Origin of the sequence: Saccharibacter sp. 17.LH.SD (assembly GCF_009834805.1) — a bacterium.
GTDB lineage: Bacteria > Pseudomonadota > Alphaproteobacteria > Acetobacterales > Acetobacteraceae > Saccharibacter.
This window is the reverse complement of sequence record NZ_WVHO01000002.1, coordinates 1-57,671: the sequence shown is the minus strand read 5'-3', so window position 1 is coordinate 57,671 and position 57,671 is coordinate 1. Positions and strand designations below refer to the sequence as shown.

The following is a 57,671-nucleotide window of genomic DNA, read 5'->3' as shown; positions in this document are numbered from 1 at the left end:
TCGAAAACCGGGTCGGCCGCACCGTAGCCCCTACCTCATTATGACGCGACGTAGGGTCGGTATCTCGAATATCATCACTCACGCGTGTTCAGGCTCCCTCTCGTCGGGTTTAGGTAACGATTTCTTGTTCTTCTTATGTGCTGGAAAGGCATTTGCAATTGTATCATTTAACCCCGCAGCATCCCACATCCGACGAGGGTCATACAAGTCTGCTGCAAAAATTGTCAAAATCACAACCAATGAAAAACATACAACGCCAGGATTAGCCGTAATACGCGCCATAAACCCAAAACGCACAACAGCGACCAAGATAGAAATCATAAAGACATCAATCATTGACCACCGCCCGATAAAAACCACAGCTCGATACGCCGTTGCTAACCCGCGCAACGCTCGAACCTTGGGATAATACTGGCAATAGATCATGACAAACAGAGATAAAATCTTCAATACAGGTATCGTAATACTCGCAAAAAGCACTAACAATGACAGGAAATATAAATTGGCCTGCCATAACTCAATAACACCACTAATGATCGTACTCGCGCTTCCCTGCCCAACACGTATATATGTCATGACTGGATAGAGATTTGCTGGTATATAAAAGCTCAATGCCGCTATTAAAAAAGCCAGTGTTGAGCTAACGCTTTTTCTTTTTCTGCGCCTCAAAATTTGCCCACAGCGGGGACAATCGCCCATATCATGTTCGTCTTCTACAAGCGTTTCAGAGACAAACACCATATGGCAGGCGTGACATGACAACATATGGCGCGGTGACGGCAGTTGATGGTGGCGACAGTCATATATATCCAGACCGTGACGCCGGTGAACAGACTGATGTTGCCACACAAAGTCAGCATCAAAAGTCGAATCCATTGCCGCCATCATCAGCATAAGCCCTCCCAAAAGGAAGGCCCCCGGCTGCAAAGTCACAATAGCTAGATCAATAAGCTTACTATAAGCGACCAACAAACCAATGACATACACCTCAATCATCGACCACGGGCGCAATCGCTCATACCATGTCAAACAGGGCCTGACCCAAATGGGCATATGATGTCGCAAACTACCGCAAATGATAGCAAACATAAGCCCAAGAACAACACCAGGCATCAGCAACGTCGCAATCCCAACGAGGATTCCAACTTCACCAAATCCTTGATGAGCGAGTTCAATAGGCCCACTCATAAGAGAAACCGTATTGCGGCGCCCATAAACATCAAGCGTCAGGAGAGCACTGACAAGTAACGCTAGATATAACGCTATTGATGTGATGCAAAAGCACAAAGGACCAAGCAAGGCGGATGTACGACGACGACGCTCCAACATCCCACCACACCGGGCACAATCCGCAGCCATTCCCGGCTTTAATGGGGGAATAAACTGAAACAGTCCACAAGTCTTACATTCATGTACATCACCCTCAACAACCTGAAGAGGAGGCTGTGGCGTATGCCGACGGCGTCCTATGGAGAATGCACCACCTTGACTCCATAACCCTGTATGGAAATGATCCTTTCTGAGCATATCCTTTTCAATGCGACAGAGTCTCCACTGCTACAAGCCCTAGAGCCGTAGAAAATCAATTATTTTTATATCCCCCGTTGCAGACTAAGCGCATTGCCTTTATATGCACTCCCGGATGCCGACGTAGCTCAGGGGTAGAGCAACTGATTCGTAATCAGTAGGCCCTCGGTTCAATTCCGAGCGTCGGCACCATTCCCTCCATATGATGATTATTGAACTGTGCGACCCTATATTACACCGTCCAGGAAACAGTGTTGCGACATATAAAATATCGTAGCGTCTTTCTCATAGTCGGTCTTCTAGCCACAGCATCTTATACGGCTATCTCACTACACAACCACCATCATCTTCTTCCCTTCAATAGACCACAGCTAAACTTGCCGAAGCGCTACGTCACGGCCCTGGCTGAGCTATTGTATCAGGTCAAAAGCTATTGCGGTGTTATTGTTCAACACCTCCATCACAAAGTTCAATTAGAAACCTTTCTCCCAAAAGTTCCATTGAAACATGCCGTGGTCGATGCTGCGTCTTTCCCTTTTTCAACCTCCTCTCTCCCTCCCGACCTTCCCTTATGGATACTCCTTTTCGCAGTATGTTGGCGTGTATTCTTTCGGAGATACCGTCGGCATCGGGCTATTACTCTCATAAGACGTCTTATAAATTCTCATCGAGAAACACTCATTCAGAGACGCCAAAACCTTCTCACACCTGATCATTATGGAAACGTGCATACAGAACGCTGGACTAAAGAAATTAAGTATTTCTGTAGAGCCGTTCTTTTGCCTTCTCTCAAAGAATATAATCTCGATTACCTTTGGCCCACGGTAGAAAAAAGATCCTGGTCAATCATCCAGAGACGTACGAAAATTCCGTCATCTCATTCTCCTATTCCTTTTCATCCCCCACCACACTCTTCATCCCCTGATCCCTATGATGTTTCAGACATGACGCCACTCGACTATGAACGTTTCTGTACACATCTACTGCAACAAGCTGGATGGAAAGCCCATCTTACCCCTAACGGCAGTGACCAAGGTGCCGATATTATCGCCACTCGCAGGAGCGTGCGTCTCGTCGTCCAATGTAAGCTCTATAATCGTCCCGTCGGAAACCGTGCTGTGCAGGAAATATTCACGGCATGTCAGCATCAACGAGGAAATTTAGCGGCCGTTGTCTCCAATGCTGGATATACACGCCATGCACGGCAACTTGCAGAAAGCACAGGAGTTTACCTCCTGCATCATCGTCAATTAGAAGAACTTGATGAAACAACACCGTCCGCCAAGCAAACTGCTTTTTTATAGCCCTCTACACAGATAAAGAGGGCTGATTCTCTTTCCAAGAATCAGCCCTCTCCTTTAATGTTTTCTTATTCTACAAAACAGCTCACCGCATATTATGCGCGAATAATATAATCAAACGCAGATAGAGCGGCCTTAGCTCCTTCACCGGAAGCAATAATAATCTGCTTATACGGCACTGTCGTTGCATCACCAGCCGCAAAAATACCTGGGATGGACGTACGGCACCGCTCATCAATGACAATCTCACCAACACGTGATGTCTCAACCGTACCTTTGAGCCATTCCGTGTTCGGTAACAAACCGATCTGCACAAAAATACCATCCAGCTCTACGCTGTTTGTCGTCCCATCCTTAACATTTTCCCAGCTTAAGCCGGTCATTTTCTTACCATCTCCCTTAACCTCGGTGGTTTTTGCATTCACCACGACGTTAACGTTCGGTAGGCTCCGGACTTTTTCTTGCAATACTTTATCGGCAGTCAGCTCAGAATCATATTGCAGGAGTGTTACGTGAGAGACGACACCAGCGAGATCAATCGCCGCCTCAACACCGCTATTTCCGCCACCAGCAACAGCGACTGGACGATCCTTAAAGAATGGACCATCACAATGTGGGCAATAAGCGACACCACGCGTACGATAATCTTCTTCACCCGGCACATTAAGCTGACGCCACCGTGCACCTGTCGCCACAATAATAGTCCGAGCTTTCAAATGCGCACCGCTTGCGAGCACAACCTCGTGCAGACCACCTTCTTCAGAAGCTGGGATCAATTTCTCTGCCAATTGCCCTGTAATAACACGTACATCATAGCTACGAACATGCTGCTCTAAATTGCGTGCCAAGGTAGGACCATCGGTTTCTGTGATAGAAATAAAATTCTCAATCCCAGAAGTATCATTGACCTGCCCGCCAAAGCGTTCTGCCAACAATCCTGTGCGAACGCCCTTCCGAGCCATATACACAGCTGCAGCACAACCCGCCGGACCTGAACCAATCACTAATGTATCAAAAGGTGCCTCATCATTCAGTTTTTCAGCTGAACGAGCTGCCCCTGCTGTATCAACTTTCGCCAGGATCTGCTCAAGATCCATACGCCCACTGGAAAATGGCTCACCATTAAGGAAGACCTGAGGCACAGAACGCACATCTCGTGCCTCGACTTCATCCTGAAATAGAGCACCATCAATCGCCGTGTGACGAATCTTCGAATTCAACACACTCATTGTGTTGAGGGCCTGCACGACGTCTGGGCAATTGTGACAGGAAAGAGAGAAATAGGTCTCGAAATGGAAATCCCCATCCAGCGCCTTAATCTGCTCTACTTGATCAGCTTCAATTTTCGGTGGATGCCCACCGACTTGCAGCAATGCCAAAACCAAAGACGTGAATTCATGACCGAGAGGTAACCCTGCGAAGCACACTTGCACATCAGAATCGACACGACGGATCAAGAATGATGGACGTCGCTTGTCATTGCCACCCTCTTTAAGGTATACCTTGTCAGAAAGTTCGGAAATTTCGTTAAGAAGATCTCGCATCTCGCGGGACTTGTCGTCGTCGCCTAGTGACGACTCGAGTACGATATCTTGGCGTAGGTGCTGGAGATATCCCTTCAGTTGCGTTTTAAGATCGTCAGTTAACATGCAATTTCCTCAAAGCTGGAGAGCAGAACAAAAGCAGAAAGATCAGGCTCAGAGATGAGAAAGGCGCGCCTCGCATCATTGGCACGCCCTCCCTTTTGGCGGTAGGGCCAGAGGCTGTCCTCTTCTGGCCCTACCACTCAGTTAAAAGTGACAGGGATCAGATTTTACCGATAAGGTCGAGAGATGGGTTCAGCGTTGCTGTGGAACCACCTTCTTTCCATTTTGCTGGGCAGACTTCACCTGGGTGAGACGCCACGTACTGAGCTGCACGAACCTTATCAATCAACTCTTCTGCACTACGACCAACACCACCAGAGGTGATTTCGATGTACTGAATTGCACCTTCTGGATCAATCAAGAACGTCGCACGTTCTGCAACGTGGCTGCCATCATTGATCAGTACATCGAAGTTACGCGCAATATGGCCTGAAGGGTCACCAATCATGGTGTATTTTACTTTACCAATCGCTGGTGATGTATCGTGCCATGCTTTGTGCGTGAAATGCTTGTCCGTAGAAACGGAATAAATTTCAACACCTAGCTTCTGGAATGTTGCATAGTTTTCAGCCAAATCTTCGAGCTCGGTTGGGCAAACGAACGTGAAGTCAGCTGGGTAAAAGAACACAACAGACCACTTACCGCGTAGGTCAGAATCTGAAACTTTAAGAAATTTACCATCGCGAAACGCATCAGCTTCGAATGATTTTACCTGGGAACCGATAGCAGGCATGAAACCCTCCCGTTTATGAGAAATTTGTCTTGCTCACACTAACGTGGCGAACCACGCTGTAGGACTTTACCAAGAAGAGTGGCTGACAAGCTACCTTGATGTGCACCACCCCTCGGGTCCCTTTACTAAATGCGAACCTTTATCAGTTTCTGCAAGTCTTCTTTTTTAAACCCCTTCCCCCTGCCTATAACTGTGATTATCTATAGCCTATGTCTTATGTACCACTTTCCGGTCTCTCTCTTAGGGACATCGAATACGTCGTCGCCGTTGATGACTTACGTAACTTTTCCCGTGCTGCGGAACGATGTGGCGTCAGCCAAGCAGGACTATCTGAGCAAGTACGTAAACTTGAACAGTTGCTCAATGTCACACTTTTTGAGCGCTCACGCCGTCACGTCGCTCCAACTCCGGAGGGAGCGCGTCTCATCTCTCTCGGGCGCGAAGTGCTAGCCTCTGCACGGAATCTCCTCGAAGTTGCTCGAGCCCATACAGGACCGCTGGATGGATTACTCCATATTGGGGTGATCCCAACGCTTGGGCCATATTATATTCCTGGGCTTCTCAATTATCTACGGCAGGAATATTCCCAACTCGGGTTGCGTCTGAGTGAAAAACAAACGAGTCCCCTCGTGCAATCATTACGCCAGGGAGATTTGGATGTTGCTTTTCTTGCCCCTACTCCCTTCTCAGATTCTCTAGAACAAGAACCTCTTTTTAAAGAGCCCTTTATTGCTGTCTTTCCCAAAAACCATGAGCTAGCACACAAAGATAAGATCACCGTAAGCGATCTCGGGCGCTCAGATCTTCTTCTTTTGGAAGATGGTCATTGCCTCCGCGAACAAGCACTCTCTATCTGCCCAAGCAGTTTCCGCCCTCAAGACCAGCGTTTAGCCACAAGCCTGGAAATGCTTTGGCATATGATCGGCGCAGGGGAAGGCTTTTCTCTCATTCCTCGCTTAGCCCTTAAGAATCGCTCCGAATTCGAAGGACTCGTTACCTTGCGCGAGCTTGATGACACTGAAGCCTATCGCACGATCAGTCTCATGTGGCGCACCTCAGACCCACGAGCAAGCTCCTTTCGAGAACTCGCACAATTCCTGCGTGCCGCAACACCAGCGGGCTGCATCCCATACAAAACAACGGACAAACGCCATTAATAGGAGATAATTCAGTTCATTAATATTTAGTGACCAAAAAATAATACTACCGTATGATTGTATGCCTATAAAAAAGCCCTCTTAAATAAGAGGGCTTTTTGCTGAGATAACGATCTCTTTTAGATCAAAGCAAGCAATTGAGCATTACCGCCAACAGCCGCGATGTTTGTGCTCACGACCTTCTCTTCCAACAGAAACTCTGGCCGTAACGTCTTCTCATCTGCCATATACACCATGGGGATAGACTGAGAAATATCCTGCAAAAGATCCCCTACAATCTGCCATACAAGCCCATTGAGTTTCTCCGCTACAATCACAGAGCAAGCCGCGATATCACTTTTGTCTGTGACCGGACGGATCACCTCACGTAGCACATCAGGCATCGTCTCAAAGCTCTTCAGAACATCTGGTGTACTGAGTAAAGCCACCTCATTGCCACAGCTAACCGCATAGCTAACGATCTTTTTAAGAGCTTCATCACTCTCTGCAATCGCTAAAATGCGCCCGCGAGGCTGCAAACTATATGTGTTGGCTTCCCCGACAGGAGATGGAAGTTCCACTGTTTGACCCAGAAGACCATGTTCCATCCAAGGCGTCACATTCTGAGCAAGTGTGCGATTTTCTACGCCCAACCATAGCAGCCAGGAACGCGCCATCGCAGGAAGAGTTCCCGTCCGAGCCAATGGAACTAGAGGAGCTTCAGCAATTTGACGACGCAGAGCCAGTGGACCACCGGCTTTTGGCCCTGTTCCTGAAAGCCCACGCCCCCCAAAAGGTTGAACCCCCACAATCGCACCAACAATATTGCGATTTACATAAACGTTACCAGCCTCAACACGTTCAACAAGCTGATTGATGGTTGAAGACACACGGCTATGCACGCCAAACGTCAATCCATAACCACTATTGTTAATGGCATCGACCAGGTCATTTAAACCGCGGCGAGGATAGCGCAATACATGCAAGACAGGACCAAAAACTTCCTGTCCAATATCTTCTACTGTGTGTACCTCAATCAACGTTGGCGCAACGAACGAACCTTGCTCTGCTTCCGCCGTCATCGGTGCTTCGTGAACCGCATAATTACGCGCCCGCATCGCTTCAATATGCGCGACAATTCCTGCCTTAGCCTGTTCACTAATCACAGGGCCCACATCTGTCTCTAATTTAGCTGGGGCACCAATGCGCAATTGCTCCATGGTCCCTTTCAAAAGAGAAACAACACGCTCTGCCGCTTCTTCTTGAACGCACAGCAGTCGTAAGGCTGAACAACGCTGACCAGCACTATCAAAAGCTGATGTCACAATATCCGTAACAACCTGCTCTGGTAGAGCTGATGAATCCACAATCATGGCATTAAGACCGCCTGTCTCTGCCACCAGTGGAACGGGCTGACCATTACGCCCCAAACGCCCCACCAACTGCCGTGCAATAGATTGCGCTACAGCCGTTGACCCTGTGAACATCACACCAGCAATACGTTCATCAGCCACCAAGGCGGCACCAACATCCCCCTCACCCGGAAGATATTGCAGGACATCCTCTGGCACACCGGCTTCATGCATGAGCTTCACAGCCTGCATGGCAATAAGAGGCGTTTCCTCTGCTGGTTTTGCTAAAACTGTGTTCCCCGCAGCCAGTGCTGCCGAAATCTGTCCCAAGAAAATAGCAAGAGGGAAATTCCATGGGCTAATACAAACAATCGCACCTAATGGCCGATGCGTTGCATTATTGAAGTCACGTTTGATCTGCGCGGCATAATACCGCAAGAAATCAACAGCCTCACGTACTTCCCCTACAGCATTTGCGTAAGACTTCCCGGCTTCACGCACAGCAAGCCCAAGGAAAGAGACCGTATTTTTCTCTAACAAATCAGCCGCACGCTCTAAAATAAGAGCCCGTTCAGCAGGTTCTTTCGCTGACCATGTTGAGAAAGCTTCTTCAGCCTGTTTCACAGCCTGAGAAACGTCACTAACGGACGCACGCTGCACGGTACCGACCTGATCATTCCGATCCGCCGGATTGAAAACGGGGAAGATCTGTGCCTGAAGAGACCGCCCTGGAATTAATGGTACAGCATCAATTTGCTCCGGCAGCGCCAATAACCCATCCCGCAGTGACTGCAAAACAGATTCATCCGTTAGATCCATTCCTTCGGAATTCTTTCGCTCTTCACCAAAAAGATCTTTCGGCTGCCGAATTCCTGTATGTCCAGCACCAACAGGGCTGAATCGGCGGGTAATCGCAACGGGATCTTCCACCAACTCTTCTAATGTTACAGAAGAATCACCCAACAAATTGACGAAGGAAGAGTTCGCCCCATTTTCAAGCAAACGTCTCACCAAATACGCCAACAGCGTATCGTATGTTCCAACCGGCGCATAAATACGGCAAGGGCGATTCAGTTTATGCGGCCCAACAACCTCTCCGTACAGTGCCTCTCCCATGCCATGTAAGCACTGAAACTCATACTGACCGGGATAAAAATCTTTACCTGCAATCGTATAAATAGACGCCACCGTCCGTGCGTTATGCGTTGCAAATTGCGGGAAAACAGCATCTGTCGCCTTTAACAATTTACGTGCGCACGCCAGATAGCTCACATCCGTATGGCATTTCCGCGTAAAGAGCGGGAAATCTTCCGCACCATCCACCTGTGCTTTCTTAATTTCGCTATCCCAATAAGCGCCTTTAACCAGCCGGACCATGATGCGATGCTTCGTCTCACGAGCCAGCTCAATGATATAATCCAATACCAAAGGAGCCCGACGACCATAAGCCTGGACCACAATGCCAATACCATCCCAACCTGCCAGATCAGGATCACGGCACAGAGCCTCTAAAATGTCGAGCATGAGCTCAAGACGCTCACTCTCCTCAGCATCAATATTGAGGCCGATATTATAATGCTGAGCCCGAAGCGCTAATTGCTTCACCACTGGAAGCAACTCATGCATAACACGATCCCGCTGAGAGCGGTAAAAACGTGGATGAAGCGCTGAAAGCTTAATCGACAAACCTGGGCGCTCATGCATGCCATTTCCCATGGCGCGACGCCCAATTTTCTCTAAAGCTTCATGATAAGCTGCCTGATACTTCTCACAATCTGTCTGATCTAACGCAGCTTCACCCAGCATATCGTAGGAATAGGTGAAGCCCAATTCCTCTCGCTTCTTCGCCGCCTTGAGAGCTTGTGAGATGCTCTGCCCAAGAACAAATTGGCCACCCATCATCTGCATTGTGAACTGCATAGCTTGACGCACAACGGGTTCACCACGACGCCGTACCAAATCATGCACAACGCCAACACGATGTTCTGGTGCGATTATCTTACCGGTAAGCGCTAACCCCCACGAGGCTGCGTTAACGATAATGCCTTGATTACGCCCAGCATGAGACAACCAATCCCCCACACTCAGCTGATCTCGAATCAGTGCATCGCGCGTTGCATGATCAGGCGTCCGCAATAGTGCCTCTGCCATGCTCATAAGCGCCACCCCTTCATCAGAAGCGAGGCTAAATTCTTGCACTAACGTTTCAACCAATCCTGGATGACGATTATCACGCAAAGCACGAGCGAGGTCTAATGCAATGGATGTTACTGCCTTTTCTTCTTCGCTGCTCAGTTCTGCCTCTGGCAGCAAAGTCGCCATACAGCGCTCTTCTGGATATCGCGTATGTTGGGTAATGGCTGTGCGTAGCGCTGAACGTTTTGGTATAGAATCAAGGTGCTGAGAAAAATATGCCATAGCCGTTACCCTCAGAAAATGTCGTAGCAAAAATCCCGATCTATTTTCGGAAAAAACACTCACAAACTATCCAACCACATCATCGTGAGAAGCGGTAATATCCATCGTATATCTTGCAGAAAAAAGTCTTTTCTTCTCAAAATACGATCAACAGGAACACCTCGAATCAGGATGACGTGAGCGACGCGAAAACCGTTTTAAAACGGAAAAAAGCCCATCACGTATAGCCAAGACGCCAGGCAGCTGGTTCTTTATAACTCAACTCCTGCCACAGTCTCATCAAAGCATGGTCTCGCCATCTCTGACACCAAGCCACTACTTCAGGGGGAAGAAAAGGCTCCAACCCATATTGTGCGATACGCAAAGCAATTGGCGCATACATACAATCAGCCACGCCTGGGGCTTCACCAAACAAAAAGGACGTTACCTTACCTTGACGGGTAAGTGCCTTTTCTAACGTAAAGCCAAGCAAAGAGAGATCGTTATTCAACGCTTCCTCATTTTCAGAAGAAAGCCCTTGAAGAGGCTGAAGTTGACGCTCCATGTCCATTGGACAGAGTTGCCGTAATGCACGGAACCCTGCATGCATCTGCGCGCTCACACTCCATGCATGCGCACGCGACACGCGATCTTGCGGCCAAAGTGCCGGTTCAATCTCTGCACAATAGGCACAAATAGCCAGGCTTTCCCAGATTTGTGCACGGTCATGCTCAAGATAAGGCACTAAACGATTGGGAGACCGCTGATGAATTTCTACCGTTTGGCCATTCCCCTTGAGGGGAATAACCTCTTCTGATACGTCCAGGCCGGCTAAACGCACAGCCAACCATCCCCTTAAAGACCAAGAAGAATAGCGACGTGACCCTAGAAGCAACAGACCGGCCATGAAACTCAGCGTCCCTCCGCAAGAATGAACCCTCCTCCCAGCACACGCGTCCCGTCATACAACACGCACGCTTGGCCCGGCGCAGCAAGAGCCGGGGCATCCAAATGGACTTCAGCATGTCGTGTCCCCTCACGGGGGATGACGCGGGCGATTCGCAAGGATTCGCGTGCCCGGAGTTGCACTCCACAGACCACGCCTTCGGGGGGGGCGTCAATTAGCCAATTCATATCACGTAGAACTATTTTGCAGGGCTTACCTTCTGAGGTAAGCTTATGGCGCGGGCCAACGACAATTTTCCGCTGTGCCGCATCAATACGTACCACGACCTGACGCTCACCGGTTGCTGTATGAATATCGCCTAAACGACGACTTTGACCAACAGTATAACGCGCTACACCCTCATGTCGTCCCAGCACAACGCCTTGCTCATCCACAATATCGCCAGGTCCTTCAATCTCCGGCCTCATCGCTTCAACAAGCTTGGCATAAGAACCATTCGTAACGAAGCAAATATCCTGGCTGTCTCGCTTTGCTGCCACATCGAGACCAAATTCTTCTGCCAGAACACGTACATGCTCCTTAGTGGGCATCTCCCCTAGAGGGAAACGTAGATAATCCAGCTGCTCTCTTGTGGTTGCAAAAAGAAACCATGTCTGATCCCGCTCCTGATCTACAGGACGGTGCATCTCCACACCCTGAGAACCTTCAACACGCCTGACATAATGGCCTGTTGCCATGGCCTCACACCCAAGCTCACGCGCTAGCCCCAACAAATCCGTGAATTTAACACCCTGATTACACGCAACACAGGGCACCGGCGTCTCACCACGTGCGTAAGAATCAGCAAAGCTTTCAATCACACTGTCACGAAAACGGCTTTCTGCATCAATAACATAATGGGGAAAGCCCATCCGATCCGCTACCGACCGAGCATCCATGATGTCCCGCCCAGCGCAACACGCCCCTGGTCGCGCTGGACCGTTCTGCTCATAGAGTTGAAGCGTTGCTCCAATGACCTCATGGCCTTGTCGTTTCAACAAAGCGGCAACAACAGAACTATCAACACCACCCGACATAGCCACGAGGATACGCATAATCGTCTCAGTTTCCTTTAGGAAGGTAAACAACCAAACCGTCTAACTCTTCCGTCATCACAATTTGACAACCCAAACGTGACGTTTGCTCGAGCCCGAAAGCCAGATCCAGCATATCTTCTTCGTCTTCCGTGGCCTCTTTCAATCTATCCGCCCATGCAGGATCAACCACCACGTGACACGTTGCACAGGCTAGAGAACCTTCACAGGCTCCTTCCAGATCAATGTCGTGCTCGTGAGCAATCTCTAACACCGACAAACCAATTTTAGCATCAACTTCACGGCGCGTACCATCACGTTCAACAAAAATCATCCGAGCCATCGTAACACACACTCTCTTTCAACTGTTTATTTACCCATTCGACTATGTTGCTTGACCGTCCAACACAGCGCGGAATTGCATCACAGCATCGTCGATATCGTTCCCCGAGGTAAAACGTCCGACCGACAGGCGCAAGCTTCGCTGTGCTTCTGCCTCGGAAAGCCCCATCGATTCAAGCACATAAGAAGGCACGCCCGAAGCTGCTGTACAGGCCGAACCCGTCGAACAAGCAATATCAGGCAACGCTGCCATCACATCACGTGCGATAAAACCCTTAGGCAAACGTAAATTCACAACGCCTGGTAAACGCGGAGCAGCGCCGCCATTCACCACACATTCTGGATACCCATCGCACAGTTTCTGAACCAATTGATCACGCAACAGAGAAAGGCGTGACGATTCTTCCGATTGCTTCATGTGAGCCAGTTGCGCAGCATAACCAAAACCAACGATCAACGGCACAGGCAGCGTTCCCGATCTTAATCCCCTCTCTTGTCCTCCGCCAGAAAAAAGCGGTTGTAAGCGAACACGCGGACGATGCCGCACATAAAGAGCACCAACACCTTTAGGGCCATAGATTTTATGAGACGACAGGGACGCTAAATCCACCAAGGACAAATCAAAAGGAATCTTCCCAGCAACTTGCGCCATATCCACATGAAGTAAAGAGCCCGCTTCTTTCACGAGCGGTGCCAGAGATGGCATGTCATGGAGCACACCCGTTTCATTATTCGCCGCCATAATACTGACAAGCAATGGAGGGTCACGCAGCGCCTCTGCCAACACAAAAGGAGAGAGACGCCCATCTCCCTCTACAGGCAGAATAACCGGCTCAAACCCTTCACCTTCCAAATCCTTTACTGCTTCCAAGACACATTTATGTTCCGTCGCAACAGTAATAACCCGCCGACGTGAATCGCCATGTTGTCTCAGAAAACGCGCAGCTCCCTTAATGGCCATATTATTGGCTTCAGTCGCCCCAGACGTGAAAATAATCTCTCTCTCATGCACCCCTAGAAGAGAAGCGACACTCTGCCGGGCTTCCTCTACGGCTGCTTGGGCTTTTCTGCCCGCCGCATGGAGACTTCCCGCATTACCGAAATCCTGCGCAAACCACGGAAGCATGGTCTCCACAACGACAGGATCACAAGGCGTTGTCGCCAAATAATCAAGATAGATCATGACATGGCGCCTTACTTTTTTAACCTCTTAGCCATCCGTTGATACGCTTCAGCAAAAGCCACAACCTCTTCCTCCGTTACATTCCACGGCAAAGAAATCCGAAGCGCCTGTCCTGCTTGCTCCCTAAAACCCATTGCTTGAAGAACATGAGAGGCAGAAACTTTACCGGAAGAACACGCTGAACCAGACGACACACAAAACCCTTCCAGATCCAGCATCATCAACTGTGTTTGAGATGAAACGCCTGGCAAAATAAGATTAAGCGTATTTGGGAGGCGTGTAACATTAGCTGCTACAATTTCAGCCTCAACGTCCTGGGCTCGTTGCTGCACGTCATCCCGCCATTGAGCAATTTTATCCCAATCTTGGGTTTGACTGGCCTCCAATGCTGCAGCCATCCCCATAATTGCAGGCAATGCAGGTGTCCCACCACGACGACCACGCTCTTGGCCGCCTCCTGGTAGAAGCGGAGAGAGTGGCGCATCATCTGGGAGTAATAAAGCCCCTGCCCCCTTGGGCCCACCCAATTTGTGGCCCGAAAGCGCGATACTCGCTCCTGCCATAGCCTCCTGAGAAAGACATAGACGCCCAGCGCTCTGTACTGCATCAATATGCAGCAAAGCCCCCTTCTCGCGACATATGGCAGCCACATCCTCAAGCGGCGCACAAACGCCCGTTTCATTATTCGCTGCCATGATACACACAAGTGCAGACGGAACCTGATCCAACATCGTACGTAACACGTCTAGCTTGACAATGCCTTGTTCATCGACAGGCACAATGCCCGCTTCGGGCGCTGCTTTACGGACAGCATCATGCTCCGTTGCCCCAATCAGCACCTGCCTTCCGATAGAGTGACCCAACGCATGAATAGCTAATGTGTCTGCCTCTGTACCGCCCGACGTAAACACACAACATTCAGCTGATCGATCGGCAAAACGAGCCACACATTTACGTGCATCCTCCAGCAACGCTCTGGCAGCCCGACCAACAGCATGCACAGAAGATGGATTTCCCCCCTGCTCCAACGCAGCCATCGTCGCCTCACGTGCTTCGGGACGCAGGGGCTCCGTCGCATTCGCATCCAGATAAATTGCAGATGAAAAACTCTTTGCCATGCACCAACCTCAGTCTTGCTCTGCCCTCTTCTCCAGAGAAAGGGCCACCCTGAGCCCATTTCTTCCATAAGATCGCGAAAGGAAATTACGGAAAACCATAAAGAAAGAGTCGATTTTGGTAGAAATGAGCCTACGGAAGTCGATATACAACGCCTTTGTACATCCTGGAGGGCATTTTCTCCCTCCTCTACGCTGATTCTGACGGTTTGACTGCCAGAATGATTTTAGTCAGTTCCATGTCCTCCTACTGTCCAATTAGATGGCAGTAAGGACACACTATAAAACGAGAGACGCATGCCTGAAGTGATGTTTGCTGGCCCTGACGGGCGCCTTGAGGGTCATTATCACCATTCTGAAAACCCCAATGCCCCGCTTGCTCTGGTTCTTCACCCTCACCCACTCCACGGGGGCACCATGAACAACCGCATCACCTACACGATGTATCGCCGCTTCCAGGAGATGGGTTTTTCTGTCATGCGCTATAATTCACGTGGCGTTGGGCGTTCTCAGGGGCGCTATGATGGCGGAATTGGTGAAATTTCCGATGCAGCCGCAGCACTAGACTGGATGCAAATGGTCAATCCTAATTCATCTGAACTCTGGATTGCTGGATATTCCTTCGGAGCTTTTGTTGGGATGCAACTCCTGATGCGGCGCCCAGAAATTCGCGGTTGGATCAGCATCGCTCCTCCAGCCAATGATTATGACTTTGGTTTTCTTGCCCCTTGTCCATGCAGCGGACTAATGATCGCTGGCGGTAAAGACACGATGGCCCCAGAGAGTGGCATTCGTAAGCTCGTTGATAAACTCAATACCCAAAAAAATGTGACGGTTGATTACCGTATTATTGAACAGGCAGATCATATTTTCTCACAACACGCGATACAAATTGCCGACGCTCTTGAAGACCATGTCCTCACCCGTCAAAGCTTCTTTACTGCTCCTGCTGAAGCTGCTGGTTAATTAATACCCAACGAAAGATATATTCCCCATGTCCAACAGCCCCACGCTGAAAAGCCCCTTCCTACAGGAAGCACAGGCTCGTGGCATGATCTTTCAATGCACCGACCTTGAGGGACTTGATGAGGTTATGCTGGCAGGGCCTATCACAGCCTATGTCGGCTTTGATCCTACGGCTGATTCCCTGCATGTCGGCAATGCATTGGCAATCATGACGCTACGTCTGCTCCAAAAGCATGGGCATACCCCCATTGCTCTTCTAGGGGGAGGCACGGCGAAGATTGGTGATCCATCTTTCCGAGATGAAGCACGCTCCCTCATGTCGGCAGACACGATTGCCCATAATCTTGCTGGAATTGAAGGGTCATTACGCCAATTCCTAAATTTTGATGACGGGAAATGCCTTCTCGCCAACAATGCTGAATGGCTTGATCGCCTTTCTTACATCTCACTTTTGCAAGATGTAGGGGTTCAATTTTCCATTAGTCGTATGCTCTCTTTTGAAAGTGTCAAACAGCGACTGGAACGTGAGCAAGGTCTTACTTTCCTAGAGTTTAATTACTCTATCTTACAGTCCTACGATTTCCGAGAACTCTATCGCCGTCATGGGGCTATCTTACAGCTTGGTGGGTCAGACCAATGGGGCAATATCGTTTCTGGAATTGATCTAGGGCGCCGTACTGACTCAGCCCGCCTCTTCGGCCTAACAACACCGCTTGTTACCACAGCTTCCGGTGCCAAAATGGGTAAGTCTGCCGGTGGAGCAACATGGGTTAATGCTCAAAAACTCCCTGTTTTTGATTATTGGCAATTTTGGCGCAATACAGAAGATGCTGATGTGGGCCGCTTTCTAAAGCTCTTCACAGATCTCCCTGTTGATGAGTGCGAACGTCTAGGGGCTCTTGAAGGAGCAGCTATTAACGACGCCAAAAAAATACTCGCTACAGAAGCCACAGCTATTTGTCATGGTCGTGCTGCCGCGGAAGAAGCTGCAGAAGCAGCCCGCACTGTTTTCGAGCAAGGAGCTGGCGTCGCCGCATTACCAGAGAAAATGCTTTCAGCCGAACTCTTTACCCAAGGAATTCCAGCCTTCAAACTCTTCACAGAGGCAGGTCTCGCTGGCAGTGGTGGGGAGGCAAGGCGCCTTATTCGTGGTGGTGGCGCACGTTTGAATGACACTGTGATTCATGACGAAAATCACCTCGTCACGCAAAATGACCTTCATGACGGAACGCTGAAGCTTTCATCGGGGAAGAAAAAACACATTCTTGTTCGTCTTAGCTAAAGAAAAGAAGAAGGGAGAAGGGGAAATTCCCATCCCCCTCCTTTCTTGTCAGAGACATTATCGTGTTAATATCTTCACCAGCCGAGCCATGACACTCTCTTCGCTATAGAGCTGACATGCACGCTCTCTCCCAGCTCGCCCCATTTTTTGTGCGTCATCAGGGTGATCCACACACCACCGTAGAGCTCGTGCCAAAGGAGCACTTAGCCCTGGCGTCACAAGCAGTCCCGTTTCGCCTTCTACAACTTGTTCTCGTACACCGCGAATATTGGTCGCAACAACAGGCAAGCCACACAACATGGCCTCAATAATTACCATGGGGAGTCCCTCAAAGTGGCTAGGCAATATGAAAACATCCGCAGCAGCCATTAACAGAGCCACATCGTCCCGCGTTCCAAGAAGCCGAAGACGATCGCCTAAATCCCTGCGCGCTTGCTGGAAAAGAGGCGTTAAATCCTCCCCATGATCACTGTCCAAACGGCTCCCCACAATCCATAATTCCGCCTCTGGAAGAGCTGTCATAGCATGCAGTAATTCGGGATAACCCTTATGGCGCACCAGACGAGAAACAATCAAAATAACGGGTTTATGGTTATCAAGACCAAAAGCCTGACGCACTTGCTGTCGAGCTTCTGGATTGGGTTTAAAAAGAGATAGATCCCGCCCATTCCCAATCGCTATTGGATGCGCATGGAGCCCCAAACGCCGCGCGGCAACAGCCTCCTCTTGCGACACGGTTAAATAGATATCCGTTACCTGTCCCGCACACCATTCCATCACCCATCCTAAGGCACGCCGCCATAACGGCCCAGGTTGATGAAATAAAAAGCCGTGCCCTGTGTAAACAATGCACGATGTACCACAGCCCCACGCGACGAGACGAGCTAAAACACCACTAATGGGCATATGAGCATGCACCATATCTGGCTTTTCTTGTCGAAATAAACGCCATAAAGCAACGGCAGCCCGCAACTGAGCAATAGGCGAGAGAGAGCGCTCCATCGGCACTGTATGAACGACAAACCCTTCCTCACGAACGTAATGAAGCTCTGGTCCATCAGCACACACGCCCTGAACGTCATGCCCTGCATCACGCAACGCACGCATCACCGGCAAAACAAAATGCCTCAGAGCAAAATCAACATTCGTGACCTCGAGAATTTTCAATCTGGCACTCTCTCTAATAACCATGTCACTTTTTGACGTCGTTTCGTAACCCCCTCATCATCGGCTTCAATGTCACGCCCACCACGCGACGACACAGCAATTTGATACGTCTTTTCTGGCTTACCACGGCCTACATACAAATCTTCTTCCACAGACATGACGCCACCAACTTGCCGAAAACGCCATATTTCCCCTGCAACATATAAAATCACATCGTCATCTTCCTGAACGACACGAACATCCGGATGAATATGAAAACGTATAACAAAACGAACGTCACGCTCACCTTCTACGATGTCAGACCCTCGCAAATCCTCGCCATTTTGCCCAAGATAAAGCTGCCTCGACCACACAGTCCCTAGGGCTGGGTAATAACCATCATGGGAAAGATCGAGCCAATGGGCTTCTTCTGTACTTTTATGCACACATTCTACATGCGCTGGGCGGCGCGTTATATGGCCATCCGCTCCAAAATCTGACGATGATATCTCGTCAGCAACCAACACATTATGTGCAGCACTACTTCTCAAACCTTGTTGCCATGTCTGCTCAGAACACGCACCACAATTTACAAAAATTCTATTCTGTTGATTGGAAAATTCAAACGATAATGTCCCTGCGTGAGCTGCACGATCAAACCCACGTGCTGGGGGCTGAGTAGCATCCACAAACAGCATCGATTTACCCAGAGCCAGCCGAACAAAACCCCCTTTGGGCAATGACGTAGCAATCACACGATATCGTTCTGCACGATCCAAAAGCGCTTGAATATCTTCGGCACTACGTTCATTCGAGCCATTAAAGACAGCAAATTTACCATCGCCATGACATAATGCACGTAACACGGGGCACGTTTTTGCCAACATAACAGGCAATAAAGGCGGCGGCTCCAGCTGTAGGGCGCTAAACATTGCCATCATGCATGACAATTCCTGCACACATTGAAACTGCGCCTCAGGACTTCTGTCTGCCACCATCCCGTCTTCTAAAATCAAACGCTCCATTTCGGCGGGAAAGTAACGCTGATACCTTAAGAAAAAACCTTGCTGTTCTGGAACGGCCATAAAAGCCGCTAACAGGCCTCGCAACGCCGCCAAGCCTCTCCACCCTTGAGGAGACAAAGGGAGTAACGCCGCAAGGATACGCCCTTCATGCCGGATGACCTCCATAACCCGACGCTGGGTCTCCTCCGTAGCTGTCATCAAGCAGAATTCGTAATGTCCCAGCCAGCTTGCCAGTCGCATCCCCATCACCGGCCCTTCCTGAGCAATCGAATCATTGGGAGCATTCTCTGCCCATGCTGAAATTAAAGTACGCGCGGCTAGACGCGCTTCATGACTGCCAAGTGCGTGTAAATCCCGTAACCAAACGAAACTATAAAGCCAACGCTTCACCTCTGGAGGCCAGTTACCCTGCCAACCTCCCCGGTAAGGGAGGAAATAATCATGCCAACCAATACGAAAGCGACCACCGACCAATCTCATTCCTTGGTCGATGTCCCCCTGTCCTGAATCACGATATAAAAAAACAGGATAAAATGAAGTCTTACGCCGCATCGGCAATGACGCCGCCATGACTTTTAGGCGACGCCAGCAATTGCGAAATACCATCAGATCACAGAAGCTACCGATGCTTGCTCAAGCGCCGCTATCGCCGCCGAGCGATCTTGCTTACCAAAAATAGAAGACCCCGCTACGAGCATTGTAGCACCAGCCTCTGTAACGCGCGGCGTTGTCGCTGCATCAATCCCGCCATCAACACCCAACACGATATCACGACCTGATTGACGAATCATTCCGGCGAGCGTTCGAATCTTAGGGAGCTGACTCTCAAGGAATTTCTGTCCACCAAATCCTGGATTAACCGTCATCACCAGAATAATATCAACGAGATCCATCACCTGAGAGAGCGCTTCTGGCGGCGTCGCCGGACAAATAGCGACCCCTGCTTTACACCCTAATGAATGAATCGTCTGCAATGTGCGATGAAGATGAGGATTCCCTTCCACATGCACCGTTATATGATCCGCACCCGCTTTCGCGAACGCTTCCAAAAAAGGATCAACAGGCTCTATCATCAAATGCACGTCAAACTTGGCTTTACTGTGCGGACGTAATGCTTTGATAACCGGCATCCCGAAGGAAACATTCGGCACAAAATGCCCATCCATAACATCCAAATGCAGCCAAGGAGCTGATGCAACTTCGCTCACTTCCTGTCGTAAATTGGAAAAATCAGAAGCCAAAATACTGGGCGCGACGATCGGCATGCAGCCTCCATTTCAGAGTAAAAACACTCTATACCAACAGATATCGGCTCTTCCCCTGTGTCTTGCAAGACACAGAAATACCAATACGTTTCACGAGCCTATCAAAATACCGTCCCTTAATAGACAATCAAGAACGTATTCGATAGAAATATTTCACTCCGAGGGGCGTCCTACATCATGTAGGGCTGAGACGGCTATGCCCGAACCCTTTGAACCTGATCCGGTTCACACCGGCGAAGGGACAGGAATGCTACCCAATATCTGTGCTTCCTATCATGGATATTTCTACCCTGGACTGACGCTCTTTGCCGGATCTTCCCCATCGTAACTGAGGAGAAGATTCTTCTACAATGCGTGCCTCTTTGACCCTCTCAACCACATTATGCTTAGTCGTTTTTTATCATTCGGCCTGGGCCAAAGAAAACCATCACCACCAAACCCACCACTCTTCTCTCCCGCCCACTTCTGGTGGTGAGCATATTATCGCTCATACTTCTCACAACCTTCCTGATGGTGGCGGTCTTATTCGCCCTCAACATGGGACCCAAGCTCGCAGCACGATTGAGCGCGCTTATATGGATACCCAACCCCCAGGAGCCAGTGCGTTCCAGCTGATCAACATGGTGCCCGGCGCAAACGTCGCAACATCTGACCCTTTTGGAATCTCTCCGCAAACTAATTTGACCGTCCGTGGCCTCAATGGTGATGCCATTGGCTACGTCCTTGAAGGCATGCCGCTTAATGATGTCGCTTATTATGGCGGCTACCCTAACCAGTTCGCTGACACAGAGAATTACAGTGAAGTCAGTCTTCAACAAGGCTCCGCTGATCTTAATAGTCCTGTCCTCAATGCTGCCGGCGGACTAATGTCACTTCACTTTCTAGACCCCTCCCTTAAACCTGGTGGAAATGCTTCCTTTTCTTACGGCTCTCATAACGCACGACGTGGTTTTGTCCGCCTTGAAACAGGAGAAATCGGCCGTAGTGGTGTCCGAGCTTTTGCCTCCTACTCCAACACCCATGCTGACAATTGGCGTGGTGCCGGTAATGACAACCGAGATCATATAGATTTCAAAATTCTCAAAGAATGGGGGCATGATAATCATGTGAGCCTCTTAGGCTCATGGAACCGCGCCATCACCAGCTATTATCCTCATACATCTTTAGATGACTGGCACAGACTCGGCATTCACAACAATTTTGCCAAGCATTATGACGCCAACGATAGTGCTGGTGGCAGTGATTATTGGAAATTATGGCGCGACCCTGAGGAGACCCTCTATGTCGGCGCTCCCATGCATTTTACCCTCAGCCAACATGTCTCCCTTGATATCACGCCCTATGGGCAAAGCGCTTATGGCAATGCCCCTTCGGGAACCAGCCTGTCCACCACAGGAAACTACCTCGGCACGCAACCCATTACCGGCACGTTAAATCTCCCAGACGCTCAAGATGGTACGGCGACTGTTCGAAACGACTATACTCAACGTAGCTACCGATCCGGCGTCAATATGGCGCTTCATGCTCATTATCGATGGAATGATTTCGTCCTCGGTTACTGGTATGATTATTCCGATGATAACGAACAATCTCCCTATACCGCTGTGGATAGTAACGGCTATTCACAAAACATTTGGGGAGATAAAAAACGCGACCGTATTTTGTTAAATGACGGAAGCCCCCTGCTCGCGGCGAGCTTTCACACAATGGCACAAGTGAATGCTATCTTCATTGGTGACCACATGTCTTTTCTTAAAGACCGCCTGGCCATTGATGTCGGCTTTAAAGAAGTCATGCTCTCACGTTGGGGCACTAATAACCTGCCTGGCCCCCAATATCGAGTTACCAACAACAGCTCAGAGCCCCTACCTCGCTTAGGCCTTCGCTGGAATATCACCCAGAAAGATCAACTGTTCCTCAACGCAACAACAAACTTTCGTGCTCCTGCTGTCACTGCTTATTATGACACCTACTCTCTCACCTCATCTGCATTGGCTGGAACAGGCACGGGACATATCAAAAATGAGTATTCTATCGCTGAAGAATTTGGTTATCGCCGCACAGGAGAATGGATCACCGGCAGCATAACATTCTTCAACTATAACTTTACCCATCGCCAAGTGACGACACAAAATAATGCCGGTACCGTCTCTTACACTATCAATGCTGGGGGGCAGACATCACGCGGCGTTGATATCGAACTAGGAACACGCCCTTGGCATCATATCAGTCCTTATGCCTCTTTTGAGTATCTACACGCCACGATTGATAACGATCTTCCCTCCAACGGAGATTATCTCCCCACAAAAGGGAAAAAAGCCATCCGCAGCCCCTCTGTTCAAATGGCTGTAGGCCTTCATTACGATGACGGCCATTTCTTTAGTATGTTCACCGCCCATTACACGGGGCGACAATATGCGACCTTCATGAATGACGAGCGCATGCCTTCCTTTATCACGGCCGATTTAAGCGTGGGCTACCGCTTTAATAATATTAGTAAGCTTCATCACCCCACAATGAGGTTGAATTTCCTCAATATTACAAATCAACACTATCTTTCTGGTGTGAGTTCCACTCAATTTAGTGCGCACGATACCCGAGGTCGACACGGCACCCTCATTGCTGGCCAAAGCCCTAATTATTACATTGGCGGAGGATTCGCTGTACTTTTCACCGCCTCAACTGGATTTTAATCATGACGTGTGCTCTTGGCATAACAGATCAAGCACAAGAGCGAAGCTGGCCACCTCTCGACCCTGATGACATACGCGCTGTTCTTTCCCACTTTGGCTTTCAAGCCGCCGCTTTGCCACTCTCATGGAGCAGTACGCGCCCTTTTTCATCCGCGGGACAAGTCGAACTCGCAAATGGAGACCATCTTTTTTTAAAGCGTCATGACCAACGCCTTCGTTCATCTCATGATCTTCAAAAAGAACATTCTTTTATCAACTGGTTAGCCGATAAGAATTTTCCCGTTTTACAGCCTAAGCGCACTGCAAGCGGTTCCAGTATCGTCACCTATAATGGTGGCATTTTCGAACTTTTCCCGATAGCGAACGGGACTGATACCTACCGCAACACAGAGTCTTGGTCCCCATACCACAACATGCAACATGCAGAAGCGTCGGGAACATTTCTGGCTCATCTCCATACTGCCAGCCAAGGTTACGATGCGCCTCCAAGAACACACTGCCTTCTTACATCAAGCCTCCAGCCATTGCTCTCAGACCACTTAGAGAACAGCCTCACACACTGGATCAAAACACAAGAAGGCTTGTCTTCACTGCTCCCTTCTTCATGGCGAGATGATTTACTCCCTTTAATGACTCCTTTTCATAAGAAACTCATCGCACTGCGTCCTCATATAACCCCTCTTTGGGGGCACGGAGATTGGCATGGATCTAATTTCACATGGAATGGAAATCACCTTTCATCCATCTTTGATTTCGGAATGAGCAACGCAACAAGCGCTGAGTTTGACGTCGCCGTCGCCATTGAACGTAGTTTCATTGGATGGGTTGACCCATCCAATGATGTGCCTGTTGCATCCGAACAATTAGAAGCCTTCCTAAAAGGCTACCATCATCACGCGGGCCAACATCCCGCACGCTTAGACCTTATTGCGTGTCTTCTTCCACTTTGTCATCTCACATTTGCTTTGTCTGAAGTCGCCTATTACGGCCATCTACTCCATCAGCAAGACAATATGGACATAGCCTATCACGGCTATCTCCTCGGCCATGCCCGCTGGTTCCACACAGCTAAAGGGCGCTCACTCCTCAATAAGATAACATCTTATGCCTGATTTGATTGAAACCTTTTCCGCACTTATTAGTGCCTATGGCGTGTTCCTCACGGCCCGGCGCTCCTTGCTCGGCTGGCCTATCTCTCTCATCGCAACTCTTCTCTATGGATGGATTTTCTATCGCGCTCATCTCTACGCAGATACAATACTCCAAGTCATCTTTGGTATTGGTATCCTCTACGGATGGGTCCTCTGGCACGCGGAAAGTCAACGTAAGGCAAGCACCAGCGATTTTGTAAAAAATCTTCCCCCGCGCCCCCTCTACTGGCCAGCGGCCGCTATTGGTGCCCTTTCCACTCTCTTCCTCACCATAGGATGGAGCTTGATCCTAAAATATTGGAGTGACGACCCTATCCCACTCATGGATGCGGCGCTCAGCAGTGCAAGCCTTTTAGCACAATTTTGGACCGCTCGACGCTATCGCGCTAGCTGGTTGCTTTGGAGCGCCATCGATCTCATTTACACAGGCCTTTTCATCACCAGAGGACTATACCCAACTGCCGCACTCTATGCTGGTTTTATTGGGATAGCACTCTATGGCTACACAGCGTGGCGTCCACGCCCTCACTAATTTCCTGTCGTAACTTACTGTTGATTCAAACGATCAATTTCATCCTGCGTCAAATGCTGAACCCTTACGGCTTTGCCCGTACGGTCGTAATAGACGATGGCCGTACCCCGACGCTCACCATACCCATCAGGCCGTCCATCCGGCGTTTGGAAAAGCAGTCGCCCATGCTCGGGCTCTGTGACCATCTTGTCCCCACGTGGAACGAAATGAAACATACTAAAATCAGCGGCTGTATGCGGCAAAGATGACGACCGATAAACCTGATGCATGGTCAGTTTATTCGGCTCGTCATCTGCCCATACGCCGCCGGCGTTGACTAGACCAATCCCCACCAACAACGCCAATATATAACGACGCATGAGCCTTTATCCTTTACTTACCTTGCACAGGCACCCCAGCAAGCGATGATGTCTCCGACTTCGTTTTTCGCATCCAACCACCACCCAACGCTCGATATAGGGTCACCATATTCTGGAACTGCGTAGCCTGAACTGCAATTTGCGACTGCTGTGCCGCATAAAGCTGACGCTCCTGCTCCAACGTTGTTAAGTAACTATCAATGCCAGCACGAAAACGCATCCTAGCCAAATCGTAAGCCTGCTGTGATTTTACCACATACCGCCCCAAAGAGGCCGCTTGATCACGATAAGTTTCACGTGCTGTCAATGCATCTGCCACTTCTCGGAACGCGGATTGAACTGCTTTTTGATACTGCGCAGCACCCTGAGCCGCTCTCGCTTTATTAGCGCGCAGATTCCCCTGATTCTGGCCCCAGGTTAACAGTGGAATACTAATGCTTGGTGAAATGCTCCATGCCTCTGCCATGCTTGTAAAAAGCTTGCGAAACATCAGAGAGCTTGTCCCCTCAGAGGCCGTCAATGTTATACGCGGCAAGAAGGCAGCCCGTGCAGCACCAATGGAAGCATTAGCGCCTTCTAAAACGTGTTCAGCGGCTTGAATGTCAGGACGTTGCGTCACTAGCTCGAAGGGAAGACCAGCTGGCAAATCGACTACCATCGTCTGCTTTCCCATCGGCGCAGGAGGGGGAAGATCCGCTGGGAAAGGAACCCCAACCAAAAGCTGCAAAGCATGCTCATCATCCGCAACAGCCCGTGTCTGGCTCGCAATATCAGCTCTTGCCTGCTCAACCTGAGACTCAATTTGAGCCAACGTCAACGCATCAACTTGACCATGATCATAGGCAAGCTTCGTCAGCTCCCATGTCTTCTGACGTGACGCATGCGTTCGCTCGGCAAGAGATAATAATTCCCGATCTCCCAACCACCGAATATACGTCTCTGCCACTTGCGAAATTGTTGTAATCCATAAATTTCGCAAATTCTCAGCCGCACTAAGTGTTTGCTCCTGTTGGGCACGGCTCAAATTTCGAATGCGCCCCCATAGATCAATCTCATACGATGAGAAACCAATTGACGTTTGGTAAAAACGCAACGTGCTGATATTGCGACCTGAACCAGGGGCAAAGGAGAAACCACCCGCTTCAGACGGGGAAACATACATCGCTGCCCCTCCAGCCGAAATCGTCGGGAAAAGCGCTGCATTTTGGATCTGATACAATCCCCGCTGCTCGACCACAGACGCCATTTGTGCTGCGAGATCACGGTTATTCAACAAACTCAACTCAATGAGTTTTTTCAAACGAGGATCTGTAAAGAAATCTTCCCATCCCAGATCCGCGACCTGACGCCCTGCTGGCATAGCCTGGCTATGCGTATCCGCTGGGTAAACCGGCGAAATTTTTGGATCAGGTCGATGATATTCTGGAGCTAAATTGCATGACGATAAAAGCAATGCAGAAAGCCCAAAGCCAATAGCAGAACGACGCATTCTTAATGTTCTCCCTCGGCTTGTAGCTTCTTCAAAAGCTCTTCTTCTTGAGCATGACGCTCTGTCAAACGCTGAACACGGAAAAGACGCAAGATCACAACGAAGAAAACCGGGACAAAATACACCGTTAAAATCGTTGCAGAGAACATCCCCCCGACTACGCACGTACCAATGGCAACACGCGCGGCTGACCCTGCCCCCGTTGCGATAGCCAGTGGAATAACACCACACACAAACGCAATAGACGTCATCAAAATCGGACGCAAACGCTCACGAGCGGCCTTCAGCACAGACTCATCAAGCGTGTCTCCTGCCTCATAAAACGCCTTGGCAAACTCAACAATCAAAATAGCGTTTTTCACAGACAAACCCACAGTCGTGAGCAACCCAACTTGAAAGTAAATGTCGTTGCTCAACCCGCGACCGAGTGTCGCTGTAATGGCCCCCAAAATACCCAAAGGCAGAACCAATATAACAGACAGCGGTACAGCCCAGCTCTCATACAAAGCGGCCAAACACAGCAAAATAACGATAGCAGACATAGCGTAAAGCGGCCCGGTAGAAGAACCTGACGCAAGCTGCTCGTAAGAAATAGCCGTCCACTCATGCCCAATCCCGCTCGGAAGATTTTCTGCCATGAGCTTTTCCATCTCCTGAATTGCTTTGCCGGAGCTTACCCCCACAGCAGGCTGACCCTGGATCTCAAAAGAGTTTTGACCATTATAGTTTTCTACCTTTTGAGGACCGACCTCCCAATGTCCTGATGCAAAGGCATTGAACGGCACAAGACCACCAGAGCTATTACGCACATACCAACGATTCAAATCCTCAGGCACCATCCGCCCAAAGCTTTCCCCTTGAATATAAACCTGTTTAACACGGTCACTCCGAGTAAACTGGTTCACATAGATAGACCCAAAGGCCCCTTGAATTGTCGTATTGATATCCTCGTTCGTGACGCCCTGAGCATTGGCTTTTTCACGATCAATATCCAGAATATATTGAGGCGCATCTTCAAGCCCCATTGGACGCACAGCAACCAATAGTGGATCCTTAGCTGCGGCCGCTAAGAGTTTATTCCTGGCGGCCAGCAAAGCGCGATGCCCCAAATGCGCACTATCTTCTAGCTCTAAGTCAAACCCTGTTCCGTTACCCAATTCCATCACGGGCGGCGGGTTCACAGCAAAGATTTGCGCTCCTGGCTCGCCAGCAAAATGCTTCATAATTTCACCGGCAATGGTCATCGCCGAATGCTGGCTCCCTTTACGCTCTTCCCATGGGGATAGGCGAATAAAGAAAGCACCCGCACTCTGCCCTTGACCGGCAAAACTAAAGCCGTTTGCACTAAAGACTGATATGACATCCTTCTTATATGTGTTCAGAATATACGTTGCGACCTTTCTGTTGACCGCCGCCGTCTGCTCCTGGGTTGCCCCTGCTGGCATACTAATCTGGCCAAAAATAAGCCCCTGATCCTCATCAGGAAGGAAGCCTCCTGGAACACGCATAAAGAGGACAACTGTCACCACAGTGATGATAAGAAACACAACCATGGCCAAGCGACGGAACTTCAAGAGATGCCCTACCCCGCCAACATAACGATTTGTCAGAGCATCAAACCAACGATTGAACCAGCGCGCAGGCTTAAAAGTCACCTCATGGTGACCTGGCTTTAACATGGTCGCACAGAGTGCAGGCGTCATGACCATAGCCACCACGACAGACAGCCACATCGCCGCGACAATGGTAATGGAAAACTGGCGATAAATAACGCCCGTCGAACCACCAAAAGCCGCCATTGGCAAGAAAACAGCCGTCAAAACCAAAACGATACCGACAAGAGCGCCTGTGATTTCATCCATTGACTCTCGAGCCGCTTGCTTCGGAGTGAGATTTTTCTCCGACATGACACGCTCAACGTTCTCGACAACAACGATCGCATCATCCACCAGCAAACCAACAGCGAGCACCATCGCTAACATCGTCAATGTGTTGATGCTGTAACCCAAGGCCGTCAGAATACCGAATGTTCCCAACAACACGACAGGAACCGCGATCGTCGGAATAAGTGTTGCTCTGAAATTTTGCAGGAATACCAACATCACGATAAAAACAAGGATGATGGCAATCACCAATGTTTCAACAACTTCGCTAATCGAATGCGTAATGAATGGTTCTGTATCAAGCGGATAAACCACTTTTAGCCCAGGCGGGAAAAAGCGCTCTAATTGTGCAATTTCCTTACGAACAGCCGCCTCTGTTGTCATCTGGTTAGCACCAGGTGCTAGCTTTAACGCCATGGCAGCAGCAGGCTTATTATTATAAAAAGAGTTCAGGCTGTAATTCTGAGCACCAAGTTCAATATGCCCAATATCACGCATACGAACCTGGCTGCCATCCTGCTGAACTTTCAGCAACATATTGGCAAACTGGTCCGGTGAGTTCAAACGTACCGGACCAATAATATTTGCATCAAACCCAATATTTTTCTTTGCTGGCAAACCGCCAAGCTCACCCGATGCAACCTGAATATTTTGAGCCTGAACAGCTTTCTGAACATCAGCGACTGTTAAACCATATTGGTACAGCTTCCCTGGATCCATCCAAATACGCAAAGCATATTCTGATCCAAAGATCGTATGATCCCCCACCCCAGAAATACGTGAAAGCGGATCCGACACGTTGGATGACACATAGTCAGCCACATCCTGACCACTCATGCTTCCATCAGTCGAAATAAAACCCAGCACCATCATAAAGTTACGTGCTGCTTTAGTCACACTAATACCTTGAGCCGTAACTTCAGGAGGGAGGCGTGGCTCGGCCAACTGGAGTTTATTCTGCACCTGAACCTGAGCAATATCGGGATTCGTCCCCTGCTCAAAGCTCAAATCAATCTCCATATGGCCGCTACCATAGGATTGCGCAGACAAATATTCGAGATGATCTAAACCGGTCATCTGCTGCAAAATCGGGCGCACCACCGTATTGTTAACCGTATCACCTGATGCCCCTGGGTCATCAACTGAAATGGCTACTTGAGGCGCAGCAATACTCGGGTACTGTGCGATCGGCATTCTGGTGATAGACAACGTCCCCACCAGCATAATAATTAACCCGATCACCCAAGCAAATACGGGACGATCAATAAAGAAACGTGACAGTGACATGATATTTACTTACCTCGCCTCGTCCGTCACATTCGTCACATCATGAGGATCTACCTTTGCGCCCGGCGGTGCCTTTTGCACCCCACTCACGATGACACGATCGCCATCTTTCAACCCGGATGTCACGAGCCATGATGACCCCACAGAACGCCCAACCGTGATCATCTGCATATGAACTTTCTTTTGGTCATCAACCGTCAAAACGTAAGCATCCCCTTTGGGGGTGCGTTGCAATGCTTTTTGCGACACAAGCAATGCTCGAGGGTCACTTCCCTCTCGCACGTGAGCATGCACAAACATTCCAGGCAGAAGAAGACGCTCTGCATTTGGCATAACAGCTCGCATGACGAGCGTACCCGTCGACGGATCAACGGTTACCTCAGAGAGCTCTAAACGACCATTCTGTCCGTATGAAGTGCCATCTGGAAGTTCAATGGACACAACAGCATCATTTCCAGTGCGTTCCAGCCGCCCTTGGGCCATTTCTCTACGTAAACGCAGCATATCTTCTGCGGCTAAGTTAACATCAACATAAATAGGATCGAGACGGGTCACCACAGCAATCGGCTGTGCTTGATTCGCCGTTACCAGTGTTCCTTCAGTATAGAGGGTTCGACCAATCCGCCCATCAATCGGCGCTCTTACATGCGTATAGTTTAGATTAACGGCAGCCGATTCTAAGGCCGCTTTCGCCTGTATCACTTGTGCTTCTGCTTGGCGTGTTGTCGCCACCATATTATCGTAATCTTGTTGGCTAACAGCACGAGGACCTACAAGCCCGCGATAACGCTTTAATTGCAGCTCCGCACGCGTAGCGCTCGCCTGAGCCTCCATCAAGCGCCCTTTTGCTTGATCATAAGCTGCTTGGAAAGGAGCAATATAAATCTGATAGAGTTGCTGTCCTGCCTTAACCTCTCCACCTTGTTCAAAGTTACGCGACACGATCACGCCACTCACCTGAGGGCGAATCATTGCTTGCTCATAGGCATCTACACGCCCTGGCAATGATGTTTCCATCGTGACGCTTTGTGGGTGGATTGTCTGAACATCAACTCGCTGCGGCGGTGGCGGCGCGGACGGTGCCTGTTTCTGGCAACCTCCCAATACTGCTACACCCCCTAGCAGAGCGACCTTCCCGTAACGCACCAACTCGGAAGGGCAAAACATCAACCATGATCGTGAGACAAAAACAGACATGAGGAGGGCAGAAGCTCCCTATTAAGGGGTAAATAGGAATAGGCAGAACTAGGCAGAGATATGAAAATACCTCTCTTCTAGGGGGTGGAAACTAATCGGTTTCCACGCTAACAGTCAACACGGTTCCACTTCTGTTATGAGGTTCATTGTGTCTTTGTCACCTAAACGCGACACAACAACTAATAATAACGAACAAACAGGCCCGACATCACACGCGGCGCCCCAGAACCATGACGAAAAACGCCGGAGCCATATCCTAGATACAACATGCGCACTTATCCAACGCTACGGCTATCATCGCACAACGATGGACGATATTGCACGTTGCGCAGGTATGTCAAAAAAGACTCTTTACCTGGTATTCCCATCAAAAGAATCCCTTGTGGAGCAATTGCTATTAGACCACCTTTTTAGCCCATTGCATATTACACCTAATCCATCAATCTGTTCTGATTTAGATTCGCAACTTCTGGGATTTATAACACAATTATCCCAACAAATGATGAATGAGAAATTTCTCGGGTTAATACGAACTGTTATCGGTGAGACAACCCGCTCTCCCCTCATTGCACAACTTATGAGCAAACTGTTTCATCTTTCTGGACAAAATTTCAGCATCAACCAATGGCTGCTAATCCAAAAACAAGCTGGGCGATTAGCTTTTGATGATATTGACGAAGCAGCCGACCATCTCTTTGGTTTGACCATCGGCGTTCCCTTCCTCACGTGCCTCGCCCACTGCGCCCCGCCGCCTTCCCATAATGACGTGCAGTTTCAGCGTACATTGCAAAGGGGAATTCAGATTTTTCTTAATGAATATCGCGTGATCACTCCACCATCATCTCACCATTAATCCTTCGGGACGATAAATGGTGCAAACACCGCAATAATAATTACCAGAAGATTAAAATAATTAGCATCACCCTCCACCACGTGAGGAAAGCAACATTGGCAAAAAGATGTTCTTCATCTATGTTCGTCATACGCTAGACACATAGCAGACAAGCTTAGAGCGGAGACATCTCCTATTCCTACAGCTTTTGTTCGTAGTTTCTCCTCCTTCAGGATTACTTTATGACCACACCTCCCGACGATCAGGAAAACCTCCTCGAACGCGCTGTCAGCGACGACCGTAATAGCTCTGTCAGTGAAGAAGGTTATCAACAGGGCTTAAGTCAGCGTCATCTTCAGATGATCGCTGTAGGTGGCGCAATTGGGACAGGACTCTTCCTAGGAGCAGGGTCACGCCTTCAAATTGCTGGCCCTTCCCTTGCCATCAGCTACATGATTTGTGGTCTTTGCGCCTTTATGATTCTGCGCGCCATGGGCGAACTCGTCATGTACCGCCCCAGCAGTGGCAGCTTTGTTACCTATGCTCGTGAGTTTTTAGGTGAAGGGGCCGCCTATGCGGCTGGTTGGTTTTTCTTTCTCAACTGGGCCATGACAGGCATTGTCGATATTACGGCCATTGCTCTTTACATGCACTATTGGCCTGTCTTTGGAGGGATACCTCAGTGGATTATTGCTCTCGGGGCACTGGTCGTCGTTGGTGCCGTCAACCTAACGGGTGTCCGCTATTTTGGGGAAATCGAATTCTGGTTTTCCCTCGTTAAAGTCGTCACCCTCTCTATCTTCTTAGCTGTTGGTGCTTTTGTCCTCATCTCAGGACATCACGTAGGAGGTTATACACCGGGTTTCCATCTCATTACCCAATCTGATGGATTTTTCCCGCATGGAATCGTCGCCTCACTTATGTTGATCCAAGGTGTCATCTTTGCTTATGCCGCAACCGAGTTAATCGGTGTAGCTGCAGGAGAATGCAGCAATCCCAGAGAAGTTGTACCCCGTGCTGTTAACAGCATTATATGGCGTATTATCCTGTTCTATGTCGGTTCCATCGTTCTTCTCGTCTGCGTCCTTCCTTGGTCAGCCTATCATGCTGGGGAAAGCCCTTTCGTAACATTCTTTAGGAACCTCGGTGTCCCAGGGGCTGATAACATCATGAATTTCGTGGTGATGACAGCCGCCCTTTCCAGCTTAAACTCCGGTCTTTATTCAACCGGGCGTATCTTGAGAGCGTTATCATTAGGCGGGTCAGCTCCAAAGGCTATGAGCAAATTAAATCGCCAGGCCGTTCCTTACGTTGGCATTGGTACCACGTTATTCATCTATTTAGTTGGTGTGCTGTTAAACTATTTCTACCCAACACAAGTCTTTGAAATCGTTCTGAGCATATCTTCCTTGGGCATCCTTGGAACATGGGCCTGCATTGTTTTATGCCAATTGAAACTGCATAAAGCCATTCGCCAAGGGAAGATCCCACCAACAGGTTTTCCTATGCCAGGAGCTCCCTATACAGGATGGATCACGATTGGCTTCTTGTTTCTGGTCCTTGTCATGATGGCGTTTGACTATCCGTCTGGCACGATCTCAGTGGCAAGTATCCCATTTTTGGCCATCATTTTTTTCTTAGGATGGGCTATCTTGAAAAAAACAAACGCAAAGACCCCGTAAGTTATTCTTATTCTTCTAGTTATAAAAAAGCCCCTGCAATCAGGGGCTTTTTTATAACTAACATCTCAATACGTGAGCTCTATATCACTCGCCTATTACAAGAAGTTACATCTTCCTTATTCTAACTCTTTTTCACATCCTTAGCGACAGATTTGCGTGCTCCACCACGTGGCCTCAATGCTGGTAAGTTATCACCCGTCGCTGCATAAAAGACGCGCTCAGCAATATTGGTTGTATGATCCCCAATACGTTCCAAATTTTTCGCAATGAATAAAAGCTCCGTACAAGAACGGATATTCCGCGGATCTTCCATCATATATGTCACAAGCTCGCGGAACAGCGTCAAATAATGCTCATCGACACCTTGATCAGCATGCCACACTTCCGTTGCTTGACTGGGGTCATGAGCAATCATGGCGGAAACAGTCCGCTGTAAATTTTCCCGCACCAATCGGCCCATACTGCGCAAACCAGAAAGAGAAATCTTCTCTCCCTCATCAACAACTTTCATCGCCCGTCGCGCGATAGAAGCCGCGTAATCGCCAATACGCTCCAAATCTCCCGTAATCTTGAGAGCGGCAACAATCTCTCTCAGATCGGGTCCCATAGGGCTCCGTAAGGCCAATAGTCGAATAACAAGTCCCTCGACTTCTCGTTCTAACTCGTCAACCTCAGGATCGCGCCGAGCCGCCTCATCCGCCGCTGCTTCGTCATGTTCTGCAATAGCATCCAACGCCAAACCAACTTGGCTTTCCACAATCCTACCCATCTGCGCCATCATGGTGCGCAGTAGGTCTAATTCCTGCTCATAGCTTTTCACGATATGAGAACGATCAAGAGACATGGCGCTTATCCAAATCTACCCGTGATATAATCCTGGGTTTGTTTCTGACGAGGGTTTGTGAAAATACGATCCGCCGTATCCACCTCAATGAGCCTACCCATATAGAAAAATGCAACACGATCCGCACAACGTGCGGCCTGCTGCATGTTATGAGTCACAATCGCAATCGTGAATTCCTCTTTAAGCTCATCCAACAACTCCTCAATACGTGCTGTTGAAATCGGGTCCAACGCTGACGTTGGTTCATCCAAGAGCAGCACTTCTGGACGCGTTGCAATACTTCGTGCAATGCATAACCGCTGCTGCTGCCCACCTGACAGCCCTGAAGCCGGTGCCCTCAGACGATCACGCACCTCATTCCACAGCGCAACCCGTGTCAGTACGTCTTGCACACGCTCATCCATATCCGATTTACTCAAACGTTCATGCAAACGAACGCCAAAAGCGATATTATCATAAATTGACATTGGAAACGGCGTTGGCTTTTGAAAAACCATACCAATACGAGCACGCAATATATCAAGGCTGACCGTGCGCTCTAGGATATTCATTCCATCAAAAATCACTTCACCTGTCGCACGTTGACCAGGATAGAGATCATACATCCGGTTAAAAACACGCAACAAGGTGGACTTACCACATCCACTCGGGCCGATCATAGCTGTGACCTGACGTGCCGGATAATCGAGCATAATATCATGCAGAGCATGATGATTGCCGTAATAGAAATTCAGATCTCGTACAGAAAGCGCCGCCTCTGCATCAGCACTAGAACCATTTTCAGGTGACGTCGTCAGGCCAACATTCATGAATATCTATCCCCTGAATCAACGGCGAGCAGAAAGCCGCACAGCAATATTAATGAGCAACACACCAAATGTAATCAACAACGCGCCAGTCCACGCTAATTGTACCCAGTCATCATAGGATGCCCCTGCATACTGATAAATAGCGATAGGAAGACTTGCCATCGGTTTGTTAAGATTCGACGACCATGTTTGATTTCCCAAAGATGTAAAAAGCAATGGCGCCGTCTCACCACCAACACGAGCCAAAGCCAATAAGATACCTGTCAACACCCCCTGACGTGCCGAGCGGAGACAAAGTGATAAAATCACGCGCCATCGTGGGGCGCCCAGCGCCGCTCCAGCTTCTCGCATCGCTGTTGGAACAAGGCGCAGCATGTCTTCTGTTGTGCGTACGATGACTGGCACGGCCAAAACAGCCAGAGCGACAGACCCAGCCCAACCAGAAAAATGCCCCCACGGCACGACCACTAATTGATACACAAAAAGACCAATCAGAATGGAAGGCGCTGACATCAAAACATCGGAGACAAACCTCACGACATCAGCAAAATAATTCGTTTTCCGTCCATATTCTGCCAAGTAAATACCGCAAGACAAACCCAACGGAACAGCAATCAACAAAGCCACACTCGTCTGAATAATGCTTCCTAAAATAGCATTACCCAACCCACCTCCAGATCCTGGAGGCCCCATTCCGTGTGTAAGGGTTGCCCAACTGATGCCCACCAAACCACGGCTGAGAAGCGTCCAAAGAATGGAGAGTAAAACCACAACCAACACAGCGCCGGCGACAACACTCATCCAGGTTGCGAGACGGTCCATATGGCGTCGTCTATTCATACGTCTATCAGGCCGCCAACGCGCTAATCTCTCAGGAGCTGCCTGTGATGATTTACTCATTTCCGCCCCCCACGCAGAAAGCGCGCTAACACAAGGCTCGCACAGGAAAACAACATGAGAATAAAGCCAAGAGCCATAAGCGAAGAAAGCCGTATGGATCCCGCTGGACTCTCTGGAAACTGAAGAGCAATCAAAGACGCAACCGTGCTCCGAGGCGCAAAAAGAGACCATCCAACAACAGTCACATTACCAATCACGAATGTCACCGCCATGGTTTCACCCAAAGCACGCCCCATTCCTAACACGATAGCCCCTACCATACCATTCCGAGACCAAGGCACGATGATCTTACGCATTACCTCCCAGCGTGTTGCCCCTAAGCCATAAGCACTTTCGCATAACATCGCAGGGACAGATCCGAACACATCGCACATCACGGCTGTCATAAAAGGCGCAATCATCACCGCAAGAACAATACCAGACGTCATAAGGCCCGTACCAACGGGTGGACCTGTCAACAACGACCCCACCAATGGGACATGTCTCAAGTGGTGATTGAAAAAAGGCTGCAATACACGTGCGATAAAGGGAACAATGGTAAAAACCCCCCACATGCCAAAAATAATCGATGGCACAGCAGCAAGAAGCTGCACCGCCGTTCCCACCACAGCAGAAACACGAGCGGATGCGATATTTGTCAGCCAAAAAGCCGTACCAAAAGCAAGAGGAACGGCCAGAATAAGCGCAATAGACGCACTTACTATAGTGCCCAGCAACGGCGCTACAACACTATAGTGATCCTTCACAGGATTCCACACAACACGGTCAAAGAAAGAGAGACCAAATGTCGTAAACGCTTGCCACCCTCCGGTAGCCATTAATACAATAAGGCCACCCAGGGTTAGCAGGACGACAAAAGCGCCACCCCAAAACAACCAGTGGAAAAAAATATCGAAGTCGAACTGACGTTTCGAAGATCGTGGCACGGGAGCCATGCTCATGGTTCGGAACCTTGTCGTTTCAAGAGCCAGTGAGCAACAACCCACCGGAGCACCTCTTCGTCGTGCATTACCCTCCCGATGAATAAAGGACAACCATCTTGCATGGTTTTTCACAAAACCGTAACGGGAAAGACACAAGAGACGAACAGCTCTGTTTCTGTCTATAGTCTATAAAAGCTCTAAATTAACCTGATCTACTCTTTTCCGATGCCTAATACGCCCTCATCCTTGTAGGAGACATTTGTGACGCAGCAGTCTTCCCCACCCCGCAGCCCATTCCATGGACATGTTGAAAGCTTTTCGAACGGCATTATCCGCGGTTGGGCCATAAATTTGGAAGAAAATAGCTTACCGGTAACGCTGCATCTCCTAATCGACCGTCAAGAAGTCATGCAGGTAACGTGCGATCTACCACGTAACGATGTGCGTGATGGTTTGAACGTCTCTTCCAACAAACTGGGGTTTGACATTTGCTTACCAAAAAAAATATTCGACGATCGCCCCCATCAGGTGGCTCTCCGTTTTGCCGATCGTTCTGTGCTTCCACTCCCAACATTAGAGGATCCAGAAATTCTTGGTGAAACGGTCCTCTTCCCCGGTTCTGTTCCCGAAGAGTTTCGTAGTTTCTTAGACGGCGTTAAAGACGATGTTCTCCGTGGCTGGGTTATGCGCCGTTCTTCTCCCTACGATAATTGGCAAGGATGCCTCGTTGTCTCTGCAACCGTTGATGGCATCAAACTCGGTTCAGCACGCGCCAACATCTATCGAGCCGATGTCTCTGAAGCTCTCAACTGTGACCCTAATTGTGGTTTTGAAATTCCATTGCCGCGTCATTTATATGATCGCCAACCCCATACATTCCATGTCAGCGTTGAGCCCGATCACACCGAATTAGCCGGCAGCCCCCTGACGACGTCTCTTGTGCATAATATGCTTGAGACACGTCTCATAGAACTCGAAAACTCTATCGGCCAACTTTACCGCAGCCTCACCTCCATCCGACGTGAAGTCAGCGACTTAATCCCCAAGCGTGCTCCAAATCTTCGGCACTATGACCGTTGGGCCCAGCGTTACAACACACTACTTGAGGAGAAAGTTGCCACACAGCGACGTGCCATCCCCTTAAAAAAAACGCCACTCATCTCAATATTGTGCCCAACATGGCGACCCGCCGAAAATGACTTTCGCGCTGCACTCGACTCCATCGTGCATCAGACTTACCCTCATTGGGAACTCATTCTCATTGATGACGGAAGTAAGTGCGCACGCACACAGGAAATCATTCAGGAATATTGCGCGCTCGATCCACGTATTCAGGCCATAATCCTCGAAAAAAACCAAGGAATAGCTGAAGCAACAAATGCTGGCTTACGAAAAGCCAACGGTGCCTATATCGTCTTCTTTGACCATGACGATCTTTTAAGCCCTGTAGCGATCGAAGTTATGACACGCGCAGCTTTACAGCATAAAGCAAAACTCATTTATTGTGACGAAGATAAAATAGATGCTGCTGGGCACTTACAAGAACCAAACCTCAAACCTGATTATGATTACCGTTACTTGCTAGGCTGCAATTATATCTGTCATTTGACCATGATTGACGCTGCAACAACACGAAAAATTGGTTTTCTCGACGCACATTATGATGGCGCTCAAGACCATGATTATGTTTTACGCTGCACCGAACTCTTAAAGGAAACGGACATTCTTCATGTCCCAGAGATACTTTACCATTGGCGTAAGACTCCGAACTCCACCGCAGCCCGTATCACTAATAAAGGCTATGCCATTACCGCAGGGATTTCGTGTGTAACTGATCATCTAAACCGCAAAAAACGCCCAGCGGACGTTACATCCATAGACCATCTCAGCCTTTATAAAGTCGCTTGGAAAATACGCCGCTCGCCTTCAGTGGATATTATCATCCCATTTCGTGACCAAGTCGAAAGCACACGTCGCTGCGTGGAATCGCTCCTCACGCATGTACGTTACAAAAAATTTCGCATCCTTCTCATTGATAATTTCTCTATTGAACCTGAAACATTCGAGTTCCTAGAACAAATCCAAAAAGATGACCGCGTTTCTATCATGCGTGTTGAAGAGCCCTTCAATTTTGCGCGCCTCAACAATCTTGCAGCAGCCCAATGTGAAAGCGATTTCCTGCTTTTCCTCAATAACGATGTTTATATCACGCAAGAAAACTTTCTGAGCCTTATGATCGCCGAAGCGCTCGCACTCCCTAAAATAGGCGCTGTCGGGGCTCGGTTACTCTACCCTAATGCCACCATCCAACATGCAGGTGTTGCCGTTGGACCAGATGTTATTGGTGTTCATGTCCACCGCGCTCAACCGCATGATGCCTATGGCTACGTTGGTCGAATCCGTCTCTCTCATGAAGTTACAGCTGTCACGGCAGCCGCTATGCTCGTGCGTCGTGACCTCTTTCATGAACTTGGAGGATTTGATGAAGCTCATTTGAGTATCGCCTATAACGATGTCGATCTTTGCCTCAAAATACGCCAGAAAGGTCTGAAAATTATCTACTGTGCTGATGCTGAAGCAGAACATCATGAAAGTTTTTCACGCGGGACAGACAATAAACCAGAGAATGAACCGCGGTTTTTTCAAGAAACACAAACAATGATTGAACGTTGGAAGCACTTTCCCCCTTTCGAAAATGATCCCGCATACCCACATTACTTCAGGAAAGACCACCAGACCTTCTTTGATCTTCGCGATCCCGAAGAACTCTGGTAGAGTAAATCTGTAGAAATTCTTCCCCTTGTTAAAATTGACAAGGGAGTTTGCAAGAGGAGAGACCTCATGTCTAAACTTTATGCTACTCAAAACAATACGCCAGACAACACAAAGGCTGTCTCTATTGAGACGCTTAACGCTCGTTTGGCTGACCTCATTGACCTTGCTCTCATTACGAAGCAAGCTCACTGGAACCTTAAAGGCTCCCACTTCATCGGCGTTCACGAAATGCTTGATGGCTTTCGCACGGCGCTTGATGGTTTTGTTGACACAACAGCAGAACGGGCTGTCCAGCTTGGCGGCACAGCGCTAGGAACCACTCAAGACGTCAGCGCTAAGTCAAGCTGCCCACCATACCCAACGAAGATCCACACGGTTCTAGACCATGTCAAAGCGCTTGCTGAGCGTTATGCAATTGTTGCTAACAATGTTCGCGCTGCCATCAAAACCACAGCAGAAGCAGGTGATGATGATACAGCAGATATCTTCACAGAGGTATCTCGTGGGCTAGACAAAAATCTTTGGTTTCTTGAAGCACATCTTCAAGAGAAATAAGCATCTTGTGACGAAGTCATCAAAAAAGGAGTGCAATTTAGATTGCACTCCTTTTTTGTAACAATACTGATTCACTCTACATTAGAGGGACAAAGCGAGATGTTCCCGTGCAAAATAGAAAGGATCTTCACGAAGCACATCTGCAACCTTACGCCCGTCTGGAAGAACATCATCGGTTTCAGGCACAAATGTAGAAAGCGCCTCATCAGCCGCCGATACCCCTTCTCCAGAAGGTTGGCTTTTGTCTGTAGGACGCTCACGCGACAGACCTTCTAGGACAAAGCGGACACAATGACGAAAATCATCTTCCACTAAAGGTCCCGGTGTCGCGCCACGATAACGCTGAACAACCCAGCCTTGCGTCAACTCCTCTAAGCTGCCCCACTCTCCATCAATAGTGCCTAAAGCCCTTTGAGCCAACGTCTCAATACTTGCGCGTGCTAACTGATCTAAATCATCAGCCGATAATTTCCGTGGGGGGGTAGAAGGAGTCTTCTTAACCACCCAGCTTTCAACTAAGGACCGTAGCGCTGGTAGAACTTCAACAGACATACTCGCCTCTCTTCATCATTTTCCACATGTAAAAACAACCAATGATCTCACCGCCGGTGCACACTGTCATCAATCAGTTTTTCATATTGTGCTAAATACGACTGTAAATCGAGCTTCTCCTGAGCATCTGCACGAACACGCTGCTGTAAACGACGTGCCAACGCCCGATCCTCGAGTAATTCTAACACACCTTCTGCAATCTGTTCAGGTTTCAAACACGAAACAGTTAATGCATTAACTCGATTATCCAACAATTCTCTAACGGGTGCTGTATCACTTACCACCATCGGACACCCGATCGCCATCGCCTCACGCAAAGACCACGACAAAACAAAAGGATATGTTAAATAAACATGAGCATCTGAACGTTGCATGAGACGGATTAAGACTTCATGCGGTTGCCAGCCAATAAAATGGATACGATCCAAATCCAGCTTGCCCTTAAGCTCACGGAGCATAACCTCGCGCCATGTCCCCCCGCCTTCTGGAAGACGACCATAGCTCACGCGATCCCCTCCAACCAATATCACACGAGCATCTGGACGCGCTTCTAAGATACGCGGCAACGCGCGCATAAAATTGTGGAACCCTCGGTAAGGTTCCATATTTCGCGCTACATACGTGATGAGCTTCTCATAAGGTTGAATATGAACATCACCCACCGTCAAAACACGCTTCATAACGGACGGATCGGGCCGGCACACAGACAAATCGACTCCCTCAGGAAGCAAATGAATATTTTTATGCGCCCATTGTGGATATGAATTTCTTTGGAAAAACGTCGGCGTTTGCCCATATCCAGGAAGCGCTAAGGCTTGGTGGTTAATGGCATTTTTCAACCGTACAAAAGCGGGAACCGTTTTATCTGATAGCAGAAACTCTGGATCAAACCCAACATCCTGCCCGCTTACCTGATAATAAAACTCAAAATAACCGAGAACCGGAACATCTGGAAAAACATCCCCTATATTAAGAAGCTCCCCCCAGCCATGATGGCCTATAATGATATCAGGGACATAACCAAGATTCTTCAGAGAGAGAGCCAGGCGAGCAACAACCTCCGCACGACGCACCGCATGGTCAAACTCCACAAGAGCAGAATGCATCGCCGAAGGAGATGGAGTGGGCGGGTCGTACAGCACACACCGAACGCCCGGAAGCTCTTTCTTCATATAGGACGTAATAAACACAATTTCATGGCCACCTTGCTGATGAAGATGGCGCAAAAGATGTGAATATTGCGCAGGAAAAGTCTGATGAACAAAAAGATACCGCACAATCCCGCCTTTAACGCTTCAATAATGATCAGCGGCGACGAGAGCGGGAATTCCGTTTTGACGCAGATTTCGAAACCGCCTTTTCCGCTGTTTTGCTCTGTGAATCACTATCCTGCGTTTCAGACGCTTTCGGCGTTGTCGCTTCAGCCTTCGCTGGAATCAGTTCAATACGAAAAGCTTCCAATGGGGCGAGGCTCTCTGCCTCTAACGCATCATCAGCCCCATCAACTGGGCCTAATCGTGTTCCATCCGTAAAGGTCGCGCTAACACGCAAACTCCATTGAGACGCGGCTTCCCCTCTCAGACGAACACGCAACCCGAGAATAGGGAGTGACATCCCACGAGAGCCACAAAACTGTCCCCCTTCAACCCAAGGAGAAAGCCATCCACGCCCTAAAACAGCCTGGTACTCAATATCATTTGTCGTAATCCGGTCCGTGTTAATCGCAAAACCTTCAACCCAGAGCTGGCTTCCTGGCGTCCCAACCCATTCTCCGAAAGACTGTTTTACATCACCATGGCGTTGAACATGAGCGACAATATCACGTCCCTCTTCCCCGATGACCTCTGCGGAGGCCGATGCCGCAGCTTGTCCCTCCGCTTCCTGGTTCGCATCATAGACTCCACTGATGAGCCTCATCACCTGCAAACGTGGACCTTCTTGAGAACTCTCCGGCTCTTGGTACGTTGTCACCATGACACCAGCCGGCCCCCGACGAACACGCACAAGGGCGGCACCATTCATGCCGCCCATCCATCCGTCAGCTTCAAACGTGCTAATTTCAACGATATCAGAAGACACCCCAGGAGCACGCGTTACCCTCACGCCTGGCAAACCCGATGCACTTGGAGGCTTTTGTCCAGGAGCATGAAATACGCAAAACACCCCAGCATCGAGCATCATAACATGAGCTCCAGCCTTGAGGTCCATTACGCGATTTTGCGCCTGTTCCTGCATTGCTTCAGGCATTTCGCCCCCTTGTTTGCCAGACATACTCTTCCCAATCATTTAACCAGTTGAAGCCCAAAAAGGGAAATAATCTACAGCTTTCGATGCGGCATCATAACATGATTATTATTGTAAATAAATGATATTATTAACTTTCACTACCCTGTGAGCATTTTAACTTTTTCTACGATAATTTAATAAATAAGTAGCTAGGCTTTCTACGGGCATCCCAAGTGGCAACACTTGACCACGACCACTTTCTTTTATGCGTTCTGCCGATGCCCCAATATCAAACCCTACAACTTCCAACCCCGCACGCCAGAGTTCACTTAAAACATAACACCACGTCTCTGGAGCAACAGATGGGACAAACCCGATATCGAGATGCGCTGCTTCAAGCAATGCTTCAAGATCACTCCCCTGATATTCACCCGTTACCCAAATACCAGTAGCCAATAATGCCTCATCATTTGTCGTGCTTCCAATCAATATGATTTCCAAAGGCAATCGTTTACTTTGAATATGCTTCCCCAACTCTAATAAAACACTATAACCTTTCCAACGACCAATTCCTCCGAGCACCCCAATCCGTCGAACAGGGCGCCCATAAGATGGCCGTAAAGGCATTGATAAGAAAGAACCCTCTTCCTCTAAAGGTTCGACAATAATGCCATGGTCTATTGGAATATGGCGCTTTATACGACGTGCTGTATCCATCGTGGGAACAATAACGCGCCGAGCCTCCTCCAGCTCACGCGTTGAACGCTGTAACAGCGCCGGTACTGTCAACCCTTTCTCCAATTGATGGCCCCAACGCATGACACACCGCGTGCACCCTTGAATATCTGGTTCACCGCAATAACGATCCTCCCCGTCTAACAATGAAATACGCGGGCAGAACCAAACATAGTCATGAACAAATATGTCATACGCAACCTCAAGCTCATGATGGAGATGTCTAACCCAAGGCGCATGCCCCATGAGATGGTGCCATTCAATATGATGAATTTTTAACTGCTTGAGTAAACGTATAAACGGTGCTGCCTCAGCCGGGATGGACACTTTAAGGCTAGCCGCTTCACCTAATACCCCCCCATAAACCGATAAATCACACCCATCCTCAGTTGGTTTCAACAAGAAGACAGCAATCCCTTGTTCCAGGTACCGTAAAGCACGCTGTCTTACTGCGTGGACGACCCCCCCACCCGCCTTATGTTTAATCAATAAGACGCTGCAACGTTCTTCTAATGCATAATTTTCGAAGCGTAACCAATCCAGACGCTGCCTTACAGCCTGTAAAGGATCTCTTCTTTCAAACTGATGAATCGCTTTTGTATAACCGGGATACAACGCATTCAATATATTAAGATTACGGACGAGAAGCCCGTGCTTCCCTTCTTTAAAGGAAGCTCCACCATGATGTTTTACATACACATTTGTTGCCGCAACATGCTTAAATCCATGCTGTGACGCCCTCAAACAAAAATCGTTCTCTTCTCCATAACCTTGAGCAAAAATAGCCTCTCTCAGCAAACCTGTTTCAGCCAAACAGGAAGCCGAAATGGCCATACAAAATCCATTCCCAGTAGGAAGCTCTATAAAGGTATGAGGTGATACATCCCGGCATAACTGATCAAGCATACGAGCCTGATAAAGCGGAGGAATAATATTAGGTTCACTGACGGATGGGTACGACGTGAGCCCACCGTCATTTGACATAGGGGTTACTGTCCCTACCTGTGCATGACGTAGCCATCCTCGTAACCGTTCGACCCAATTTGAAAAGACGACTGTATCACTATTGAGTAAAATCACATCGCGTCCGGCACAATAACGCAGCGCGTCATTAACGCTTGCCGTAAATCCCTTATTGGCATCATGACTGAGCAATGTAATGCGCTCGTCCTCTGCCATTTTCTCCAAAAAATCTACTAATCGTTTTTCGGGCGATGCATCATTAACGACAATCACGCCTGTATTCTGCGGTATCGTCTTTAAAACACTTAACAAGCAAGCACGGGTTTCGTGATATGCCCCGAAAACCGGAATAATAATCACACATTCTGCTTGCTGTAACGCAGCTATTTTTTTGAATCTTTTCGGCAAGCTAACAGGAGATAATGCTCTGGGTAGGACACGCTTCCCCGCTATAAAAGCCCCTATTCTTGGATCAAGAGGAGCGCCTAACAAAAGCCGGCCATGCGTGTCTCTTAACGTTACCAACTCACACCTATTCTTCTTAGGAAGATCCACAATAGGCACAGTAAAATAACGCGGTCGATAGAGGGGTCTCTCGCCGCTCATACGATCGGTAATCGTCGGCACCCTGAAAGACGCTCTCCCATCAATATGAACCGATGGAACAAAATCAGGTTCTGCAGGATGCCATAACCACCCACTGACGCTGCCATTCTCTGCTTTTACAAAACCATCACAATAGGTGAGGGATTGGAGGTTAAAAGGACTCCCGAGAACATGCCTCCCTCCTACGCAAACAGATAAACGCTGCCCTGTAGCCCATTCTACACCACAAGAACGCCGAACATATTCAGCAATATGAATTCGTCCTGAAGGGAAAACACCTAGAGCTTGACCATCCCAATATAAGCAAACGGGTTCTGCAGACCTTACCTCCAGCACTCCGCTATTCGATAAACTTGCCCAACCAGGCGTCTTTGCACGGAACGCCAAATCATCCGCAATTGAAGTTAAGCCATCGGATATATGATAGCGTGATAAAGCGTGATGGAGTTTTTTACTCGCCTGGTCAAAATCACCGCTTTGATTAAGACATAATACCTCACCAAAAGCAGCTTCTCGCAAATCAAATTTTTTATGAAGAAATCGAAATCGCGGCAGAGCGATAGCGTTATGCCCAAGCTCAAAAGCGGCCATGGCATAAGCAAACATAACGTTTGATTGATCACCAGAAAGCCTCTCAGCGCGTCCCAACCAAAAGAAACCTGATTCCTTCATTCCCTGATCAGAACAGAAAACCCCACGCTCAAAGGCTATTTCAGCTTGTCGTTTGCGGCGTTCAAACCAGTGTTGACGATCTTCTTCCGTAATCGTCACACCATATCCAAAAAATGGAACTAACTTATTGGCCATGCTCTCCCTAAGACGTTTCCGAGCTCGTCGTATTATTTAGTTCCTCTAATTCCTCTCGAGCTTCGCTCACGTCGCGCGCTGCCGCACGCTCAAGCCAAAGACGCCCTTCCTCTGGATCCATTCGCCCAGCTAAACCGCGGACAAGGTAGCGCCCGACCATCAATTGGGAAAGGCCATGCCCCCTTTGAGCTGCTTTTTGGAAATACTGAAATGCTTTTGTACGATCCATCGGCACATCATGCCCACCACCATACATAGCACCGAGAGAGAACAGCGCATCAATACTCCCTTGATCAGCTGCCTGATGGTAAAGCTCCAATGCACGTGGGTGATCCCGATGCCCTTCGATCTGCCCTGTAATAAGAAACTGTGCGACAGCAACACGTGCTTCCATCATCCCAGCTTCTGCAGCTTTTTCTATCCACGCAAACCCCTGCACAGGATCGGCCTCAACGTCTCCACCTTCGATCAGCATGCGCCCATACCAGTATTGGGCATTCACAATGCCATCGCGCGCCCGTCCCATCCAATAGAGGGCCTTCGCTTTATCACGATCACCACCAACGCCTTGAGCCAAACAAACACCCAAGTTAAAGGCGCCCAGCGGATCGCCACTCTCAGCAAGATTATGGAATCTTTCCTTCAGTGCCGCCTGATCTTCAGGAGATTGCGTTACCCCAGCTAAAATCAAATTCCCAAAATCAGCATCTGCATGACGGTCCCCTCTCGCAGCAGCGATCTGAAACCACTGAGCTGCCTTCTGAGGATCAGCTTCTGTTCCTGTTCCTGTCAAATACAGTAAGGCGAGCGCACGCGTTGCTGCGACATGTCCACCTTCGGCAGCGAGCCGATACCATTTCAAGGCTTCTTCAGGGTGAGCAATAAAATCCTCACCCCGCATGTATAGATCCCCCAGTAATGCCGCTGCATCTGAGTCGTCATTACCAGCAGCACGGCGCAACCACGTCTCTGCCCGCGTTACATTCTTTTCTGCACCCACTCCCTTAAGGAGCATCAATCCATAGCGTGCCTGAGCCGGCGCCACGCCGTGCTCTGCCGCTTTTTCATAATATTTTGCCGCTTGAGATAAGTCACGCCCAACGGCAAAACCCGTCTCGTACATCCAACCTAGGGTGGCACAGGCAGTACCTAAGCCGCCATCAGCTGCTTTATGCAAATAAAGGGAGGCTTCTTTTCGTTGTTCGTCAGTAGACGCTTCCCCGATCAAAATCAGACCAAGACCGAGATGCCCTTGCGCAGCACCACCGTCCGCTGCTTTGCGATACCAATGCCGCGCCTGCTCTGCATCCTGCAGATGGCTAGGGCCATGCGTTAAGACATGCGCGTACAAGGCTTGAGCATCGGCATGCCCTGCCTCCGCCCCTTTACGGGCCCAAATAGCTGCTTGATCAAAATCAGGACGTCGCGGCGCAGCATCCATCACAGGGACAGATAAAGACTCCACCGATTGAAAAGAAGAGCCCGGGTCAAACCCCTCGGGTAAGCCTATTGCGTAGACAGTCGCCAACGTAAAGCAAGCCTTAGGCAGACCAGCCTGCGCGGCACGGTATATCCAACGCGTTCCCTCCTCCAAAGAAGGAGGGACACCACGTCCACCTAAATAAGCTTGCCCAACCTGATACTGTGCTTCAACATTTCCGCGCTTGGCTAACGACGCAAAGATGGAGAAAGCCTTAACAGGTTCACCTTGCTCAAGCCAACGCAACCCACGCGCCAAGCGCCGAACGGATGGACGCAAAGACGCAAAACGTCCTAATTTCATACCCATCATAATCCTTCTATTATGAGGGCTCTCTCATCCCATCCGTCAAGGTTGGTACGACACGACTGAACAAATATTTCATGATCGTCCGTTTTCCGACATCAATATCGGCAGCAACAGGAACACCTGGTGCAGGATGGAAGAATGGCGGCTGCCCATGTAACGTATATTTATCAATCCGCAACCGGACACGGTAAAAGACAGGTGTTCCATCCCCCATCAAATCTTCTGGATTGAGCCCTGCCCGAATATTACTCGATGCAGCCTCATCAGGTAAGAACGTATCCGCACTGATGACTTTTACAGTCGCCTTAGCCCCACCGTATAGATCGTACGGAAAAGCGGCAAATTTCACCAAGGCCCGGTCACCCATTTTGACGAACCCAGCATCCTGTGCCCGCAAAATAGCTTCCATCTCCAATCCACTATCGGTCGGAACCATCGTCATAACACGAACTTGAGGTTCCACAACGGCCCCAACAGAAACTGCCGCTTGAGTCAAAACAATACCATCAGCTGGAGCGCGCAACAAAATCAACCGCTGACGCAAACGCCCCTTACGATACTCACTTTGCACTTCGGCGAGACGACGTTCGCTTTGCGTCAATGACGCATAAGCATCCGCTTTGAAAGACTGAATATAACTCTCACGCGTCGCTTTTAACGCCGACAGTTTGTTTTCCGTCGCATTTGCTGTTTGCTGAGCCGTAATTAAAGAACGTTCAGCATCCATCTGAGCGTCCTGAGACCCCAAAGTGGAGAGACGTGACCCTACTTGTTCTTCTTGCTCGCGGCGTCTCATTTCAAGAACCGCAGACATCACCCGCAACTTACTGGCATACATCGCTGCATTGGCTCGTGCTCCCTGAAGGTCACTCTCCATACTGGCGATACGCTGATCAAAATCTTGAATATGAGCGCGATAATCTTGCTGCCGCCGCAAGAACGCCTCACCCTGCTGGACAGACGCTGGAATATTGATATCAGGTCGGTAAATTTGGCCGGTCGCCTCAGCTTTAAGACGATCTACCTCCGCCTGAAGTGATTCAGACTGTACGACCAAATTATCCATATCCGCTTGTGTCAACGTCGGATCTAAATGTGCGACAACTTGACCCTTTCGCACATAGTCTCCCACATGCACGTCAAGGGATCGTATGATCGCGCTTTCAAAAGGCTGAATAACGAGCGTAGGCTGTGTCGTAATCAAACGCCCTTTAACAGACACGACCTTGTTGATCGGGAAAAATCCCATGGCCAACAGGCTCATAATCAACAGGCCGCCCGTAACCCATACTATATACTGCGCAGATGGTGTCGCTGGGAGATTGACCAAGCCTCGTGTTGGAGAATGGAACTCCAACAATGCCAAGGGCATACCATCAGGGGCAAAAGGGTCTGTTGCCTCTCTTGGAACGTTATGAACCTCATGATGCTGAGGCTGCTTACCAGGGGTATCACCCCCCTCATCCGACTGATGAGCAGAGTGATCGCCCTGATGCTGCTTGTCTTTAGGGTCAATATCTTTTTCACTCATGCGTCGTCTCCTTCAGGAAGGGGACCAGTCGGCATCCCACCATTTGGCATATGGCGATTTTGTTGCAGCCAGAGCATCCTATACACTTCACACCGTTCAAGCAGCACAGAATGAGGAGCGATATCCAACGCTTTCCCCTGATCCATCACAACGATCTGATCACAATTAACCAAAGACGACAGACGGTGAGACACAATCACCATTGTCCGTCCCTTACCAATGCGCTGTAAATTCTCATTAACAAGCGCCTCTGATTCAGGATCCAAAGCAGATGTTGCTTCATCAAGAATCATCAACTTCGGATCAGAAATCACCGCACGAGCAATGGCCAAACGCTGGCGCTGGCCACCAGAAATATTGGTAGAACCTTCCTCAATCCACGTCTCATAACCAGCGGGCATACGCTCAATGAACTCTTCAGCACCCGCCAAACGTGCAGCTCGCACCACGTCATCAATCGTTAAGCCTGGCCGCCCAGCCGTGATGTTGTCTTTAATAGTGCCACGGAACAAGAAGTTATCTTGCAGCACAACACCAAAAGAACGACGTAAATGATGCAAGTTGATCTCTCGAAGATCTATGCCATCTAAACGAAGATACCCTTGATAATTGCGGCTAACCCCTTGAAGCAGTCGCGTAATCGTTGATTTACCAGACCCAGAACGTCCAACCAGGCCGAGCATAGTCCCCGCTTTTACGTCAAACGAAACAGATGACAGCGCTTTTGTTGTGGAACCAGGATAGGAGAAGTCAACATCGACGAAACTGAGTGCTCCCTTAATGACCGGACGCATACCCGTTGTCAGTGCGCGTGTCTCAGTTGGCTGGTTCAAGACCATACCAGCCTCGTTCAACGACACCGTCACTTCGTTGACGGATTCCATCATACGCGCCAAGCTCACCAACGGTGAGGCAACACGACCACCAAGCATCATGAAGGCCATTAGTGCACCACCTTCCATGGAACTTGAATTTGTGAGGGTCAAATACGCCCCCACCAAGATAATTCCACGGTTAATGAACATATTAAGCGGCATGACCATCGTATTGGCCCAATTCGAAATGCGGCCAGCCGCCAAACGCCACTTCACAACATCCGCCGTGCGTTCGTCCCACTCTTCACGACGGGGATTCTCGAGCGCAAGCGTCTTAACGGTACGAATTCCCGCTACAGTCTCGTATAATGTTGCATTACGTTTCATTTCTGTGCGGATTTGTTCCCCCGCCACACGACTAACCGCCGGCAACATAATGACCACAATTAAGCCAATGCCACCAGCCGCAGCTAAAGTCAGCCAGGCCATGGTCGGGCTCATGTAAAACAACACAGGCATAACAACGAACAACACAAACAGATCCAAAAGCGTGTTCAGCAATTGGCCTGTCATGAAATCTCGCACGCGAAATATTGATGAAAACCGCCCTAAAATCTCACCCGCTTGTTGACGTTCATAAAACTCCAATGGCAGGGCAAGAAGTCGATTAAACGCATGCAACGAGATACGCGCATCAAGACGCGTCGTTATCACAAGCGTTAATTCTTGACGGCCATAGCTCAACAAAATCTCGTAAACACTCAAGATCACGACAAAGCCTGTCAACGACACAAGCGTAGCCATGGAGTGATAATTCACCACCCGATCAATCACCTGCATAACGATCAAGGGTGGGAAAAGCTGAAGTATGCTCAAGACCATGGAACTAAAGATAATATCGCGCAAACCTCTTTTTTCGCGCAACACCATCTTAGCAAACCAGGCGAGATCGAACCGCGCATCACCTTCAGATTCATCACGACGTCGCTTGATCAACACGACATCGCCGGTCCAAACCTGCATAAGGCGCAGCTGATCCACAGGGACGGGATGATCCCCCTCTCCTTTGAGAGGGTCACGTAGCCAAACGATTCCCTTTTCTGGGTCCGTCCGCACCATCAAAGCCGCGGAACCATCCCGGAAAAGCAATACAACAGGCGGTGTATTACCCATTTTCACAAGGTACTGCCACCGAAGGCGCATACCCTTCGCGACGGCTCCTTGCTCTCTTAACCATCTCACGATAGTCGCGGGCGATGGAGAAGCCTCCCCCGGTTCAGCGGCAAAGTCCCGAATATCCAGCTCTATCCCATGGAAATGGGCGGCTGCTATGACGGCACGTAACCGGATATAAACCGCGCTGATTTGTTCAGGCTTATCCTTTTCAGGAGAGGGCTGCTGCTCCACAGAACATCCTTACATCATCTTACATACTGCCCTCTACAATAGCTATGTTGAGAGCGAATGACCATGCTTTTCATCACACTATACCTTACATTATTTGTATTTTATGAAATGATCACTCTTATAAATTAATAGAAAAATAACCTTCATTAACTTTATTTCTCTTTGTAGTTCCCTTTTTTCATCATCGTATATGTTTCTAGTAAAATTTCCTTTTGTTTATCCCATTCAAAAATATCCAACTCTGAAAGCACACGAACAGACACGCTCCTCTTCTTTCATTTTTCACACGCCCTTCCTATCTCGATGGAACAGCCTCATAATTTACAGGACGTATCGTGCTTCTTTCTCATCATTATGCTCAAGACCTACCCTCTAATTTCTCCTCTCCTGTTACCCCAAAACCAAGCCCCAATCCCCAGATCATCGCCCTCAATGAACCCTTAGCCTATGAGCTAGGCTTAGACCCTCACTGGCTCCGTTCTGATGAAGGGATTGCTTTTCTCTCTCAAGGGAAGCGCCCTGATCATCTCTCACCCGTTGCCATGGCCTATGCAGGACATCAATTTGGACAATTTGTCCCCTCCCTTGGTGATGGCCGAGCCCTGTTAGTGGGTGAACTTACCAGCAAAACAGGAGAAATGTTTGACCTTCATCTTAAGGGAACAGGGCTAACCCCCTTCTCGCGTGGTGGAGATGGCAAATGTGCACTTGGCCCAGCATTACGCGAATATCTCGTCAGTGAAGCTATGCATGCGCTTGGAATACCGACATCTCGTGCACTCGCTGTCATAACGACAGGCGAAACGATCGAGAGAGAAACCCCTCTTCCTGGTGCCATAATCGCCCGTGTCGCGCGAAGTCACATTCGTGTTGGAACATTTCAATATTTCGCCGCTAAAGGAGACATAAAATCCGTTCAGACCTTAGCTGATTTTACGATCCAACGCTTATTCCCAACCATTCAATTAGACGATCCTAAACGCTACCACGCTCTCCTGACCGAAGTCACACAACGTCATGCATCATTAGTCACACAATGGCTGAGCGTCGGATTTATTCATGGCGTTATGAATACTGATAATTTTACCTTATCTGGGGAAACGTTAGATTATGGGCCATGTGCTTTTTTAGACGTATATGACCCCATGAAGACATTTAGCTTTATCGACCAACACAAACGATATGCTTACGGGAAACAACCTCAAATCGCTCTATGGAATTTAAGCCGATTAACCGAATGTTTGCTGCCGCTTCTTAATGAAGATGAAGACAGCGCCATCCAAGATGCACATTCTATTTTGCATAAATTTGATTCATCCTTTCATCATGAGTGGACTAACCTCTTCAGACATAAGCTCGGTTTTGAAAAGAAAGATGAAAAGGATTTGCAGCTATTAGAGCATTTCTTGGAAACGATCCACAAAGGTAAAGCCGACTTTACGCAAATATTCCGCACAGTTAGCAGTGAAAATGCCGTGTTACATAATGACTATCGCAACGTAAGAGAATGCGTCTCCTCCAACCAAGGATACATTGACTTATGCCAAACAGAAATCATGCATCGCCTGGAAAACGAGACACGCTCCCCGGCAGAACGACTCCGCGCCATGAAAGCAACGAACCCCCGCATCATCCCGCGGAATCACCTCATAGAACAGGTCATTTCTGCAGCCACAAAGGGTGATTTTTCTCCCTTCCACTCACTGCATGCTGCCTTAAAGCACCCCTATGCGGATGGAAACGACGGCTTTGATGCTCCTCCTCACCCCAATGAGATCGTAGAACATACATATTGCGGGACCTAGGCCCCATATACAAAACGTGCCCCTAGGGGCACGTTCCTTCACAACAACCTTACCGATAAGACGCGTTGTTTCCTTACCGCATAACAACATGAGCACGCGCTAAAGCTTGCTGTAAACCATTCGTCGAAAGAGGTAGTTTCATTACCTGCCCTGATATAGATGTAAAAGATAAGGCTGCTTTTTTGCTTTTCACCAGCCCCCCCAATTGTCCTTCATCCAAATCTAACGGCACAACACACCCCTCAGGAAGACACGTTGTAAAGGAATAAATATCCCCCACGGGCAATCCATCTGTAATCAGCGTCATCCCCCGAGGAAGATCCAATCCAAACGGCAATAAAGCTACCCCTCGAATTTGCTCCCCTTGAGGGCGAAACTGAATACTAAAAAATCTCTGCCTTGTCTTACTGTCAAAGGCTTGTTGACTCACAACGCACTGTTTCTTCTCATTCTCAACATGACACGACAAACTCCAGTCGTGATAAGCCTCCGTCAAAGAGGTTGATCCATTAGGAAAGGATGAAGCAGCCTCCGCCCCTTGAGATACGCATAGAGCAAGTGCGCTCATCACGCCCAAGGACAGAATGCTTCGAAACATAAAAACCTCTTTCTCTCTGTATCCAACATAGAAAAGGAGGAGCAAGGGCTCCTCCTTGATCGTTTTTTAGAAACGCATCCGGATACTTGCCCGTCCGCCATTATCATAGGCATGACCAGCATATTGACCTGTGTAGGATAGACGAAGGTCAATCATATCCGTCAACTTAGCCTGCACACCAGCATCGAATAGAGCCGTATCATGTGCCAGCGGTGCACCGTTAATATCCATATCGTTGCTACCCGATACGAATGACTGATGAACAGAAGGCGATGTGTTCCCAAAAGCACGGCGATAAGCAACCATCCCATAAGGGCTGACAATGGTATCGCCAACACGAAGGCGCGTCGCCATTCTGACACCAAATGTGCTGAAACCAACCGAGTTATCAGTACCACGGCCACGCAGCGCTGCATCACCCCCATGCTCTCTGTAACCATTTGTATGCAGGTTGACGTAGGTCATACCGACAAATGGCTCAATCCGTGTCCATTCACCGACCCTGAATCGATAACCGAGTTCAGCAAACAACTGACCCGTGCCACCGATCTGATGATCATGCAGGCGGTCGCTATACCCAACAAAGCCAACATGACGCGTCGTGTTGATGGAGTTCCACGTATAAGAGAGCCCCGTCCGCAGATGGATAGCACCCCAGTGCTTACCTGCATAAGCACCAAACGTCACGTTATCACTGTTACCAGAGGATGAACGTGAACCCACATTCATCATGGAGTGCGTGTATCCGGCAAAGCCACCAACACGCCAGTTATCAACGATCATGCGATCGGCACCCATCAGGAACCCAGCCGTCGAATGGTTCAGCCCAGCTGTGCCGCCAGAGGTAGAGTCATTATGACCCTGCCCACCAAAGGCCTGTCCCCACCACTCTGTGCGGTCAGTCACGCAGCGAGCGTCAACCCATTGACCCGTCCGGCTATCGCGAACACGCGTTCTGGCCCCGTCAGCAATTCCATCACATTCTGCCGTCATCAACCGATCAAATACAGCTTGCCGTGTATAGTAACTGTCTTCGATCAGTGCAGTCCTTACCGAAGCATGAACCTCACCTGAGAGAGAATTCAGAGCCTGTCGAGCCTGGCCACGGTCCTGTATTTGGGCCATCGCCTGAGCCACGTTTGAAGTGTCACCAACAGTATCAAGCGCAAGCCCTGTGTTGACCTCATTACGTGTCTCACCAACAGACGAATAAGAAACACCGTTACGGCGCAGAACAACGTCCAACGCATTCCCGTCAGCCTGATTGTTCGGACTCAATGTCGGGCCGAAGCCGGTCGTATTCTCAGAGGTAATCTGTGGCTTCAAGAAGATATAGTTCTGTTTTGCCTCGACCTTGCTCAAATCACCTTCAATACCACCTGTCGTCTGCACAACACGATAAGGAAGGTTATAGCGCAGTGAAACACCCGTATTAGTCGCAAGATTAATAACGCTCCCGCTTCCAAAACTGGCCTTCCCTGTCACGTAAATGACGCTACCTTCGTGATACGTGTAGCCTGCTGGTGCTACGCGATCACCACTTTGAGCAGCCGCACCGAGATTCGCATTTACGATACCGCCTGACTGCACAACAAGGTTCGTGCCCTGTGGGTTATTTGTCCCAGCAATCGTGAGCTTTCCATTGCTTTCACCATTACCAGCGGAGATGATACCGCCATTCTGCACAGTGACAGCACCACCCAACGTGCCATTCCCAGAGAGTGTCGCACCATTATAGACAGTCGTCTGACCCGTCGCCAAGCTCTGGTTCCCGTTAACACTCAGAGTGCCATGCTCAATGTTTGTAGCACCTGTGTAGCTATTATCCCCAGTGAACGTCGTCGTGCCCGTTCCGAGCTGTGTGAAGGAACCTGTGCCCGCTATTTCCTGAGCCAGAGTCAATGCATTGCTACGGTTAACCGTTAAGTTACTGTCGTTACCATTGAGATAAACACCACGGCTCTGACCAATATCGCCCGTCGAGCCGTTATTGCTGCCAAGCTGCAACGTCCCATTGTTAACCGTTGTTGCACCAGTATAGCTGTTCGTCCCGGTTAGGATCGTCGTACCCTTCCCGTTCTGTATCAGCGAACCTTTACCAGAAATCGTCTGGTCAAGCGCCAACGTGTTCCCACGATCAACCACCAAGCCACTGTCAGCATTCGTCAGGTGAACATTCTGGCTCTGGCCAAGATCACCGGTCAGACCATTATTGGCACCAAGCTGCAATGTTCCGTGATTAACCGTCGTGTCACCCGCGTAGCTATTTGTCCCGGTCAGGATTGTCTTACCCGTTCCGTTCTGTGTCAGCGAACCTTTACCAGAGATCGTCTGACCAAGGGTCAACGTGTTCCCACGATCAACCACCAAGCCACTATCGGCGTTCGTCAGGTGAACATTCTGGCTCTGGCCAAGATCACCGGTCAGACCATTATTGGCACCAAGCTGCAATGTTCCGTGATTAACCGTCGTGTCACCCGCGTAGCTATTTGTCCCGGTCAGGGTCGTCGTGCCTGTCCCGTTCTGTGTCAGCGAACCCGCACCGGAGATCGTCTGGCCAAGGGTCAATGCATTGCCACGATCAACAACCAAACCGCCATCCGCATTGGCTAAGTGCAATGCAGAGCTCTGACCAAGGTCACCCGTTAGACCGTTATTAGAACCAAGCTGCAACGTTCCACGATCAACCGTTGTTGCCCCTGTGTAGTTGTTCGTCCCGGTCAGAGTCGTCGTGCCCGTTCCGTTCTGTGTCAGCGAACCTGCACCAGAGATCGTCTGGCCAAGAGTCAGCGCATTACCACGATCAACAACCAAGCCACTATCGGCGTTCGTTAGGTGAAGCGCTTTGCTCTGGCCAAGATCACCGGTCAGACCATTATTAGCGCCAAGCTGCAACGTTCCGTGATTGACCGTCGTGTCACCCGTGTAGCTATTTGTCCCGGTCAGGGTCGTCGTGCCCGTCCCGTTCTGTGTCAGCGAACCCGCACCGGAGATCGTCTGGCCAAGGGTCAATGCATTGCCACGATCAACAACCAAGCCACTATCAGCATTCGTCAGGTGAACATTTTTGCTCTGACCGAGATCGCCGGTCAGACCATTATTGTTCCCAAGCTGGACATAGCCATTATTGACCGTCGTGTCGCCCTGGTAGCTGTTGTGACCTGTGAGGATCAGACCACCAGCACTCTCCTTCGTCAGACCACCAGAACCCGCAACCTGGCCTTCCAGAACAACTTGCCCATTATTGGTATCAACCGTCGACGTCTTGCTGAGGTTGATATTCACCGCTGACGTGAGATCAGACTTAGACGTCGCTGTGTCGTTATAGGTGTTCCGCTGCAGCGTGCCTCCATTGAGGTTCAGCTCAGCATTCCGCTCATTCGACGCAACCGTAATCGCGTTCGTCTGAACATGTCCTTGCGCATCGCGCACGTCACTCGCTGACAACGTCCCGCCCGTATTGACAGTCACTGTCCCGGTCTTCGCACTCAGAAGCTGATCCGTGCTCGCCGTTCCACCATCCGTTGACG

General features: G+C 49.3%; 42 protein-coding genes, 1 tRNA gene and 1 riboswitch (1 of these 44 running past the window's edge). Of the genes, 13 read left to right on the top strand and 30 right to left on the bottom strand.

Annotated elements, in window-relative coordinates; translation table 11 throughout:
* A protein-coding gene (locus tag GS501_RS00865; protein ID WP_370517890.1) for an intermembrane transport protein PqiB crosses the window boundary here: on the bottom strand, nt 1-82 show its start. The gene continues 1,592 nt to the left of window position 1, outside the view; 82 of the gene's 1,674 nt are visible here — the first part of the coding sequence; it begins with the start codon at nt 80-82; its stop codon lies beyond the left edge, outside the window.
* Nucleotides 79-1,527, bottom strand: coding sequence for a paraquat-inducible protein A (locus tag GS501_RS00860; protein WP_160830013.1), 1,449 nt, complete (start codon nt 1,525-1,527; stop codon nt 79-81). Before GS501_RS00860 ends, GS501_RS00865 begins: the two co-directional genes overlap by 4 nt.
* A gap of 117 nt (nt 1,528-1,644) precedes the next feature.
* Between GS501_RS00860 and GS501_RS00855 the strand changes: the two genes are divergently transcribed.
* Nucleotides 1,645-1,719, top strand: a tRNA-Thr gene (locus tag GS501_RS00855).
* Between the two features lie 62 nt (nt 1,720-1,781).
* A complete protein-coding gene (locus GS501_RS09810; protein ID WP_202405251.1) occupies nt 1,782-2,831 on the top strand; it encodes a restriction endonuclease in 1,050 nt (349 codons plus the stop codon).
* 92 nt (nt 2,832-2,923) lie between these two features.
* Here GS501_RS09810 and ahpF read toward each other — a convergent pair whose 3' ends face one another.
* Both ahpF and ahpC read right to left on the bottom strand, forming a co-directional pair.
* Nucleotides 2,924-4,477, bottom strand: a complete 1,554-nt coding sequence (gene ahpF, locus GS501_RS00845; RefSeq protein ID WP_160830012.1) for an alkyl hydroperoxide reductase subunit F — start codon at nt 4,475-4,477, stop codon at nt 2,924-2,926.
* Nucleotides 4,478-4,634: 157 nt separating this feature from the next.
* A complete protein-coding gene (gene ahpC, locus GS501_RS00840; protein ID WP_160830011.1) occupies nt 4,635-5,207 on the bottom strand; it encodes an alkyl hydroperoxide reductase subunit C in 573 nt (190 codons plus the stop codon).
* Between the two features lie 209 nt (nt 5,208-5,416).
* On the opposite strand from ahpC, the gene GS501_RS00835 reads away from it, so the two are divergent.
* Entirely contained in the window at nt 5,417-6,364 is a 948-nt protein-coding gene (locus GS501_RS00835) for a hydrogen peroxide-inducible genes activator (RefSeq protein ID WP_160830010.1), read from the top strand.
* A 119-nt stretch (nt 6,365-6,483) separates the two neighbouring features.
* Here the strand turns inward: GS501_RS00835 and putA are convergent, their stop codons facing one another.
* The 6 genes from putA to GS501_RS00805 all read right to left on the bottom strand — a co-directional run bounded on the left by putA (nt 6,484) and on the right by GS501_RS00805 (nt 14,715).
* A complete protein-coding gene (gene putA, locus GS501_RS00830) occupies nt 6,484-10,113 on the bottom strand; it encodes a bifunctional proline dehydrogenase/L-glutamate gamma-semialdehyde dehydrogenase PutA (protein ID WP_160830009.1) in 3,630 nt (1,209 codons plus the stop codon).
* Between the two features lie 217 nt (nt 10,114-10,330).
* Nucleotides 10,331-10,999: a glutathione S-transferase N-terminal domain-containing protein gene (locus tag GS501_RS00825; protein WP_160830008.1), complete on the bottom strand. Its 669-nt coding sequence runs from the start codon at nt 10,997-10,999 to the stop codon at nt 10,331-10,333.
* A gap of 5 nt (nt 11,000-11,004) precedes the next feature.
* Nucleotides 11,005-12,093, bottom strand: coding sequence for a tRNA 2-thiouridine(34) synthase MnmA (gene mnmA / locus GS501_RS00820; protein ID WP_160830007.1), 1,089 nt, complete (start codon nt 12,091-12,093; stop codon nt 11,005-11,007).
* 7 nt (nt 12,094-12,100) lie between these two features.
* Nucleotides 12,101-12,415 carry a ferredoxin family 2Fe-2S iron-sulfur cluster binding protein gene (locus GS501_RS00815; protein WP_160830006.1) on the bottom strand — a complete coding sequence of 105 codons (315 nt, stop codon included), beginning with the start codon at nt 12,413-12,415 and terminating at the stop codon, nt 12,101-12,103.
* A gap of 42 nt (nt 12,416-12,457) precedes the next feature.
* Nucleotides 12,458-13,597, bottom strand: a complete 1,140-nt coding sequence (locus GS501_RS00810; RefSeq protein WP_160830005.1) for a cysteine desulfurase family protein — start codon at nt 13,595-13,597, stop codon at nt 12,458-12,460.
* Between the two features lie 11 nt (nt 13,598-13,608).
* A complete protein-coding gene (locus GS501_RS00805; protein WP_160830004.1) occupies nt 13,609-14,715 on the bottom strand; it encodes a cysteine desulfurase family protein in 1,107 nt (368 codons plus the stop codon).
* Between the two features lie 294 nt (nt 14,716-15,009).
* Between GS501_RS00805 and GS501_RS00800 the strand changes: the two genes are divergently transcribed.
* A complete protein-coding gene (locus GS501_RS00800) occupies nt 15,010-15,678 on the top strand; it encodes an alpha/beta hydrolase (protein WP_160830003.1) in 669 nt (222 codons plus the stop codon).
* A gap of 28 nt (nt 15,679-15,706) precedes the next feature.
* The gene (gene tyrS, locus GS501_RS00795; protein ID WP_160830002.1) at nt 15,707-16,960 is read left to right on the top strand and encodes a tyrosine--tRNA ligase; all 1,254 of its coding nucleotides are present in this window, start codon (nt 15,707-15,709) and stop codon (nt 16,958-16,960) included.
* Nucleotides 16,961-17,017: 57 nt separating this feature from the next.
* On the opposite strand, the gene GS501_RS00790 is transcribed toward tyrS, so the two are convergent.
* The 3 genes from GS501_RS00790 to rpe are packed head-to-tail and all read right to left on the bottom strand — an operon-like array spanning nt 17,018 to nt 20,396.
* A complete protein-coding gene (locus GS501_RS00790) occupies nt 17,018-18,127 on the bottom strand; it encodes a glycosyltransferase family 4 protein (RefSeq protein ID WP_160830001.1) in 1,110 nt (369 codons plus the stop codon).
* Nucleotides 18,124-19,737, bottom strand: coding sequence for a heparinase II/III family protein (locus tag GS501_RS00785; RefSeq protein WP_160830000.1), 1,614 nt, complete (start codon nt 19,735-19,737; stop codon nt 18,124-18,126). The genes GS501_RS00790 and GS501_RS00785 overlap by 4 nt, the downstream gene beginning before the upstream one ends.
* Nucleotides 19,737-20,396, bottom strand: coding sequence for a ribulose-phosphate 3-epimerase (gene rpe, locus GS501_RS00780; RefSeq protein ID WP_160829999.1), 660 nt, complete (start codon nt 20,394-20,396; stop codon nt 19,737-19,739). The genes GS501_RS00785 and rpe overlap by 1 nt, the downstream gene beginning before the upstream one ends.
* Before the next feature lie 151 nt (nt 20,397-20,547).
* A riboswitch (TPP riboswitch) is annotated at nt 20,548-20,656 on the top strand.
* A gap of 90 nt (nt 20,657-20,746) precedes the next feature.
* On the opposite strand from rpe, the gene GS501_RS00775 reads away from it, so the two are divergent.
* Genes GS501_RS00775 through pnuC form a run of 3 tightly spaced genes read left to right on the top strand, consistent with a single transcriptional unit; the run spans nt 20,747 to nt 24,772 of the window.
* Nucleotides 20,747-23,089: a TonB-dependent receptor gene (locus GS501_RS00775; protein ID WP_160829998.1), complete on the top strand. Its 2,343-nt coding sequence runs from the start codon at nt 20,747-20,749 to the stop codon at nt 23,087-23,089.
* Nucleotides 23,090-23,091: 2 nt separating this feature from the next.
* Nucleotides 23,092-24,201: a phosphotransferase enzyme family protein gene (locus tag GS501_RS00770; protein WP_160829997.1), complete on the top strand. Its 1,110-nt coding sequence runs from the start codon at nt 23,092-23,094 to the stop codon at nt 24,199-24,201.
* A complete protein-coding gene (gene pnuC, locus GS501_RS00765; protein WP_160829996.1) occupies nt 24,194-24,772 on the top strand; it encodes a nicotinamide riboside transporter PnuC in 579 nt (192 codons plus the stop codon). The genes GS501_RS00770 and pnuC overlap by 8 nt, the downstream gene beginning before the upstream one ends.
* 14 nt (nt 24,773-24,786) lie before the next feature.
* On the opposite strand, the gene GS501_RS00760 is transcribed toward pnuC, so the two are convergent.
* Genes GS501_RS00760 through GS501_RS00745 form a run of 4 tightly spaced genes read right to left on the bottom strand, consistent with a single transcriptional unit; the run spans nt 24,787 to nt 30,957 of the window.
* Nucleotides 24,787-25,131, bottom strand: a complete 345-nt coding sequence (locus GS501_RS00760; RefSeq protein ID WP_160829995.1) for a hypothetical protein — start codon at nt 25,129-25,131, stop codon at nt 24,787-24,789.
* A gap of 13 nt (nt 25,132-25,144) precedes the next feature.
* Complete coding sequence (locus GS501_RS00755) at nt 25,145-26,620, bottom strand: efflux transporter outer membrane subunit (RefSeq protein ID WP_160829994.1); 1,476 nt, start codon at nt 26,618-26,620, stop codon at nt 25,145-25,147.
* Between the two features lie 2 nt (nt 26,621-26,622).
* Nucleotides 26,623-29,790 carry an efflux RND transporter permease subunit gene (locus GS501_RS00750; protein WP_160829993.1) on the bottom strand — a complete coding sequence of 1,056 codons (3,168 nt, stop codon included), beginning with the start codon at nt 29,788-29,790 and terminating at the stop codon, nt 26,623-26,625.
* A 9-nt stretch (nt 29,791-29,799) separates the two neighbouring features.
* Nucleotides 29,800-30,957, bottom strand: coding sequence for an efflux RND transporter periplasmic adaptor subunit (locus GS501_RS00745; RefSeq protein WP_237442352.1), 1,158 nt, complete (start codon nt 30,955-30,957; stop codon nt 29,800-29,802).
* A 178-nt stretch (nt 30,958-31,135) separates the two neighbouring features.
* Here GS501_RS00745 and GS501_RS00740 point away from each other — a divergent pair, with 178 nt between their 5' ends.
* Both GS501_RS00740 and GS501_RS00735 read left to right on the top strand, forming a co-directional pair.
* Nucleotides 31,136-31,840, top strand: coding sequence for a TetR/AcrR family transcriptional regulator (locus GS501_RS00740; protein WP_160829991.1), 705 nt, complete (start codon nt 31,136-31,138; stop codon nt 31,838-31,840).
* 221 nt (nt 31,841-32,061) lie between these two features.
* The gene (locus GS501_RS00735; protein WP_160829990.1) at nt 32,062-33,501 is read left to right on the top strand and encodes an amino acid permease; all 1,440 of its coding nucleotides are present in this window, start codon (nt 32,062-32,064) and stop codon (nt 33,499-33,501) included.
* A gap of 121 nt (nt 33,502-33,622) precedes the next feature.
* On the opposite strand, the gene phoU is transcribed toward GS501_RS00735, so the two are convergent.
* From phoU to pstC, 4 genes are read right to left on the bottom strand one after another with little or no spacing between them, the layout of a single operon-like run.
* Nucleotides 33,623-34,345: a phosphate signaling complex protein PhoU gene (gene phoU / locus GS501_RS00730; protein WP_160829989.1), complete on the bottom strand. Its 723-nt coding sequence runs from the start codon at nt 34,343-34,345 to the stop codon at nt 33,623-33,625.
* A gap of 5 nt (nt 34,346-34,350) precedes the next feature.
* Entirely contained in the window at nt 34,351-35,154 is an 804-nt protein-coding gene (pstB, locus tag GS501_RS00725) for a phosphate ABC transporter ATP-binding protein PstB (RefSeq protein ID WP_160829988.1), read from the bottom strand.
* Nucleotides 35,155-35,172: 18 nt separating this feature from the next.
* Complete coding sequence (gene pstA / locus GS501_RS00720) at nt 35,173-35,994, bottom strand: phosphate ABC transporter permease PstA (RefSeq protein ID WP_237442350.1); 822 nt, start codon at nt 35,992-35,994, stop codon at nt 35,173-35,175.
* A gap of 56 nt (nt 35,995-36,050) precedes the next feature.
* The gene (gene pstC, locus GS501_RS00715) at nt 36,051-36,995 is read right to left on the bottom strand and encodes a phosphate ABC transporter permease subunit PstC (RefSeq protein WP_160829986.1); all 945 of its coding nucleotides are present in this window, start codon (nt 36,993-36,995) and stop codon (nt 36,051-36,053) included.
* Between the two features lie 243 nt (nt 36,996-37,238).
* On the opposite strand from pstC, the gene GS501_RS00710 reads away from it, so the two are divergent.
* Together GS501_RS00710 and dps are read left to right on the top strand one after the other, a co-directional pair.
* Nucleotides 37,239-39,752, top strand: coding sequence for a glycosyltransferase family 2 protein (locus tag GS501_RS00710; RefSeq protein WP_160829985.1), 2,514 nt, complete (start codon nt 37,239-37,241; stop codon nt 39,750-39,752).
* Nucleotides 39,753-39,818: 66 nt separating this feature from the next.
* Nucleotides 39,819-40,307: a DNA starvation/stationary phase protection protein Dps gene (gene dps, locus GS501_RS00705; RefSeq protein WP_160829984.1), complete on the top strand. Its 489-nt coding sequence runs from the start codon at nt 39,819-39,821 to the stop codon at nt 40,305-40,307.
* Nucleotides 40,308-40,388: 81 nt separating this feature from the next.
* On the opposite strand, the gene GS501_RS00700 is transcribed toward dps, so the two are convergent.
* From GS501_RS00700 to GS501_RS00670, 7 genes are all read right to left on the bottom strand, one after another.
* Nucleotides 40,389-40,859, bottom strand: a complete 471-nt coding sequence (locus GS501_RS00700; RefSeq protein WP_202405250.1) for a hypothetical protein — start codon at nt 40,857-40,859, stop codon at nt 40,389-40,391.
* 47 nt (nt 40,860-40,906) lie between these two features.
* Entirely contained in the window at nt 40,907-42,136 is a 1,230-nt protein-coding gene (locus tag GS501_RS00695) for a glycosyltransferase (protein ID WP_160829983.1), read from the bottom strand.
* Nucleotides 42,137-42,164: 28 nt separating this feature from the next.
* A complete protein-coding gene (locus GS501_RS00690) occupies nt 42,165-43,130 on the bottom strand; it encodes a hypothetical protein (RefSeq protein ID WP_237442348.1) in 966 nt (321 codons plus the stop codon).
* A gap of 129 nt (nt 43,131-43,259) precedes the next feature.
* Nucleotides 43,260-46,196 carry a glycosyltransferase gene (locus GS501_RS00685; protein WP_160829982.1) on the bottom strand — a complete coding sequence of 979 codons (2,937 nt, stop codon included), beginning with the start codon at nt 46,194-46,196 and terminating at the stop codon, nt 43,260-43,262.
* A 7-nt stretch (nt 46,197-46,203) separates the two neighbouring features.
* Nucleotides 46,204-47,988 (bottom strand): tetratricopeptide repeat protein, encoded by a 1,785-nt coding sequence (locus GS501_RS00680; RefSeq protein ID WP_237442347.1) that lies wholly within the window; start codon nt 47,986-47,988, stop codon nt 46,204-46,206.
* Between the two features lie 10 nt (nt 47,989-47,998).
* Nucleotides 47,999-49,516, bottom strand: coding sequence for an HlyD family type I secretion periplasmic adaptor subunit (locus tag GS501_RS00675; protein WP_160829981.1), 1,518 nt, complete (start codon nt 49,514-49,516; stop codon nt 47,999-48,001).
* Nucleotides 49,513-51,738 (bottom strand): peptidase domain-containing ABC transporter, encoded by a 2,226-nt coding sequence (locus tag GS501_RS00670; RefSeq protein ID WP_370517889.1) that lies wholly within the window; start codon nt 51,736-51,738, stop codon nt 49,513-49,515. Before GS501_RS00670 ends, GS501_RS00675 begins: the two co-directional genes overlap by 4 nt.
* 335 nt (nt 51,739-52,073) lie before the next feature.
* Between GS501_RS00670 and GS501_RS00665 the strand changes: the two genes are divergently transcribed.
* Nucleotides 52,074-53,543, top strand: coding sequence for a protein adenylyltransferase SelO (locus GS501_RS00665; protein ID WP_160829980.1), 1,470 nt, complete (start codon nt 52,074-52,076; stop codon nt 53,541-53,543).
* Between the two features lie 73 nt (nt 53,544-53,616).
* Here the strand turns inward: GS501_RS00665 and GS501_RS00660 are convergent, their stop codons facing one another.
* Together GS501_RS00660 and GS501_RS00655 are read right to left on the bottom strand one after the other, a co-directional pair.
* Nucleotides 53,617-54,141, bottom strand: a complete 525-nt coding sequence (locus tag GS501_RS00660; RefSeq protein ID WP_160829979.1) for an invasion associated locus B family protein — start codon at nt 54,139-54,141, stop codon at nt 53,617-53,619.
* Nucleotides 54,142-54,207: 66 nt separating this feature from the next.
* A partial coding sequence (locus tag GS501_RS00655; RefSeq protein ID WP_160829978.1) for an autotransporter outer membrane beta-barrel domain-containing protein occupies nt 54,208-57,671 on the bottom strand: 3,464 nt, incomplete at its 5' end.

Bases quoted from the DNA above. Each gene is read 5' to 3' on its own strand.
- GS501_RS00860 (WP_160830013.1), bottom strand. From the start codon at position 1,527: ATGCTCAGAAAGGATCATTTCCATACAGGGTTATGGAGTCAAGGTGGT.
- ahpF (WP_160830012.1), bottom strand. From the start codon at position 4,477: ATGTTAACTGACGATCTTAAAACGCAACTGAAGGGATATCTCCAGCAC.
- ahpC (WP_160830011.1), bottom strand. From the start codon at position 5,207: ATGCCTGCTATCGGTTCCCAGGTAAAATCATTCGAAGCTGATGCGTTT.
- GS501_RS00835 (WP_160830010.1), top strand. From the start codon at position 5,417: ATGTCTTATGTACCACTTTCCGGTCTCTCTCTTAGGGACATCGAATAC.
- putA (WP_160830009.1), bottom strand. From the start codon at position 10,113: ATGGCATATTTTTCTCAGCACCTTGATTCTATACCAAAACGTTCAGCG.
- GS501_RS00825 (WP_160830008.1), bottom strand. From the start codon at position 10,999: ATGGCCGGTCTGTTGCTTCTAGGGTCACGTCGCTATTCTTCTTGGTCT.
- mnmA (WP_160830007.1), bottom strand. From the start codon at position 12,093: ATGCGTATCCTCGTGGCTATGTCGGGTGGTGTTGATAGTTCTGTTGTT.
- GS501_RS00815 (WP_160830006.1), bottom strand. From the start codon at position 12,415: ATGGCTCGGATGATTTTTGTTGAACGTGATGGTACGCGCCGTGAAGTT.
- GS501_RS00810 (WP_160830005.1), bottom strand. From the start codon at position 13,597: ATGATCTATCTTGATTATTTGGCGACAACGCCTTGTGATCCTGTCGTT.
- GS501_RS00805 (WP_160830004.1), bottom strand. From the start codon at position 14,715: ATGGCAAAGAGTTTTTCATCTGCAATTTATCTGGATGCGAATGCGACG.
- GS501_RS00800 (WP_160830003.1), top strand. From the start codon at position 15,010: ATGCCTGAAGTGATGTTTGCTGGCCCTGACGGGCGCCTTGAGGGTCAT.
- tyrS (WP_160830002.1), top strand. From the start codon at position 15,707: ATGTCCAACAGCCCCACGCTGAAAAGCCCCTTCCTACAGGAAGCACAG.
- GS501_RS00785 (WP_160830000.1), bottom strand. From the start codon at position 19,737: ATGGTATTTCGCAATTGCTGGCGTCGCCTAAAAGTCATGGCGGCGTCA.
- rpe (WP_160829999.1), bottom strand. From the start codon at position 20,396: ATGCCGATCGTCGCGCCCAGTATTTTGGCTTCTGATTTTTCCAATTTA.
- GS501_RS00775 (WP_160829998.1), top strand. From the start codon at position 20,747: ATGCGTGCCTCTTTGACCCTCTCAACCACATTATGCTTAGTCGTTTTT.
- GS501_RS00770 (WP_160829997.1), top strand. From the start codon at position 23,092: ATGACGTGTGCTCTTGGCATAACAGATCAAGCACAAGAGCGAAGCTGG.
- pnuC (WP_160829996.1), top strand. From the start codon at position 24,194: ATGCCTGATTTGATTGAAACCTTTTCCGCACTTATTAGTGCCTATGGC.
- GS501_RS00760 (WP_160829995.1), bottom strand. From the start codon at position 25,131: ATGCGTCGTTATATATTGGCGTTGTTGGTGGGGATTGGTCTAGTCAAC.
- GS501_RS00755 (WP_160829994.1), bottom strand. From the start codon at position 26,620: ATGCGTCGTTCTGCTATTGGCTTTGGGCTTTCTGCATTGCTTTTATCG.
- GS501_RS00750 (WP_160829993.1), bottom strand. From the start codon at position 29,790: ATGTCACTGTCACGTTTCTTTATTGATCGTCCCGTATTTGCTTGGGTG.
- GS501_RS00745 (WP_237442352.1), bottom strand. From the start codon at position 30,957: ATGTTTTGCCCTTCCGAGTTGGTGCGTTACGGGAAGGTCGCTCTGCTA.
- GS501_RS00735 (WP_160829990.1), top strand. From the start codon at position 32,062: ATGACCACACCTCCCGACGATCAGGAAAACCTCCTCGAACGCGCTGTC.
- phoU (WP_160829989.1), bottom strand. From the start codon at position 34,345: ATGTCTCTTGATCGTTCTCATATCGTGAAAAGCTATGAGCAGGAATTA.
- pstB (WP_160829988.1), bottom strand. From the start codon at position 35,154: ATGAATGTTGGCCTGACGACGTCACCTGAAAATGGTTCTAGTGCTGAT.
- pstA (WP_237442350.1), bottom strand. From the start codon at position 35,994: ATGAATAGACGACGCCATATGGACCGTCTCGCAACCTGGATGAGTGTT.
- pstC (WP_160829986.1), bottom strand. From the start codon at position 36,995: ATGAGCATGGCTCCCGTGCCACGATCTTCGAAACGTCAGTTCGACTTC.
- dps (WP_160829984.1), top strand. From the start codon at position 39,819: ATGTCTAAACTTTATGCTACTCAAAACAATACGCCAGACAACACAAAG.
- GS501_RS00700 (WP_202405250.1), bottom strand. From the start codon at position 40,859: ATGTCTGTTGAAGTTCTACCAGCGCTACGGTCCTTAGTTGAAAGCTGG.
- GS501_RS00690 (WP_237442348.1), bottom strand. From the start codon at position 43,130: ATGTCTGGCAAACAAGGGGGCGAAATGCCTGAAGCAATGCAGGAACAG.
- GS501_RS00685 (WP_160829982.1), bottom strand. From the start codon at position 46,196: ATGGCCAATAAGTTAGTTCCATTTTTTGGATATGGTGTGACGATTACG.
- GS501_RS00680 (WP_237442347.1), bottom strand. From the start codon at position 47,988: ATGATGGGTATGAAATTAGGACGTTTTGCGTCTTTGCGTCCATCCGTT.
- GS501_RS00675 (WP_160829981.1), bottom strand. From the start codon at position 49,516: ATGAGTGAAAAAGATATTGACCCTAAAGACAAGCAGCATCAGGGCGAT.
- GS501_RS00660 (WP_160829979.1), bottom strand. From the start codon at position 54,141: ATGTTTCGAAGCATTCTGTCCTTGGGCGTGATGAGCGCACTTGCTCTA.